The organism is Oricola indica (genome assembly GCF_965227485.1).
Classification (GTDB): Bacteria; Pseudomonadota; Alphaproteobacteria; order Rhizobiales; family Rhizobiaceae; genus Oricola; species Oricola indica.
In genome coordinates, this window is sequence record NZ_OZ245747.1 from 1,137,501 (window position 1) to 1,194,789 (window position 57,289).

The window sequence follows — 57,289 nt, forward strand, 5'->3', positions numbered from 1 at the left end:
TCAAACTCGGAAATAGCTGGTTCTCTGCGAAATCTATTTAGGTAGAGCGTTGGACGAATACTCCCGGGGGTAGAGCACTGGATGGGTAATGGGGACTCACCGTCTTACTGATCCTAACCAAACTCCGAATACCGGGAAGTAATATCCAGCAGACACACGGCGGGTGCTAACGTCCGTCGTGGAGAGGGAAACAACCCTGACCGCCAATTAAGGTCCCCAAGTCATGGCTAAGTGGGAAAGGAAGTGAGACTCCCAAAACAACCAGGATGTTGGCTTAGAAGCAGCCATCATTTAAAGAAAGCGTAACAGCTCACTGGTCTAATTAAGGGGTTTTGCGCCGAAAATGTAACGGGGCTAAAGCCATGCACCGAAATTGCGGGTGTGCGTAAGCACGCGGTAGCAGAGCGTTCTGTAAGTCTGTGAAGGGGGACCCGTGAGGGCCCCTGGAGATATCAGAAGTGCGAATGTTGACATGAGTAACGATAAAGGGGGTGAGAGACCCCCTCGCCGAAAGTCCAAGGGTTCCTGCTTAAAGTTAATCTGAGCAGGGTTAGTCGGCCCCTAAGGCGAGGCCGAAAGGCGTAGTCGATGGGAATGAGGTTAATATTCCTCAACCTGGAGGTAGTGACGAATTCCGTAAGCTGTCAGTCCTTATCGGATTGAATTGGCAGTGATGGAGTTCCGGGAAATAGCTCCTCCATATAGACCGTACCCCAAACCGACACAGGTGGACAGGTAGAGTATACCAAGGCGCTTGAGAGAACTACGTTGAAGGAACTCGGCAAATTGCACGCGTAACTTCGGAAGAAGCGTGACCCTTTCGCGGGTAACCGTGGGAGGGTGGCACAGACCAGGGGGTAGCGACTGTTTACCAAAAACACAGGGCTCTGCGAAGCCGCAAGGCGACGTATAGGGTCTGACGCCTGCCCGGTGCTGGAAGGTTAAAAGGAGAGGTGCAAGCCTTGAATTGAAGCCCCAGTAAACGGCGGCCGTAACTATAACGGTCCTAAGGTAGCGAAATTCCTTGTCGGGTAAGTTCCGACCTGCACGAATGGCGTAACGACTTCCCCGCTGTCTCCAACGTAGACTCAGTGAAATTGAATTCCCCGTGAAGATGCGGGGTTCCTGCGGTTAGACGGAAAGACCCCGTGCACCTTTACTATAGCTTCACACTGGTATTCGCCAAGGCATGTGTAGGATAGGTGGTAGACTTTGAAGCGTGGGCGCCAGCTCGCGTGGAGTCATCCTTGAAATACCACCCTTATCTTCGTGGATATCTAACCGCGACCCGTTATCCGGGTCCGGGACAGTGTGTGGTGGGTAGTTTGACTGGGGCGGTCGCCTCCTAAAGAGTAACGGAGGCGCGCGATGGTGGGCTCAGAACGGTCGGAAATCGTTCGCTGAGTGCAATGGCATAAGCCTGCCTGACTGCGAGACTGACAAGTCGAGCAGAGACGAAAGTCGGTCATAGTGATCCGGTGGTCCCGTGTGGAAGGGCCATCGCTCAACGGATAAAAGGTACGCCGGGGATAACAGGCTGATGACCCCCAAGAGTCCATATCGACGGGGTTGTTTGGCACCTCGATGTCGACTCATCGCATCCTGGGGCTGGAGCAGGTCCCAAGGGTATGGCTGTTCGCCATTTAAAGCGGTACGTGAGTTGGGTTCAGAACGTCGTGAGACAGTTCGGTCCCTATCTGCCGTGGGTGTAGGAATATTGAGAGGATCTGTCCCTAGTACGAGAGGACCGGGATGGACGTATCACTGGTGGACCTGTTGTCGTGCCAACGGCATAGCAGGGTAGCTATATACGGAACGGATAACCGCTGAAGGCATCTAAGCGGGAAACCGACCTCGAAACGAGTATTCCCTGAGAGTCGTGGAAGACGACCACGTTGATAGGCCGGGTGTGGAAGCGCAGTAATGTGTGAAGCTTACCGGTACTAATAGCTCGATCGGCTTGATCGTTCTCATTGCTTGTGTCCATGGCTAACGCCGTGGCGCAAATTCCAGCTTCTTGTTTGTTTGTGCTTCGCCGACCTGGTGGTTCTGGCGGGGTGGCTGCACCCGATCCCATTCCGAACTCGGCCGTGAAACACCCCAGCGCCGATGGTACTTCGTCTTAAGACGCGGGAGAGTAGGTCGCTGCCAGGTCTGCAAAGCACAAGCATCTTCTTCTCTTTTCGAACCCTTTCTCGACCGTCCGCACAGGCGGTTTTCTCAACGGCCGAGTAAAATAATGGCGCGGGGTGGAGCAGCCCGGTAGCTCGTCAGGCTCATAACCTGAAGGTCGCAGGTTCAAATCCTGCCCCCGCAACCAAGATCAACCCGTTGTCCGCTTGGGCAGCGGGTTTTTTTGTGTCCAGATTCCGCGCCGACGTCTCGCAGTCGCTGTTCCCGGTTCACGAGTCAGACACTCGGCGAGGTATTATCCAGGCGACATCGGCGGGAGTGGTTTGTGCCGGACGATCGACTAATGTAATCGGGCAGCGTGAAAACGGGCGCGGTTGGAATGGGAAAAGGCAAGACGGAACTCGTCATCTTCGATTGCGACGGCGTTCTGATCGACAGTGAAATCATCAGCGCGCGCATCCTCATCCGGCAGTTGGGCCGTGTCGGGGTGCATGTCGACTTTCCCTATGTGCAAAAGAACTTCCTCGGACGCTCCTGGACGAAGGTCGCGGCCGAAGTGCGCGTGAATTACGGGCTGGATCTCGATTCGGATTTCGAGGAAAGCTACCGCAGCGAGTTGCTGACCGCCTTCGAAACCGAGTTGCAGACGGTCTCCGGGATCGAAACCGTACTCGAGGAGCTCGACACACCGGCTTGCGTCGCCACGAGCAGCACGCCGAAGCGGGCCAGCCGCTCGCTTCATCTGTCCGGACTTTCCCGCTATTTCGGCGATCGCCTTTTCACCGCATCGCAGGTTGCCAACGGCAAACCCGCGCCGGACCTCTTCCTGTTTGCGGCAGCCACGATGGGCGTTGCGCCGGAGAAATGTCTCGTCATCGAGGACTCGACGCCCGGGCTTGCCGCCGCGCGGGCAGCCGGGATGGAGGTTTGGCGGTTTTGCGGCGGAAGCCATCTGCGCGGCATGTCGCTGGAGGAACTCGCCGGTGATGGCGGCTACAGGCTCTTTGACAAATGGAGCGAGTTCTTTGAAATGGCTCCAAATCTGAGAAAACCAGCGAAAGGGACGGCTTACCGAGATGTCCAGCAAGATCGACAGTGAGAACAGCCGTCTCGATGACGCCGCGCGTGCCGGTTGGCTCTATTATGTCGCCGGCAACACGCAGGACGAGATAGCGCGCAAGCTCGGCGTTTCGCGGCAGTCGGCGCAGCGGCTTGTCTCGCTGGCGGTCAGCGAACGGCTGGTCAAGGTGCGGCTCGATCACCCGATCGCCCATTGCATGGAATTGAGCGCCCGACTCAAGGACGCTTTCGACTTGAAGATCTGCGAGATCGTCCCGAGCGATCCGGATGCGCCGTCCTCTATTATCGGAACCGCCCATGCCGGTGCGTCCGAGATGGAACGGCATCTGAAATCCCGACATCCCAAGATCATCGCGATCGGGACCGGCCGTGCACTGAGGGCCTGCGTCGAGCAATTGTCGCCGATGGACTGTCCGCAGCATTCCATCGTCTCCCTGCTCGGCAACATGATGTCGGACGGGTCGGCGACAGCCTACAACGTGGTCATCCGCATGGCGGAACGGGTCAATGCGAAGCACTACCCCATGCCGCTTCCTGTCTATGCCCGGTCCGAGGAGGAAAAACGCATCCTCCACAACCAGGAGCCGGTTCACAATATTCTCGAACTGATCCGCCAGGCCGATGTCACCTTCGTCGGTATCGGCAACATGGACGCGACTGCGCCGCTGCTCGTCGACGGCTTCCTTACGCGGGACGACATTCGTGCCTTCGATCGTGCCGGCGCGGCGGGCGAGATCACCAGTTGGGTCTATGACAGGCAGGGGCGGGTGATCGAGGGGCTCAGCAACGACCGGGTCAACAGCGCGCCGCTGGTCGTGGATTCGCCCAATCCGGTCATCGGAATTGCCGCGGGCGAAGTGAAGGTCAAGGCTATTCGGGCTGCGATGGAAGGCAAATTGATCAACGGCCTGATCACCAACGAGCACACGGCAGAGCAATTGCTCAAAGAGTGAGCAATTGTACGCATACCCTAAGTATCTGATATAAAACAAATATATCGTTCCGAAAGAACGGCGCGCCCGAAATTCATGAATCGGGCTTGACTTGATATTATCCCGATGTGAGTAATTGCTCGTTATCGTAGCAAATGCCCGTCATGGGCATTGGGAGGAAAATCATGAGAATTTTTGTTCGCGCCCTTCTGGGTGCGTCTGCGCTGTCGTTTGCCGCGTCGGGTGTTTCCGCTGAAACGCTGACGATCGCGACGGTCAACAATGGCGACATGATCCGCATGCAGGGTTTGACCGACGACTTCACCGAGAAGACCGGTCACACCGTCGAGTGGGTCACGCTGGAAGAGAATGTTCTGCGCCAGCGCGTCACCACCGACATCACCACCAAGGGTGGTGCATTCGACATCATGACCATCGGCATGTACGAAACCCCGATCTGGGGTGCGAATGGCTGGCTGGTTCCGCTCGACGACCTCAGCGAAGACTATGATGTCGACGACATCCTGCCGGCCATGGCCGGTGGCCTGAGCCATGACGGCACGCTCTACGCGGCTCCGTTCTACGGCGAATCCTCGATGATCATGTATCGCACCGACCTGATGGAAAAGGCGGGCATGAGCATGCCGGAAGCCCCGACCTGGGATTTCATCCGGGAAGCCGCCGCGGCGATGACCGATCGTGACAACGACATCAACGGCATCTGCCTTCGCGGCAAGGCCGGCTGGGGCGAAGGCGGAGCCTTCATCACCGCGATGTCGAATTCGTTCGGTGCCCGCTGGTTCGACATGGACTGGAATGCCCAGTTCGACACCCAGCCCTGGAAGGATACGCTCGAGTTCTTCGTTGGCATGATGAGCGAGTCCGGCCCGGCCGGCTACGCGACCAACGGCTTCAACGAGAACCTGTCGCTGTTCCAGCAGGGCAAGTGCGGCATGTGGATCGACGCGACTGTCGCGGCGTCCTTCGTGACCAATCCGGACGAGTCGACCGTTGCCGACAGTGTCGGTTTCGCGCTCGCACCGGACAATGGCCTCGGCAAGCGCTCCAACTGGCTCTGGGCCTGGGCGCTGGGCATTCCCGCCGGCACGCAGAAGGCTGACGCAGCCAAGGAGTTCATCGAGTGGGCAACCTCGAAGGACTACATCCAGCTGGTCGCCGAGAATGAAAGCTGGGCCAATGTGCCGCCCGGCGCACGCACCTCGCTCTACGAGAATCCGAACTACAAGGATATCCCGTTCGCGAAGATGACGCTCAAGTCGATCCTGACGGCCGATCCGAACGACTCCACCGTCGAGCCGAGCCCCTATGTGGGCGTCCAGTTCGCGGCCATCCCGGAGTTCGCCGGTATCGCGACCGAAGTCAGCCAGGAATTCTCCGCTGTCTATGCCGGTCAGCAGACCGTCGATGAAGCGCTGGCAAAGGCGCAGGCCATCACCAACGACGCGATGGAAGCCGCAGGCTACCGTTAAGTCGCCTCCCGGACCGGAGGGCGGTTTCGACCGTCCTCCGGAGCCAAACGCGAATATCCTTTCCGTGCACCGTTGCCGACGGCAGGTCCCGTCAACAGAGGAGGTGTGTCCATGGCTACCCAGCACTCCCGTTCCGCAGCTCGCCTGATGATGGCGCCTGCCGTGATCCTGCTTCTGGGATGGATGCTCGTCCCGCTGACGATGACGCTCTTCTTCTCGTTCAAGAAATATCTTCCGCTCAGGGGCGATTCCCTGGGCAACGGGCTGGATTGGGTCGGTTTCGAGAACTACGTCCGCTTCGTTTCGGCAAGTTCCTTCTGGCCGAGCGTCATGACCACCCTGCTGATCGTCGGCGGCGTGCTCGTGATCACCGTCGTCCTCGGCATCTTCCTGGCGATCTTGCTGGATCAGCCGATGTGGGGCCAGGGCATCGTGCGCATTCTGGTCATCGCCCCCTTCTTCGTCATGCCGACCGTCTCCGCGCTGGTGTGGAAGAACCTCTTCATGGACCCGGGCAACGGCTTTCTCGCCCATGTCTACCGCTTCTTCGGCGCAACACCCGTGGAATGGCTGAGCCAGGCCTCGCTGCAGTCGATCATCATGATCGTCAGCTGGCAGTGGCTGCCATTCGCGACGCTCATCCTTCTGACCGCGATCCAGTCGCTCGACAGCGAACAGCTTGAAGCCGCCGAAATGGATGGCGCGCCGATCCCGTCGCGGTTCATCTACATCGTGCTGCCGCACCTCGCCCGTGCGATCACCATCGTGATCCTGATCCAGACAATCTTCCTGCTGTCGATCTTCGCCGAGATCTTCGTGACCACCGGCGGCGCATTCGGCACCCGGACGCTGACCTATCTGATCTATCAGCGGGTGCTCGAGAGCCAGAATGTCGGGCTCGGCTCAGCCGGGGGCGTCTACGCAATCATCCTTGCCAATATCGTTGCCATCTTCCTGATGCGCATCGTCGGCAAGAACCTCGACGCGTGAGGAGGACAGACCATGGCCCGCGCAGTCACTACGCAACGCAAGACGATCAACACGATCATCGCCTGGACGATCGGCCTGCTGATCTTCTTCCCGATCCTCTGGATCATCATCCTGTCCTTCAAGGCGGAAGGTGATGCGATCAAGACACCGATCGCGGTTCTGACCTCCGGCTGGACGCTGGAAAATTACGGCGTGGTGCAGGAACGCTCGGACTACGCCAAGCACTTCTTCAACTCGGTGATCCTCGCCCTTGGCTCGACGATACTCGGATTGATTATCGCAGTGCCGGCGGCGTGGTCGATGGCATTCGTGCCGTCCAAGCGCACCAAGGACATCCTGCTGTGGATGCTGTCGACCAAAATGCTGCCCGCGGTCGGCGTGCTCTACCCCATGTATCTGATCTTTATCGAACTGGGCTTGCTCGATACCCGGATCGGTCTGGTTGTCGTCCTGATGCTGATCAATCTGCCGATCATCGTATGGATGCTCTACACCTATTTCAGGGAAATCCCGGGCGAGATCCTTGGAGCGTCGCGCATGGACGGGGCGAGCCTGCGCGAGGAAATCCTCTATGTGCTGACGCCGATGGCGATCCCCGGCATGGCCTCGACGGTGCTCCTGAACGTGATCCTCGCCTGGAACGAGGCTTTCTGGACCCTCAACCTGACGGCGGCCAAGGCGGCTCCGCTCACGGCTTTCATTGCCAGCTATTCCAGCCCCGAGGGGTTGTTCTACGCGAAGCTGTCAGCGGCTTCGACAATGGCGATCGCGCCAATCCTGATCATGGGCTGGTTCAGCCAGAAACAACTCGTCCGGGGCCTGACCTTCGGCGCGGTGAAGTGAGGAGCGAGAGATGGGACGCATTCAACTCAAGCAGGTCAAGAAGTCTTTCGGCGAAGTCACCGTCATCCCGCCGCTGGACCTGGAAATCAACGATGGCGAGTTCGTCGTCTTCGTCGGTCCTTCCGGTTGCGGCAAGTCCACGCTCCTGCGCCTGATCGCCGGGCTGGAGGACGTGTCGGGAGGCGTGATCGAAATCGACGGCTCCGACGCCACATCCATTCCGCCGGCCAAACGCGGTCTGGCGATGGTGTTCCAGTCCTATGCGCTCTATCCGCATATGACGGTGCGAAAGAACATCGCCTTTCCCCTGAGGATGGCCAAGATATCCGCCGAAGAGCAGGAAAAACGCATATCGAATGCGGCCGAGGTGCTCAATCTGACGCCCTATCTCGACCGCCGACCGGGCCAGCTTTCCGGCGGCCAGCGCCAGCGCGTCGCAATCGGTCGCGCCATCGTCCGCGAGCCGGCGGCCTTCCTTTTCGACGAACCCCTGTCGAACCTGGATGCCGCATTGCGCGTTGGCATGCGGCTGGAGATATCGGAGCTGCACAAACGCCTGAAGACGACGATGATCTACGTCACCCACGACCAGGTGGAAGCCATGACCATGGCCGACAAGATCGTGGTGCTGCAGGCCGGCGTGATCGAACAGGTCGGTTCGCCGCTCGAACTTTATCACACGCCGCGCAATCTCTGCGTTGCCGGCTTCATCGGCTCGCCGAAAATGAACCTCATCGGAGGTGCCGAGGCGGAAAAACACAACGCGCACACGATCGGCGTCAGGCCTGAGCATATCGAGGTCTCCGACCACGAAGGACCATGGCGCGGCACGGTTGGCGTGTCGGAGCATCTCGGCTCGGACACCTTCTTCCACATCAATGGAACCGGACTTGCCGACGTCCTGACTGTCAGGGCGAGCGGCGAAGTCGGCCTCAATCGGGGCGACACGATCTTCCTGACGCCGCAGGCCGATAAGATCCATCGCTTCGATCAGCAGGGACTGAGGATCGGATGAAACGGCTGGCGGGGAAGTCGGCGCTGATCACGGGCGCCGCTCGCGGAATAGGCAGGGCATTCGCCGAAGCCTATGTCCGCGAAGGCGCCCGTGTCGCGATCGCGGATATCGACATCGCCCGTGCGCGCGAAACAGCCGCGGAAATCGGTGACGCCGCCATCGCCGTGGAGATGGACGTGACGCGCCAGGAGAGCATCGACGCCGCCGTGGCGAAGACCGTCGACATGCTCGGACGTATCGACATCCTCATCAACAATGCAGCGCTTTTCACCGCCTCGCCGATCGCGGAAATCCGCCGCAAGGACTATCAGCGTGTGTTCGACATCAATGTCGGCGGAACGCTTTTTACCTTGCAGGCGGTCGCGCGACACATGATCGAACGCGGCGGTGGCGGCAGGATCATCAACATGGCGAGCCAGGCCGGACGCCGCGGCGAGCCGCTCGTCGCGGTCTATTGCGCCACAAAGGCGGCCGTCATCAGCCTGACCCAGTCGGCCGGCCTGAACCTGATCGAACACGGTATCAACGTGAACGCGATTTCACCGGGCGTGGTGGATGGCGAGCACTGGGACGGGGTCGATGCGTTCTTCGCCAAATACGAGCACAAGGCGCCCGGCCAGAAGAAAAAGGAAGTCGGTGATTCCGTGCCTTTCGGACGCATGGGAAAGGCCGAAGACCTCACCGGAATGGCCGTTTTCCTGGCCTCTGACGAAGCCGATTACATCGTCTCGCAAACCTACAATGTCGATGGCGGACAATGGATGAGTTAAAGCCGTGACCAAGCTTTCTATCGCAAATCTTCCCGCCATCGATGCGGGTGTCGCCAAGCCTTCCTACAGGCGCGATGATCTTACGCCGGGCATTGTTCATGTCGGGGTCGGGAACTTTCACCGCGCGCACCAGGCAATCTATCTGCACCGGTTGTTCGAGACCGGGCGGGACCTTGACTGGGCCATCATCGGCGGGGGCGTCAAACCCTACGACGCGGCCATGCGTTCGAAACTGAAAGCGCAGGACTGGCTCACCACTGTCGTGGAACTGGATCCCGACGGATTTTCGGCCGGTATCTGCGGGTCCATGGTCGACTTCACCGAGGTGGATCCGAGGGCGCTGATCGGCACCATGACCGGCCCGGAAATCCGCATCGTCTCGCTGACGGTGACGGAGGGCGGCTACTATGTCGATGCCAAGACGGGCGGGTTCGATGCCTCGCATCCGGACATCGTCGCGGACAGTGCCGACCCGACCCATCCGAAGACGGTCTTCGGCATCATCATCGAAGCGTTGATGTGCCGTCGTGAAATCGGGCTCCCGCCCTTTACCGTCATGTCCTGCGATAACCTGCCGGAAAACGGGCATGTCGCGCGCAACGCGGTGCTCGGTCTGGCGAAGTGTCGGGACGACGACGCCCATGACTGGATCGCCAAAAATGTAGCCTTTCCCTGCGGGATGGTCGATTGCATCACGCCGGCGACAGGGCCGCGAGAAATCGCGATCGTACGCGATCAGTTCGGTATCGAGGACGCCGCGCCGGTGGTCTGCGAACCATTCCGGCAATGGGTGCTGGAGGATCGCTTTCCGCAGGGGAGACCCGCTCTCGAGACTGTCGGTGTGGAGTTCGTCGACGACGTCGCGCCCTATGAATTGATGAAGCTGCGCATCCTCAATGGCGGCCATGCGACCATTGCCTATCCGGCGGGACTGCTCGGCATTCATTTCGTTCACGAGGCGATGCGCAACCCGCTGGTTACGGGCTTCCTCGCGAAGCTCGAACATGACGAGATCATTCCGACCGTGCCGGAAATTCCGGGGGTCAGCCTGACCGGATATTACGAGAAGATCGTCGAGCGGTTTTCCAACGCGGCCGTCGGCGACACGATCCCGCGGCTGTGCCTCGACGGGTCGAACCGGCAGCCGAAATTCATCCTGCCGACGATTGCCGCCCGCCTTGCCGCTGGCCAGTCCGTCGACGGGCTGGCGCTGGAGGTGGCGTTGTGGTGCCGTTACTGCGCCGGGATCGACGAGGACGGCAAGCCGATCAAGATCGACGATATCGCGGCCGAACGGCTCAACAAGCAGGCGCTTGCCGCGCGCGACGAGCCGGGCGCATGGCTGTCGATGCACGATATTTTCGGCGATCTGTCCGGCGATCCGGTCTTTTCGGCTGCCTTCGCCAAGGCGCTGGCTTCGCTCTGGTCGAACGGGGTGGCTGCTACCTTGCAAGCCTATATCAAATCCTAGGGCATCCGGTTTCTAACCATCTCCGGCCGGCGCCTTCCCAAGGGAGGCCGCCGGCCGATTGATTCATGTCATGGCTTGTCGGAGCCCTGCGCGCGATCCTGTATCCAGTAAATCAGTGTTCTGGACGAGGGAAACGCACAGTGCAGATGGAACAGGTGCCGACAGACCGGCTGGAGAACTTCCCGGTGACGTTTTTCGCCGTGGTGATGGGCATGCTCGGCCTGACCTTGGCGACGCATGCCGCCGAAACGGCGTTCGGCACCGGCGGCGTCATCTCGATGATCGTGCTGGCGGTTTCCGTCGCCATCATGGCTGCGGTGGCGATGCTCTATACAGCCAAGGTCTTCAGGCACCGTCCTGCCGTGGTCGAGGAGTGGAGCCATCCGGTCAAGGTCGCCTTCTTTCCGACGATCTCGATCTCGACCCTGCTTCTGGCAGTCGCGATCCTTCCCTACAGCATCGGAGCGGCGCATGTTCTCTGGATCGTCGGGACGATCGCACAGGGTATATTGACGCTCAGCGTCATCGCGAACTGGATCGGCCACCGGACTTTCCAGCAGATGCATCTCGGCCCGGCATGGTTCATTCCGGCCGTCGGCAACGTGATCGTGCCGGTCGCCGGAGCGATGCTCGGTTACCAGGAGATTTCCTGGCTGTTCTTCTCCGCCGGGCTGATGTTCTGGATCATCCTGCTGACGCTGGTGATGAACCGGCTGATCTTTCACGATCCACTGCCGGCGCGGTTGCTGCCGACGCTCGTCATCCTCATCGCTCCGCCGGCGGTGGCCTTCATCGCCTATTTTCGCATGACCGGCGAAATCGATGCGTTCTCACGGATCCTGTTGAATTCCGGCTATGTCTTTGCCGCCGTCGTCGCGACACAGGCGCGCAAATTCTCAGGTCTTCCCTTCGCCCTGTCCTGGTGGGCGCTTTCCTTTCCGGTCGCGGCGCTGACGATCGCCTCCTTTCTTTACGCGGGGCAGACCAGTTCACCGGCGCATGAGTTCGTCGCCGGTTTCCTGCTGGCGGCGCTCGTCGCGATCGTTGCGATGTTGCTGGTGAGGACTGCGCGCGCAATCGCGTCACGCAGGATCTGCCTGCCGGAATAGTCGCCGAAACGGGGACACAGTGATTGTGCCGTACGCCGCCACGGGAGTAATCCGGGTGTCGGGGGCATACAGTTTCAGGGAGGAAACCATGAGTACCGTTACCGATCGACCGATCAGCCGCTTTGCCGTACCCAGGCTGGAAGACCTGCCCGAAGACATCCGCCTGCGGGTCGAGGCGGTGCAGGAGAAATCGGGTTTCGTTCCGAATGTGTTTCTTGCGCTCGCGCACCGGCCCGACGAGTTCCGCGCCTTTTTCGCCTATCACGATGCGCTGATGGAAAAGCCGGGAAATCTCTCCAAGGCGGAGCGCGAGATGATCGTGGTGGCGACGTCGAGCGCCAACCAGTGCCAGTATTGCGTGGTTGCCCATGGGGCCATCCTGCGAATCCGGGCAAAAAACCCGCTGATTGCAGACCAGATTGCCGCAAATTATCGCAAGGCGGACATTACGCCGCGCCAGAAGGCGATGCTCGATTTCGCGATGAAGGTCTCCGCGCGCAGCCATGACGTTGAAGAAGCGGATTTCGCATTGCTTCAAAAGCACGGCCTGACGGAAGACGACGCCTGGGACATCGCGGCGATTTCCGCGTTTTTCGGCATGTCGAACCGCATCGCCAATGTCACCTCCATGCGGCCGAACGACGAGTTTTACGCGCTCGGGCGCTGAGGCTTGTCGGAGCCCCGTCGCACGCATTCGTCTTGTCGGGCGGGGGCCACGTGGCGTATCGGATGGACATGAACAGAGCGGATCGCAAAGAACGCCCCGAATTCCAGGGCTTGAAGCATCGCCCGGCGAAGCCATCCGACCGCTCGCCCGAACGCTCGATGGAGTGGCTGGTTTCCGGCCTGAATCTGCTCGAACAGGGCATCACGATCTTCGACGCCGATTTGCGGCTGATTCACGCCAACCGCACATTCCTGCGCCTTTACGATCTGCCGGACGAATATTCGGCGCCCGGGACGACATTCGAGGCGATCAACCGTTTCCTGGCCGAAAAGGGCGATTTCGGCCCCGGCGATGTCGACGGGCTGGTGCGCGAACGGGTCGAGCGTGCGGAGGCATTCGAGGATCATTATCTCGAACGCGTGCGTCCGAACGGGATGGTCATCGCGGTAGAAGGCCATGCGCTGGCCGATGGCGGCTGGGTCGCGGTCTATACCGACATCACCTCGAAAAAGAACTCCGAAGCGCTGCTACGCGAGCGCGCCGACCGGCTGTCTCACAGCCTGCTGGAGCGCTCGGAACAACTCGAAGCAACGAACCGCGAACTCAATGCGGCCAACCGTGCGCTTGAGGAGGTGAGCAGCCGACTTGCGGAATCGGAAAGCCGCATGCGGACGATCACGCACTCCGTGCCGGCCCATATCGCCTATATCGATCGGGATCTCGTCTACCTCTTTTCCAACAACAAGCTGGCTGACATGCTGGGGTTCGACGATCTGCATTTCCAGGGCCGCCGGGTTTCCGAACTGTTCGATCCCGAAGACCTCGAAGTGCTGATGCCGGCCATCAATGGTGCGCTGGACGGGCGGCCCTGTTCGGTCGATTTCCACCCGCGCGACGCCAATGGCGAGCATCGCCACCTGCGGTCCTCGCTGGTTCCGGAAAGGGACGCGAATGGCAAGGTGACCGGCGCCCATATCCTGTCCATCGACGTGACCGAGGAGAAGCGCGCGATGGACCTGATCGTGCATTCCAAACGCATGGAAGCGGCAATCGCGCTCACATCGGGGGTCGTGCACGATTTCTCCAACATCATGACGATCATTCTCGGCAATCTGAACAGGTTGTCGGATCCGGCGCTGGCGGGCGGGGAACGCGAGCGGATTTTGCAGGCGACACGACGCGCGGTCGAACGCGGCGGGCGGGTCACCGACCAGCTGATGAGCTTCTCGCGCAACGAGGATCTCGTGCCGACCCTGTGCAACCTGAACCGGATCACCGAGGATCTGGTGCGCCTTTTCGCGGCTTCGCTCGACCCGTCGACGACCATCACCGTGACCGACAGGGAGGGCGCGCTCGGCGTCTGCATGGACGAACGCGCCTATCAGGATGCGCTGCTCAACCTGTTGCTCAACGCGCGAGACGCCATCGGACATGCCGGATCGATATCCGTCGAGATCGCACGGACAGAAACCGGTGACGGCCCGGCGGTTACGGTGGCAGTTCGCGACGATGGGTGCGGTTTTCCGGACGGGACGATCGACAGGGCCTGCGAGGCCTTCTTTTCGACCAAGCAGGGCGGGCGCGGGCGCGGGCTCGGCCTTTCCATGGTTCGCCGGTTCCTGCGGCGTTCCGGCGGCGGGCTGGAGATCGAGAGCGCGCCGGGCGAGGGCGCGGCGATCACGATGACGCTGCCGCTTGCCGGCGATGTGGCCATGGAGATTGCCGCCCCGCGCGATACCAAACGGATCGGCGCGCGGCCGGGCGGGCTCGCGGTGGTTCTCGACGACGAGGCGGAAATTCGCGAACTCGTCCGCGGATATCTGCTGAAGGCGGACTTCCAGGTCATCGAGGCATCGACTGGCGGCGAGGCGCTCGAGCTTCTCGCCAATCTGCCGAAGGTTGCGCTGCTGGTGAGCGACATCATGATGCCGGGATCGACGACCGGGATCGATGTTGCGCGCGAGGCGCGGGCGCTTCGTCCGGATTTGCCGTGCCTCCTGATCAGCGGGCTGGCGACGACGCACCCGGCGCTTGGCGAGGCGGAGAGGGAGTTCCACCTGCTCAAGAAGCCGTTCGGTGAAACGGACTTCATCGCCGCGCTCGACGCCCTTTTCGCCGAAGCGCTTCCCGCCAGCGCGGTCGGCGCATGACGGAGGCTGGGCACTATATCGCCGTCATCGAGGATGACCGGGACATCGCCGATATCCTGGAGGCGGCGCTGCAGCGCGCCGGATACGAGACGGAATCCTTCGACAGCGGCGCGTCGTTCATCCGCGCACTGGCGCGGCGGGAACCCGATCTTTGCCTGATCGACCTGTCGCTGCCTGACCGCGACGGGCTTTCGATCGTTGCCGAATTGCGCGACCGGCCCCGGATCGCCTCCATCATCGTCAGCGGGCGCGATGAGATCGGCACCAAGCTGATCGGTCTCGAACTCGGCGCGGACGACTACATCGTCAAACCCTTCGACGACAAGGAAATCGTCGCGCGCGTGCGATCCGTTCTGCGCCGGCTCAAGGGGATTTCGGGTCAGGACACGAAACGTCGCGTGGCGCGCTTTGCGGGCTGGACGGCGGATTTCGGGACCTTCGAACTGATCTCTCCAGCCGGCGAACGAAGCAGTCTTTCGGGCGGTGAAGCCGGCGTTTTGCGGGTTTTTCTGGAATCCGCAAATCGGCTCCTGAACCGCGCGGACCTGATGGACCGTCTCGGTATCGACGCCGACACGAATTTCGACCGGTCGATCGACGTACGGATTTCCCGGCTTCGCGCCAAGCTGGAGGAAGACCCGCGCAATCCGCGTTTCATCAAGACCGTCTATGGCGCGGGCTACCTCATGGTCGCCCAGGTGGAGTGGTCCTGACGCCGCGATTCCTGTCGCGCCGCAGCATTCCTGAAACAATTCGCAACATTCAGGCAAAAATCCCGCAACGATCGGGTGCTAGCTAAAGTCTCGGTTGAACAAGACCAAGTCTTGGACTTGACTGATACCGGTCGATCGGCGGGCGTTGAGGAGCGCAATGCGTCGGCAGGCCATTTTCGGGAGCGCTGGAGGGCGCGACCGGAAAAGGGAGGAAGATAAGCATATGCCGTCCACGGTGCAGGCCGGGGCGAACGCCCCCGAGACCTTTGCGCAATATCTGCTGCTGAACGCGGAGCGTCATGCTTCGCGAACCGCCATGCGGCACAAGGACAACGGCATCTGGAAGAGCTGGACCTGGGCCGAAATGGCCGACGAGATCCGGGCTTTCTCCATGGGACTGGCCGCGATCGGCCTGAAGAAGGGCGACAAGGTCGCGATCGTCGGACACAACCGTCCGCGTCTCTACTGGGCATTCGCCGCTGTCCAAGCGCTGGGCGCGGTGCCCGTTCCCGTCTATGCGGATTCGGTCGCCGAGGAGATGACCTATGTCCTCGATCATGCGGGCGTGCACTTCGCGGTTTGCCAGGACCAGGAGCAGGTCGACAAGCTCCTGTCGATTACCGACAAGCTCAAGGATCTGCATCAGATCGTCTATGACGAGACGCGCGGCTTGCGCGATTACGACCACACCAACCTGCATTCGATCGACGCGATCGAACAGGCTGGTCGCGATCTGGTCGCCGAGAAGGGCGATGCCGACTGGAAGAAGGGCATCGCCGACACCAGGGGCGATGACATCGCCGTCATGCTCTACACGTCCGGCACGACCGGGAAGCCGAAGGGCGTCATGCTGTCCTTCGACAACCTCGTGATCTCGGCGCGCAACGGCAACACATTCGACAATCTGACGAAGGACGACACGGTTCTCGCCTATCTGCCGCTTGCCTGGGTCGGAGACCATGTCTTCACCTACGCGCAGGCCTATGTGGCGGGCTACAGCGTCTGCTGCCCGGAAAGCCCGGAGACGGTGGACAGCGACCGTCGCGAGATCGCGCCGTCCTATTTCTTCGCGCCGCCGCGCGTTTTCGAAAACCTGTTGACCGCCGTGCTGGTGCGCATGGAGGATGCGGGCAAGACCAAGAAGCGCATGTTCGACTACTTCATGGCGCATGCGCGCCGTGTCGGCGAGCCGATCCTCAACGGCGAGAGCGTCTCCTTTGCGGACCGGTTCAAATACTGGCTTGGGGAACTGCTCGTCTACGGTCCGCTGAAGAACCGGATGGGCTTCACCCGGATGCGGGTCGGCTATACGGCCGGAGAGGCGATCGGGCCGGAGATCTTCCGCTTTTATCGATCGCTCGGCCTCAATCTGAAACAGCTCTACGGACAGACCGAGGCCTCGGTCTACATCACCGCGCAGCCGGACGGCGAAATTCGCGCCGATACGGTCGGCAGGCCGTCGCCCGACGTGGAAATCCGCATCGAGGAAAGCGGCGAGGTGATGTACCGGTCTCCTGGCGTGTTCGTCGGCTATTACCGCAATGACGAGGCGACGCGCGAGACGAAGACCAACGACAACTGGGTTCATACGGGCGATGCGGGGTTCTTCGACCATGAAGGCCATCTGAAGATCATCGACCGGGCCAAGGATGTCGGCAAGCTGAACGATGGCAGCCTGTTTGCGCCGAAATATATCGAGAACAAGCTGAAGTTCTTTCCGAACGTCAAGGAGGCGGTGGCCTTCGGCGATGGGCGGGATTTCTGCGCCGTCTTCCTCAATATCGACCTGACCTCGGTGGGCAGCTGGGCCGAGCGCAACAACGTTTCCTATGCATCCTACCAGGAGCTGGCGCAGCACGCCCAGGTCTACGCGATGATGGAGGAGCATGTCCGGCAGGTGAACGAGGACCTCGCATCCGAAGAGATGATGGCCGGTTCGCAGATCGCCCGCTTCCTCGTTCTCCACAAGGAGCTCGACGCCGATGACGGCGAACTGACGCGCACGCAGAAGGTGCGCCGATCGTTCATCGCGGAGCGCTACGCGCCGTTGATCGATGCGCTCTATGACGGCTCGACGGAAAAATTCGTCGATACCGAAGTGACCTTCGAGGACGGGCGCAAGGGCAAGATTTCCGCGACGGTCCAGATCCGCGACATGGAGCGGCTGCCGGTTGCCGGCGGGCACAAGGAGGCGGCGGAATGAACGTGCATATGCGTGAGGACATGTCGCTGCATTCCATGCGGGCCGATGACGGTATCGCCAAGGGCGAGGAACTGCTCAAGGTCGATAACATCTCGCTCTCCTTCGGCGGCGTGAAGGCGATCACGGACATCTCCTTCGACATCAGGAAAGGCGAGATTCGCGCCATTATCGGGCCGAATGGCGCCGGCAAGACCTCGATGCTCAACGTCATCAACGGCTTCTACTACCCGCAGGAGGGGGTGATCACCTTTCGCGGCAAGCGGCGTCGCCGGGTTCGCCCGCATGAGACGGCTCGGGAAGGCATCGCGCGGACGTTCCAGAACATCGCGCTGTTCAAGGGCATGTCGACGCTCGACAACATCATGACCGGCCGGATCACGCTTCAGAAGCGCAACATGTTCTGGCACGGGCTTTGGACGGGGCCGGCCGAACGCGAGGAGATCGAGCATCGCGAGGCGGTGGAGAGGATCATCGATTTCCTGGAGATCGAGCATATTCGCAAGACCCCGGTCGGCAGGCTGCCCTACGGCTTGCAAAAGCGGGTGGAACTCGGACGGGCGCTCGCGGCGGAACCGGCCCTGCTTCTCCTCGACGAACCGATGGCGGGCATGAACCTCGAGGAAAAGGAGGACATGAGCCGCTTCATCCTCGACGTGAACCAGCAATACGGCACCACGATCGCTCTGATCGAACACGACATGGGCGTCGTCATGGACCTGTCGGACCGCGTCGTCGTGCTCGATTACGGCAAGAAGATCGGCGACGGCACACCGGACGAGGTGCGCAATAACCAGGACGTGATCGATGCCTATCTGGGGGTGCCGCATGAAGAAGCGTGACCGCGTGCATGGCGAGGGGAGATTGATCGGTTGAGCCCAGCGATCCTGAATTTCATCGAGACCTGCCTCAACGGGCTGATGGCCGGCGTGATGTATTCGCTCGTCGCGCTCGGCTTCGTCCTCATCTTCAAGGCGTCCGGCATCTTCAATTTCGCGCAGGGCGTCATGGCGCTGTTCGCGGCGCTGACGCTGGTCGGTTTCCAGACCGGGCAGGTTCCGTTCTCGCATCTGATCAACGCGATCTTCGGAACGGATATCCATCACTGGGGCGGCGGTATGCCGACGATCCTCGCCATCGTCCTTGCAATGGGCGTGATGGTGCTGCTCGCCTTCCTGCTGGAACGGTTCGTCCTCAAATACCTCGTCAACCAGGAGCCGATCATCCTGTTCATGGCGACCATCGGCCTGGCCTACTTTCTCGAGGGGCTGGGCGACCTGATGTGGGGCGCCGACATCAAGCGGATGGATGTCGGGCTGCCGTCGGGCGGATCATTCTGGTGGGAAGACCTTACCCGCGCATGGGCTCCGGCGGATGCGGATTATTACGGGATGTATATCGACACGCTCGACGTCTCGGCCGCCATCATCGCGGCGATCCTCGTGACCGGGCTGACGCTGTTCTCGCAATATACGGCGACCGGCCGGGCGCTGCGCGCGGTCGCCGACGATCACCAGGCGGCCTTGTCGGTCGGTATCTCGCTTCGCCGCATCTGGGTCATCGTCTGGTCGCTTGCGGGCTTCGTGGCGCTTGTCGCCGGCATCCTGTGGGGCGCGAAGTCCGGCGTGCAATTCTCGCTGTCGCTGATCGCGCTCAAGGCGTTGCCGGTGCTCATTCTCGGCGGGTTCACCTCCATTCCCGGCGCCATCGTCGGCGGGCTCATCATCGGGGTCGGTGAAAAACTGGCCGAAGCCTATGTCGGGCCTTTGGTGGGCGGCGCCATCGAGAACTGGTTCGCCTACATGCTGGCGCTCGCCTTCCTGCTGTTCAGGCCGCAGGGCCTCTATGGCGAAAAAATCATCGAGAGGATCTGAGCCCAATGCTTTATCGCGAGGCCGGTGATTTCAAGACGACATACCGGGAGGACAACCAGACCTTCCCGATCAAGTCGGAACGCTATCTCTTCTGGGGCGCGATGCTGATCGCGTTCTGCGTGGTGCCCTTCTTCGTCAATTCCTATTGGGAAAAGTCGGTCCTGGTGCCGCTGCTTGTCTGGTCGCTGGTGGCGCTCGGGCTCAATATCCTGACGGGGTATTGCGGGCAGGTCTCGCTCGGCACCGGCGCGTTCATGGCCGTGGGCGCGTTTGCCTGCTACAAGCTGATGACCGCCTTTCCGGGCATGAGCATCTTTTTCGTGGTGATCCTGTCAGGCGGTGTCACGGCGCTGGTCGGGATGCTGTTCGGCCTGCCGTCGCTCAGGATCAAGGGCTTCTATCTCGCGGTCGCGACCCTTGCCGCGCAGTTCTTCCTGATCTGGGTCTTCAACAAGTTCGCGTGGTTCTACAACTACTCGGCGTCCGGCCAGATCACGGCGCCGGAGCGCACGGTCTTCGGCATCATCGTCACGGGTCCGAACGCGGCGCCATGGGCGACTTACCTGTTCTGCCTGACATTCCTTTTCATCTTCGCGTGGCTGGCGCGCAATCTGACGCGCGGCCGGATCGGCCGGTCATGGATGGCGATCCGCGACATGGATATCGCGGCCGAGATCATCGGCGTCGAGCCGTTGCGGGCCAAATTGTCGGCGTTCGCCATGTCGTCCTTCTTCATCGGCGTCGGCGGGGCCCTGTTCTTCTCGGTCTATCTGGGCGCGGCGGAAGTCACCGAGGCGTTCGGCATCGACAAGTCGTTCCTCGCCCTTTTCATGGTCATTATCGGCGGGCTCGGCTCGATCCTCGGGTCGTTCCTCGGCGCGGCTTTCCTCGTCCTGATGCCGGTTTTCCTGAAGAACCTGTTCGTCGGATCGCTCGGATGGCCGACCGATGTCGCCGCGCATATCCAGATCATGCTGATCGGCGGACTGATCATCTTTTTCCTCATTGTCGAACCGCACGGGCTCGCTCAGCTCTGGCGGCTGACAAAGGAGAAGCTGCGCCTCTGGCCGTTCCCGTACTGACGGGCGCGATCGCGGTGCAAACCCTTTTTCGGAAGGGAGGAGAATGTCGAAAAACCGGAGGAGTTACGACATGAGACTGACGAAAATCGCAACAGTCGCGGCGGTCGCCGCGATGATGGGGGCGGGACCGGCCATGGCCGACCTCGTATTCCCGTCTCTCAGCTACCGCACCGGACCCTATGCGCCGAACGGCATTCCGTTCGCCGACGGTTACGCTGACTATCTGACACTTATCAACGAACGCGATGGCGGCGTCGGCGGGGTCAAGATCGACAATCCCGAGTGCGAAACCGGCTACAACACCGAGAAGGGCGTCGAGTGTTACGAGTCGACGAAGAATGTCGGCACCGGCGCGCTGATCTACCAGCCGCTCTCGACCGGCATCACCTATCAGCTCATTCCCAAGGTGACGGCTGACGGCATTTCGCTGCACTCCATGGCCTATGGCCGTACATCGGCGATGAACGGCAAGGTGTTCAAGTGGGTGTTCAACTATCCGGCCAACTACTGGGACGGCGCAACCATCGCCGTGCATCATGCGGCCGACATGGAAGGCGGCAGCCTCGACGGAAAGTCGATCGCGCTCGTCTACCACAACTCCGCCTATGGCAAGGAGCCGATCCGCACGCTTGAGGAAATGTCCAAGGAGATGGGCTTCAAGTTGACGCTTATTCCGGTCGACCATCCGGGCCAGGAACAGAAGTCGCAGTGGCTTCAGATTCGCCGCGAACGTCCGGACTATGTCTTCATGTGGGGCTGGGGCGTGATGAACTCCGTGGCCATCCAGGAAGCGGCGAATATCCGCTATCCGATGGATCACTTCATCGGCATTTGGTGGTCCGGTTCCGAGCAGGACGTGCTGCCGGCGGGCGATGGCGCCAATGGCTACAAGTCGCTGAACTTCACGGGCGTCGGCACCGATTACCCGGTCTTCGACGACATCCAGAAATATGTCGTCGATGCGGGCAAGGCAGCTGGTGACGGAACCAATCTCGGCACGGTCCAGTACAACCGCGGCATGTATGCCGCGATGCTCGCCGTCGAGGCGGCCAAGAAGGCCCAGGAGCTTGCCGGCCATGCCGACATCAATGCCGCTGAAATGCGCGACGGCATGGAGGCTCTGGACGTGACCGACGCGACGCTCGAAGCGCTCGGCATGCCGGGCTTCGGTCCGACGGTCAGTGTCGATTGCGCAAACCATGGCGGTTCGGGCGCGGCGCTCGTCCAGCAGTGGGATGCATCCGCCAAGACGTGGAACGCGGTGACGGAATTCATGCCGTCCGACCGTGAACTCGTCACCAAGCTGGCGATGGAGGATTCGGAGGCCTTTGCCGCCGAAAACAACATCGAGCCGCGCGCCTGCGAATAGGCCCAGCCTGAAACACCGGGACCGGCGTTTGCCGCCGGTCCCATCCAACCCTTTCCGGACGAACCGCCATGCTGCAAAAGGCCGAAGAAACCGCACCCCTTCTCGCGGTCAACAATATCGAGGTGATCTACAACCACGTGATCCTCGTGCTGAAAGGCGTGTCGCTCAGCGTGCCGCGCGGCGGGATCGTCGCGATCCTCGGCGCGAACGGCGCCGGCAAGACGACCACGCTGAAGGCGATCTCCAACCTGTTGCGCGCCGAGCGCGGCGAGGTGACCAAAGGCACGATCATTTTCGACGGGGCGGAGATCCAGGACCAGTCGCCGTCGGATCTCGTGCAGCGCGGATGTATCCAGGTCATGGAAGGTCGCCATTGCTTCGGCCATCTGACGATCGAGGAAAACCTGATGACGGGCGCCTTCACGCGCAAGGACGGGCGCGGCGCGATCGCCGCCGATCTCGAGATGGTCTACGACTATTTTCCGCGGCTGAGGGAGCGCCGCAAGAGCCAGGCCGGCTATACGTCCGGCGGCGAACAGCAGATGTGCGCGATCGGCCGCGCGCTGATGTCCCGGCCGACCACCATTCTCCTGGACGAGCCGTCCATGGGGCTGGCCCCGCAACTGGTGGAAGAGATCTTCGAGATCGTGAGCAATCTCAATACCAAGGAAGGGGTTACCTTCCTGCTTGCCGAGCAGAACACGAACATCGCCCTGCGTTACGCCACCTATGGATACATCCTGGAATCGGGCCGCGTGGTGATGGACGGCGAGGCGAAGGAACTGCGTGAAAACGAGGATGTGAGGGAATTCTATCTCGGCATTGGCGGTGAGGGCCGGAAGTCCTTCCGCGATGTCAAACACTACAAACGACGCAAGCGCTGGCTTGCCTGAGGGCGGCGGCGAAATCGACGGGCAGTACCATGAGCGAGTATTTCGACGAACTGGAAACGCGCGATAGCGAGGTGCGCGAACAGGCGCTGTTCGAACGCCTGCCGCATTTCCTCGCCGCCGCGGTGGCGGTCACGCCGGGATGGCGAAAGCGGCTTGCCGACGTCGACTTGAAAGCCGTGTCCTCGCGCGACGCACTGGATGCACTTCCGGTTCTGCGCAAGCCGGAGCTGATGGAAGCGCAGGCCGCCGAGCCGCCGTTTGGCGGGTTCGCCGATCCGACGACGCTTGACGGCAGCCGCGTCTTCATGTCGCCGGGCCCGGTCTGGGAGCCGCAACCGCCCGGACTCGACCCTTGGCATGGCGCGCGCGCGTTCCATGCCGCCGGTATCCGCAAGGGCGATCTGGTGCACAACGCGCTTTCCTATCACATGACGCCGGGCGGCTTCATTCTGGATTCGGGTGCACGTGCGCTGGGCGCGCGCGTCTTTCCGGCCGGCGTCGGCAATACCGAGCAACAGGTCGAGGCGGCGGCGTTCCTGAAGCCGGACGCCTATGCCGGCACGCCGGACTACCTGAAGGTGATGCTCGACAAGGCTGATGAGACCGGCCACGACCTGTCGTCGATCAGGAAGGCGCTTGTCTCGGGCGGGGCGCTGTTTCCTTCGATGCGTGCGGACTATGCCGAACGCGGCGTTTCGGTCATGCAGGCCTATGCCACCGCCGATCTCGGCGTAATCGCCTACGAATCGATGCTAGACGGTCAGCCGTTGCCGGGCATGATCGTCAGCGAAGACATGATCGTCGAAATCGTGCGACCGGGAACGGGCGAACCCGTGCCGGCGGGCGAGGTGGGCGAACTCGTCGTCACATCGTTCAACGCGGCCTATCCGCTGATCCGTTTCGGAACAGGCGATCTGTCTGCCGTTCTCGACGAGCGGTCTCCATGCGGACGCACGAATATGCGTATCAAAGGATGGATGGGGCGCGCCGACCAGCGGACCAAGGTCAAGGGCATGTTCGTCGATCCGAAGCAGGTCGATGCGGTGGTCAAGTCGGTGCCCGGCATCGCGCGGGCCAGGCTCGTGGTCGATCGTGCCGGAGACGGCGACGCCATGACGCTGATGGTCGAGGCCGCGCCGGGCGCGTCGCCGGATGTCGAGGCCTTGAGCAACGCGCTGATTGCCCATACGAAGCTGAAGGGGGCGGTGGAAATCGCTTCCGGGCTGGCCAATGACGGCAAGGTGATCGACGACCGGCGGGACTATTCGAAATAGGACAAGGCGTTCCGGCGCCGCAGGTCTACACCGGCCTTCCGGGGCGGGCGGCGGCTTGCCCGGATACGGGACAAAGATCGAAAGGGAGGAAACATGCGCGAGATCGGGCATTTCATCGGCGGAAAACGCGTGGCCGGCACAAGCGGCCGTTTCAGCGACGTCTACAATCCGGCGACCGGCGAGGTCGAGGCGAAGGTCGCGCTGGCCAGCGGCGCTGAACTGAATGCGGCGATCGAAAACGCCAAGGCGGCGCAACCGGACTGGGGGGCGACCAATCCGCAGCGCCGCGCGCGTGTCCTGATGAAATTCGTCGATCTGCTCCATCGCGACATGGACAAGCTTGCCGAAGCCCTCTCGCGCGAGCACGGCAAGACCCTGCCGGACGCGAAGGGAGACGTGATCCGCGGGCTGGAAGTCGCCGAATTCTGCATCGGCGCGCCGCATCTCCTGAAGGGGGAATTCAGCGAGGGCGCGGGCCCCGGCATCGATATTCATTCCGTCCGCCAACCGCTTGGCGTGGTGGCGGGTATCACGCCGTTCAACTTTCCGGCGATGATCCCGATGTGGAAATTCTGCCCCGCCGTCGCGGCCGGCAATGCATTCATCCTGAAGCCTTCGGAGCGCGATCCGTCCGTGCCGATGATGCTGGCCGAACTGATGCTGGAAGCAGGCCTGCCTGCCGGAATCCTCAATGTCGTCAATGGCGACAAGGAAGCCGTCGATGGCATTCTGGACCATCCGGACATCGAGGCGGTCGGTTTCGTCGGATCGACGGCAATCGCGGAGTATGTGTATTCGCGCGGCTGCGCTGCGGGCAAGCGGGTGCAGTGTTTCGGTGGGGCGAAGAACCACATGCTGATCATGCCCGACGCCGATCTCGACCAGGCGGTGGATGCGCTCGTCGGCGCGGGCTACGGCGCGGCGGGCGAGCGTTGCATGGCCGTCTCCGTGGCGGTGCCGGTCGGCGAGGAGACGGCGGACCGTTTGATGGAAAAGCTCACGCCGCGTGTCGAGAATCTCAAGATCGCGCCCTACACCGCCGGCGACGACGCCGATTTCGGGCCGCTGGTCACCAAGGCGGCGCATGACCGGGTCAAGGGCTACGTGGACAAGGGGGTGGAGGAAGGCGCCGATCTCGTCGTCGACGGCCGCGATTTTTCCATGCAGGGCTACGAGGACGGCTTCTTCATCGGCGGCTGTCTGTTCGACAACGTCACCAAGGACATGACGATCTACAAGGAAGAGATCTTCGGTCCGGTGCTTTCCGTCGTGCGCGCCAAGACATACGAGGAAGGGCTCGATCTCGCGATGAGCCACGAATATGGCAACGGTGTCGCGATCTTCACACGGGACGGTGATGCGGCGCGCGATTTCGCGGCGCGCATCAATATCGGCATGGTCGGGATCAATGTGCCGATCCCGGTGCCGCTCGCCTACTACACGTTCGGTGGCTGGAAACGCTCGGGCTTTGGCGATCTCAACCAGCATGGGCCGGACGCGTTCCGCTTCTATACAAGGACCAAGACGATCACGTCGCGCTGGCCGTCCGGCATCAAGGACGGCGCGGAGTTCGTCATTCCGACGATGGGCTAGGCGATGAATTTCGAGCTGACGGAAGAACAATGCGCCATCCAGGAGATGGCGCGCGCCTTCGCGGATGACAATCTCGCACCGAAGGCGATCGAATGGGACGAGACCGGGCATTTTCCCGAAGATGTCGTTCGCTCCGTCGGCGAACTCGGGCTTGCCGGCATCTATGTTCGCGAGGATGTCGGTGGCTCCGGCCTTGGCCGGCTCGACGCGGCGCTGATCTTCGAGGCGCTGGCGCATGGCTGCCCCTCCATCGGCTCCTTCATCTCGATCCACAACATGGTCGCCTGGATGATCGACCGTTTCGGCACCGAAGAGCAACGGCAGGCCTGGTTGCCGAAACTGTGCGCGACGGAGCTGATCGCGTCCTATTGCCTGACCGAGCCGGGCGCCGGGTCCGATGCGGCATCGCTCAAGACGAAAGCCGAGCGCGACGGCAATGGCTGGCGGCTGAACGGCGCCAAGGCCTTCATCTCGGGCGGTGGGCATTCCGACCTCTATCTCGCCATGGTGCGCAGCGGCGGGGACGGGCCCAGTGGCGTTTCGGCCATGCTGGTGGAGGACGGCACGCCGGGTCTCTCCTTCGGTGCGAACGAACGCAAGATGGGTTGGCGTGCGCAGCCGACCGCGCAGGTTCAGTTCGACGACTGCAAGGTGCCGGCGGACCATCTCCTCGGTGAGGAAGGCAAGGGGTTTCGATATGCCATGGCGGGCCTCGATGGCGGCCGGCTGAACATCGCGGCAAGCGCGCTTGGCGCGGCGCAATCGGCGCTCGACAAGGCGCTGGCCTATGCGAAGGACCGCAAGGCGTTCGGCAGGCCGATCGCGGATTTCCAGTCGCTGCAGTTCAGGCTGGCGGATATGGAAACCGAATTGCAGGCGGCGCGCATCTTCCTCTACCAGGCGGCGTCGAAGCTCGATGCCGGTGCGCCGGATGCGACGAAGCATTGCGCCATGGCCAAGCGTTTCGTCACCGACACCGCCTTCAATGTTGCCAACGAGGCGCTGCAAATTCATGGCGGTTACGGCTATCTCGCCGATTTCGGCATCGAGAAGATCGTTCGCGATTTGCGGGTGCACCAGATTTTGGAAGGCACCAACGAGATCATGCGCGTGATCGTCGCGCGCCAGATGCTGGCGGAGAACTGAGGTGAGCATCGACGAGGACATCCATATCCGCGAGGCGGGGCGTTGCGGGCGGATTACGCTGACCCGGCCAAAGGCGCTGAATGCCCTGAGCTACGATATGGCGATGGCGGTCGACGGTGCGCTGGACAGCTGGGGCGATGGCGGCGCGGTCGATCTCATCCTTGTCGATGCGGAGGGTGACCGGGCCTTTTGCGCCGGGGGCGATGTCGCGGAACTCTATCGATGCGGTCTGGATGGTGACTATTCCTATGGCCGAAAGTTCTGGGCGGACGAGTACCGGATGAACGCCAAGATCGGCGAGTGCGCCGTTCCTTATGTCGCAATCATGGACGGAATCGTGATGGGCGGAGGCGCCGGGATTTCGGTGCATGGCACGCATCGCGTCGTCACCGAACGCTCGATGATCGCCATGCCGGAAAGCGCCATTGGCCTGATCCCCGATGTGGGCTGTTCGCTGCCTCTGGCGCAGGCTCCGGGACATCTGGGCGAGTTTCTGGCCATGACAGGGTGGCGGATGAATGGCGCCGACGCGATCCATGCGGGCTTCGCCGATATCGAGGTCGCTTCGGTCGATCTTGACGAACTGAAGTCTCGACTTGAGAAGACCGCCGATCCGACCGCGATCGGCGCCTTCGCGCGCGACGGAAACGAGGCGACGCTTGCACCCCATCTCGATGCCATCGACCGGCATTTCGGCCAGGAAACCGCGCTCGACTGCCTGTTGTCGCTGGAGGCCGATCCGTCGGATTTCACCCGGAAGGCGGCGGAGATGATCCGCCGGGGCTGCCCGCTTTCCGTTGCATGCTCATTCGAGCTGGTTCGAAACGCGCGGACGCTGGCGAGTGTCCGGCAAGCGCTCGTCCACGAATACCGCTTCACGTTCCGCGCGATGTCGGACGGAGATTTTCTGGAAGGCGTGCGGGCGCAGGTGATCGAGAAGGATCGCGACCCGAAATGGCAGATCCGGCGGCTGGAGGATGTGTCGCGGGCAAAGATCGACGCCATGCTAGCGCCGCTCGGAGATGACGAACTGGAAATCTGAGGGAGGAGACCGCATGAGCAGGATCGCATTCATCGGCCTTGGCAATATGGGACTGCCGATGGCCGTCAATCTGGCGAAGGCCGGTCACGAATTGCGTGTCTTCGACACGGTTGCCGCTGCTGTGGAGAGCGCCGGGGCGGAAGGCATGATGGCCGCCGCGAGCGCGGCAGACGCGGTTGCCGACGCCGAGATCATCGTCACGATGCTGCCGAACGGTCCGATCGTGTTGAAGGTCTTCGAGGATATCGTACCGGCGGCGCAGAAAGGCGCGGTGATCATCGATTGCTCGACGATCGACGTTGCAAGCGCAAAGAAGGCGCATGCGATGTCCGAAACCGCTGGCCTTCTGCCCCTCGATGCACCGGTCTCCGGCGGGATCGCGGGTGCGGCTGCGGGGACACTCACCTTCATGGCGGGAGGCTCGAAGGAGGCTTTCGCCAAGGCCGAACCGGTATTGAGCGTCATGGGCGGCAAGCTGGTCCATTGCGGCGAGGGCGGGGCCGGACAATCGGCCAAGATTTGCAACAACATGCTGCTCGCCGTCTCGATGATTGGGGCCTGCGAATCCTTCGCGCTGGCCGAAAAACTGGGCCTGTCCGCGCAGGCGGCCTACGACGTGATATCGACCTCTTCGGGCTTTTGCTGGTCTGTCAACAAATACTGCCCGGTTCCCGGCATTGGCCCCGAAAGCCCGGCGGATAACGACTACAAGCCGGGCTTCGCGGCCGAACTGATGCTGAAGGATCTCGGCCTTTCGCAGCAGGCTGCGGGAGAAACGGGGCAAGCGACCCCGATGGGCGAACACGCCATGCATCTGTACGAAACCTTCCTGAAGGAAGGCGGTGCCGGCAAGGATTTCTCGGGTATCATCGAGTATCTCAAAACAGCCGCGCGCGGCTGACGGGAAACAGGGAGGAACGCATGAACCTCGGTATGTCCGACAGGGTCAGGCCGCTCGTGGAGCGTGTCCGGGCGATGATCGAGGACGAGATCGCGCCGCTCAGCGACGAATACGAGGCCGAGGTCGGGCAGCACCCTTCGGGAGACAGGTTCGCGCATACGGACCGGCAACTGGAAATCCTCGACGAACTCAAGACGAAAGCCAAGGCGCGCGGTCTGTGGAATTTCTGGCTGACCGACAGCGAGAAGGGCTATGGCCTGACGACCGTCGAATACGCCTATCTTGCCGAGGAGATGGGCAAGGTCGATCTGGCGGCCGAGGTGTTCAACTGCTCGGCTCCCGACACCGGCAACATGGAGGTCCTCGAACGTTACGGCAGCGAGGCGCACAAGGCGCGCTGGTTGGCGCGGCTGCTCGAGGGCGAGATCCGTTCCGCCTATCTGATGACGGAGCCGGGCGAGGCGTCGTCCGACGCGACGCAGATCGCCATGGCGGCACGGCGCGACGGCGATGCATGGATCCTGAACGGCGAGAAATGGTGGGCGAGTGGAGCCGGCGATCCGCGCTGCGCCGTCTATATCGTCATGGCCTGCACCGATCCGGATGCGGACAAACACAGTCGCCATTCCATGTTCGTCGTGCCCGCCGACACGCCGGGCATCGAGGTGCTGCGGCCGATGCATGTCTTCAATCACGACGACGCGCCGCATGGGCACATGCATATCCGGTTCTCTGATGTGCGCGTCGCGGCGGAAGATCTGATCCTCGGCGAGGGGCGCGGCTTCGAGGTGGCGCAGGGACGGCTCGGGCCGGGACGCATCCATCATTGCATGCGGGCAATCGGACAGGCCGAAAAGGCGCTGGAACTGCTCTGCCGCCGTGCGCTCGGGCGTGAGGCTTTCGGGCGAAGGCTCGCCGATCTCGGCGCGAATTACGACATCATCGCCAATGCGCGCATGGAGATCGAGCAGGCGCGGCTGCTTTGCCTCAAGGCGGCCTGGATGATGGACACCGAAGGAACGCGCGCCGCGCAGCCCTGGATCAGCCAGATAAAGGTCGTCGCGCCGCTGATGGCGCTCAAGGTCATCGACGAGGCAATGCAACTGCATGGCGGCGCCGGGATCAGCCAGGATTTTCCGTTGGCCAGGATGTGGACCCGGGTGCGCACGCTCCGCTTCGCCGATGGACCGGACGCGGTTCACCGGCGGCAGGTGGCGCGCATGGAACTGCGCAAATATTCGAACGCCAAGGTCTGAACCGTGCCGCACGCCTCGGCGCAGTTCGACACCGACGCGATCGCCGCATGGCTGACGGCCAATCTGCCGGGCTTTCGCGGCCCGGTCACGGCCGAGAAGTTTCCGAGCGGCCAATCCAATCCGACGTTCCGGCTGGAGACGCCCGGCGGGACCTATGTGCTGCGGCGGAAGCCGCCCGGCACTCTGCTGAAATCGGCGCATGCGGTGGACCGGGAGTTCCGTGTCCAGAAGGCGCTGGCACAAACCGATGTCCCCGTCGCGCGGATGCATGTGCTTTGCGAGGACGACAGCGTGATCGGGTCGGCCTTCTATGTGATGGAAGAGGTGCATGGACGCAATTTCGACGATCCGCGCCTTCCGGGCGTCGATCGCGCCGTGCGCTCCCGCATCTATGACGAGATGAATCGTGTGCTCGCTGCGATCCATGGGGTGGATGTCGACGCGGCCGGGCTGGGCGATTTCGGTGCGTCGGGGAACTATTATCGACGGCAGATCGATCGCTGGTCGAGGCAATATCGCGCAAGCGAGACGGAAGAAATCCCCGACATGAAAGCGCTGATGGGCTGGCTCGATGCGAACGCGCCGGAAGATGACGGCCGGCGCGCGCTGGTGCATGGCGACTACCGGATCGACAATCTGCTTTTTGCGCCCGAGGGACCGGAATGCCTGGCCGTGATCGACTGGGAGCTCTCGACGATCGGCCACCCTTTCGCCGATCTCGCCGCCGTGATCATGCAATGGCGCTTGCCCGCCGGCGCGGAGGCGCGGGGCCTTGCAGGCGCCGATCGCGAGGCGCTTGGCCTGCCGTCGGACGAAGCGTTTGTCGGGGCCTATTGCCGGCGAATGGGGATCGCGGCGATCGACAATTTCGGGTTCTATCTCGCCTTCAGCTTTTTCCGCATGGGTGCGATCCTACAGGGGGTGAAGAAGCGCGCGCTTGACGGCAACGCGTCCGATCCCGAACGCGGCCTGAGGCTTGGTGCCTATGTTCCGCAATTTGCCGCTTACGGACTGGATGCCGCGCAAAACGCATGATGCGGATGTCGGTTCATGATGTCCGCCGGGCCAACCCCTTCAGGCGAAGGCGCAGGAGACGCTGCCGAACGGGCCGAAATCCGCGTGGATTTCGCTGCCCTGCGGGCATTCGACCGGTCTGATGAACGAGCCCGACAGAATGATCTGCCCCGGCTCTATCGCCTGTCCATACACGGCCATGCGATGCGCCAGCCAGACAATGCCGGTGACCGGATCGTTGAGCACGCCCGCGCCGAGGCCGGTTTCCTCCACCTCGCCGTTGCGCGAGACGATGGCGCCGGCCCAGCGCAGATCGAAGGCGTCCACGGCGTGTTTCTCATTGCCGAGCACAATGCCGGCATTGGCGGCATTGTCGGAAATCGTGTCGCAGATCTTGCGCGTCGCACCGGTTTCCGGGTCGGCGCGAAGGATGCGGGTGTCGAGGATTTCGAGCGATGGGGCGACGTAGTCGGTGGCGGCGATCACGTCGTCTCGCGTGACGTCGGGCCCCGCGAGCGGCGCCTTCATGACGAATGCGATTTCGGCCTCGATGCGCGGCTGGATGTATCGGCCGGCGGGCACTGTCGCACCGTTGTCGAACAGCATGTCGTCGAAGAGGACGCCGCTGTCGGGGATGTCGATGTTCAAAGCGGACTGCATCGCCTTCGAGGTGAGACCGATCTTCCAACCGATCACCTTGCGGCCGGCTTCCAGCTTGCGGCGGACCAGCGCGGCCTGAACGGCATAGGCATCGTCCATCGACATGTCGGGATGGCGTTTGGTCAAAAGTCCGATCTGGGCGCGCGCCTCGTCAGCCAGGAAAAGGTCATTGGCGGCGTTTTCGATCTCGGTTTCGCTGAGGCTCATATCTCGTCCGCCACGCCGTTTGACAGGATACCGATGCCATCGGCCTCCACTTCGACCACGTCTCCGGGTTTCAGAAACAGGGGCGGATCAAAGCGGGCGCCCGCGCCTGTCGGCGTACCGGTGACGATGATGTCGCCGGGGACCAGCGTGGTGAAGGTCGAGATATAGGCGATCTGCCGGGCGACCGGGAAGAGCATCCGGCCGGTCCGGTCGTCCTGTCGTGTCTCGCCGTTGACGCGGGTGGTCAGGTGGACATCGGTGATCTGGGATGGATCACGGAAAGGCACCAGCCACGGCCCCATTGCGCCGGATGAATCGAAGTTCTTGCCCTGTGTCACGTTGAACTTTGCATGGCGCACCCAGTCGCGCAGCGTCCCCTCGTTGCAGAGCGTCAGCGCGGTGATATGACCGAGTGCCTCGTCCTCGGGAATGTGACGACCGCCGCGGCCGATGACCACCGCGATTTCACCCTCGTAATCGAGCTTGTCGGACGCTTTTGGCCGGATCAGCGGCTGGTCGTGTCCGGTGAAGGATCGCGGGAAGCGCACGAAGAGCGACATGTTGGGCGGCGCGTCCTGGCCGTCCTTGTATTCGGCGTTGCGGTCCGGAAAGTTGACGCCAACGCAGATAATCTTTTCCGGTGCCGGCACCGGGATCTCGTACTGGAAAGTCCCGGCGTCATGGGTCACCGGGCGGCCCTTCGCCGCCTCGACCAGCGTTTCGAGCGCTCCCGCCTCGATCACCTCGCGAAGGGTCGGCCATTGCGGGAAGTCCGGCGACAGCGCGATGATGCCGCCGTCTGCGACAGCGCCATAGAAGCTTTGGTCACCGGCCGAAAAGGTTGCGATGCGATCAGCCATGCGGCGTCTCCAGATTGCGGGCGATTTCGACGATGACATCGCCGGCGGTTTTCACGTCCTCCTCGGTTGCAGAGAACGCTCCGACGGTGAAACGGATCACGAGAGCGCCGTCGACGCGGGTCTGGGTCAGGTAGATGCGGCCGTCGTCGTTGATCGCCTGGACCAAAGCGAGGTTGAGTGCATCGGGTTCCGCGCCGTCGCGCATGTAGCGGAAGGAAAACAGTGAAAGGACCGGATCGGTCACGATCTCGAAGTCCGGTTCGGCGCCCAGCCGCCTGGCGAGCGCTCCCGACCAGCCGACGTGATTGCGGATCATTTCGCGCAGGCCGTCGAGGCCGTAGGCGCGGACAAGGAACCAGATCTTGAGCGCGCGGAACCTTCGGCCAAGCGGCACCGACCATTCGGAATAGTTGATGATGCCCTCGGCGCCATGGGTCTTCAGATATTCCGGCTGGATCGCCAGCGTGCGCACGAGATCGTCCGGCGAGCGGATGAAATGTGCCGAGCAGTCGAACTGCGCGCCGAGCCATTTGTGCGGATTGAAGACGACGGAATCGGCGTCTTCGATACCTTCCCAGTAATGACGGAATTCCGGGCAGATCATTGCCGCGCCGGCCCAGGCCGCGTCGACATGGACGTAAAGGCCGTGTTCGCGCGCCACCGGCATGATCGCGGTCAGGTCGTCCATTGCGCCGACGCCGGTGCCCCCGATACAGGCGATGATGCCCGCCGGCAGGAAGCCGGCCGCGATGTCCGCGCGGATGGCTTCGTCGAGCGCGTCGGCGTCCATGCCGCGGTTTGCGCCTGTTACCGGAATGCGGCGCAGATTTTCCTCGCCGATCCCGGCGACCCATATAGCGCGGTCGATGGAGGTGTGGACCTCGCGGGAGCAATAGACGCGGAGCTGCTTCTGGCCGGCGAGGCCGGACGTATTGCCGGCCCAGCCGAGCGCTCTTTCGCGCATCGTCAACACCGCGGCGAGCGTGGCCGAAGATGCGGAATCCTGGATGACGCCGGCAAAGCCTTCCGGCAGGCCGATCGCTTGGCGCAGCCAGTCGAGCACGACCGTTTCCATCTCGGTCGCGGCAGGGGAGGTCTGCCACAGCATGCATTGCGGCGCGACGGTGGAGACGAGGTACTCGGCGAGCACCGATGCGGGCGCGGCATTGGCGGGGAAATAGGCAAAGAAGCGCGGATGCTGCCAATGGGTGATGCCGGGCATCACGATTGTCTCGAAATCGGCGAAGATCGTCTCCATCGACTCCGCGGCATCCGGTGGCGACACGGGCAGGGCGGCCGCGACTTCACCGGGCTTCGTCTGCGCGCGGACCGGCCGGTCGCGGAGGCCTTCGTGGTAATTGACGGCCCAGTCGGAGACCCTGCGGCCCCATTGTGCGAAATCGCTCCAGCGCATGATGTCTCCTACGGCGCGACGATGGGTTGGGCGGCGAGGCTCGGTTCGAGCACCTCGGTGCCTTCGAACAGACTGCCTTCCTCGAACCAGGAACGCGGCGCGGGAGCGCCCCACAGGGTCTGGCGCTGCGGATCCTTCAGATCCCACTTGATCGGCTCCAGATCGGGATCGACCGTCTGGTAGTCCGAGCAATAGATCTCGATGCGATGGCCGTCCGGATCGCGGATATAGAGGAAGAAGGCGTTGGAGATGCCGTGGCGTCCCGGGCCGCGTTCGATATTGGAGACCCAGCCCGTCGTCGCCATCAGGTCGAGCAGGTCGATGATGTTGAGCGGGGTCGGCACCCAGAAGGCGGTGTGGTGCAGGCGCGGGCCGCGGCCATTGGTGAAGGCGATGTCGTGCACGCCGCCCTTACGGTGCGTCCATGCGGCCCAGAGCCGGCCGGTCTCCTCATCGGCGGTGTATTCGGTCACCCGGAAGCCGATCTCGTTGTAGAAGGCGACGGATTCATCGACATTCGGCGTGAAGCAGTTGAAGTGATCGATACGCAGCGGCTTCACACCGCGATAGAGCTTGTATTGCTGGTGGATCGGCGGCAGCCGATCCATGCGCGAATAGAATTCCAGCGGAATGCCATGCGGGTCGCGGGTGCGGAACGTACGTGACTGGTAGGGGCGTTCGACCCACTCGACGGGCAGGCCCTTGCCCTTGAAGAAGTGCTCCGCCTTGTCGAGGTCTTCCTCGTCGAAGACCTTGAAGCCGAGATCGCGGGCGACGGCGGTTTCGCCCTTGCGCAGCACGATGCAATGATGCCCGCGTTCCTCCATGGCGCGCAAATAGATCGTGTCGGCGTCCTCGTCGGTGACCTGCAGGCCGAGCGTGTCGACGTAAAAGGCGCGGCTTTTCGCGAGATCCGTGACCGCGAGTTCGACATGCGACAGGCGCACGATGTTGAAGGGCGGATAGAGGACAGGTGCGGGTATCGACATTGATTTTCTCTTCGACTGAACTGCGCCGCGTTTCAGGTGACGGGGAAGATCACGTTGGTCTGCCCCGTGCCGGAGCTCGGGAAGTACTCCGTGACAACCTCGCATTTGCCCTTATAGGCGTCCCAGCCGAGCGCGCCATAAAGCATCGCCGTATCGTGCATCGAGCCTTCGCCCGAACAATGGTGCGCGTAGTCGCCGAGCATCTTCAGGAAGGTGGCGTGATCGCCGCGCTTCCACATGTCCAGCACCATAAGGTCGACCTGACGGTTGAACTCGGACGAGATCGTGAAGGTGCCGTTGTTCGGCGCATAGTCCTTGTTCGACCAGATCTTGTGGGAGAGCGAGCCGGAGGCGAGGAGCAGAACTTTGGAGTCGCTGGCATCGACGGCGGCGCGGATCGCTTCGCCGACGATGCGGCTTTCGTCATGGTCGTGTACGGTGCAGAAGGCCGAGACCGAGACCACTTTCATGTCATGCTCGCGGCTCATGAAATGCATCGGGACCAGCGTGCCATATTCGAGATCGAGCGAATCCAGGTGGTGGGAAAGCGTGTAGACGCCGAGATCTGTCGCCTTCTGCGCGATGGCGTCGCCCAAGCCGGGATTGCCCGGGTGGTCATAGGGCATGTCGCGGATGAACTGCGGAAACTCGCTGGAGGTCAGCAGGCCCTTGAATCGGTGATTGGCATTGATGTGGAAGCCGGCATTCACCAGCCAGTGCGTGTCGCAGATCACCGCCGTATCGGCGCCGAGCGCCTTGGCGCGGCGGGCGATTTCGAGATGGCCGTCGATTGCCGGCTGGCGTTTGCCCTTGATCGGCCCGTCCTGTTCCGACATTTGCAGTGTCGGCACATGCGTGACCTTGGCGGCCAGTACGATTTCACCCATTTTCGCGCCTCCCCGTTGGTCTAGTTCGGTTGCCCATCACTTACCGAGCTGCGGGATGTGATGATGGCCGGTGGCGAAGCCGATATGCTTCTGCTCCATGTAGAACTCGAATGACCAGTCCCCGCCGTCCCGTCCGATGCCGCTCGCCTTGACGCCACCGAAGGGGGTCGGCAGATGGCGCACATTCTCGGAATTCACCCAGATCATGCCGGCCTCGAGCTTGTTGGTAAAACGCAGCGCCCGTGTCAGGTCGTTGGTCCAGACATAACCGGTCAGGCCGTAATCGACGCCATTGGCGATCTCCAGCGCTTCGTCCTCGTCGGTGAAGGTGATCGCCGTAAGAACGGGCCCGAAGATCTCCTCTTGCGCGATGCGCATGTCCGGCTTTGCTCCGGTAAACAGCGTCGGCTTGACGAACCAGCCCTTGTCGCCGGTCGCTTCGCCGCCGGCGGCGATGGTGGCCCCGTCAGATTTCGCGATATCGAAGTAGGACGTCACCTTGTCGAGATGGGTCTTGTGGATCAGCGGACCGATTTCTGTTGCGGGATCGAGTGGGTGACCGACCTTGATGCGGTTGACGCGCTCGACCAGCTTCTTCTGGAAGTTTTCGGCGATGCTTTCCTGCACCAGCAGCCGCGAGGAAGAGGTGCAGCGCTCGCCATTGAGCGAATAGATCATGAAGATTGCGGCATCGAGTGCGCGATCGAGATCGGCGTCGTCGAAGACGATGACGGGGTTCTTGCCGCCAAGTTCGAAATGGACCCGTTTCAGGGTGTCGGCACCCTGTTTCATGATCATCGAGCCGGTCTTCGATTCGCCGACGAAGGCGATGGCCTTGATGTCGCGGTGCTCGGTCAGCGCCTTGCCGGCCTCCTCGCCAAAACCGTTGACGAGGTTCCAGACGCCGGCGGGCAGACCGGCCTCCTCGGCGATTTCCATCAGGATGCGGGCGGTGACCGGGGAGAATTCGGCCGGCTTGTGGACGACCGTGCAGCCGGCGGCGAGCGCCGGCGCGATCTTCCATGTCGAGAGCATGAAGGGCGTGTTCCAGGGCGTGATGATGCCGACCGGTCCGATCGGAACGCGCGTGGTGACATTCATCAGGGTCGGCGAGGGAAGCGTCTGGCCGTCACGGGCGGATGGTGCGCGGTCGCCGAAAAACCGGAAGTTCTCCGCGCCGCGCAGGGCCGCCTTGGACATGAAGCGATGCGCCTGGCCGGTATCCCAGCACTCGGCGATGGCGATCTCGTCGGCGCGCGCAACGATGCGGTCGGCGATGCGGTGCATGATCTTCTTGCGGTTCGAGGCATCGAGATCGCGCCAGGCGGGAAAGGCCTCCTTTGCCGCTTTCGCGGCCGCATCGATATCTTCCGCGCCGCCGCGCGCCACCTTGCAGATCAGGCTCTCGTCGACCGGCGAGTGATTGTCGAAAGTCGCGCCGGATGCCGCGGGACGGGCCTCGCCACCGATCTGGTTGAGGATGCCGTCCTGCCTGAAGCGGGCAAGATAGGTCTCGAGTTTTTCGAGGTTCTGTTCGAGCGAGGACAAGAGGTCAGCCTTCCTTGAGATGTTCTCTGATCGTGTTCAGTTTCGGGCTCAGTTCCGGGTCGATGTCGCGCATCTCCATCGAAAGAGCCATGGGACGCGAGGCGAGCGCTGGTGCGAGGAATTCCCTTGCCGCTGCAAAGAGACGTTCCGTCGCCATCTTGCGGGCCTCGAAGCTGCGTCCGCCGCGCAGACGCACCGATATGTCGATATAGCCGTGACGGGAGTCGCCGTCGGCAATCGCCACATGATCGGCACGGAATGCGCGAACCCGAATGCCCGCCATTGGAAAAACGCCGGTTTCGATGCCGGTCTTGCGCAGCAGTTCGCACAGGGCGGCGATATCGACCGTTTCTTCGAGATTGCCCGAATAGTCGATGGCGATATGCGGCACGGACCCCTCCCAGGTCGTCAATATAGTTAACTTGTTAACTTCATGGGCGTGACGAGTCAAGTGACCTTGGGTGAAGATGGATATTGCACTTGCGCGTCCCGAAAGGCACAAGGTCTGACATGGACGAACAAGAAAGTGACGGTGTGAAGCGGGTTTCCATTTCGACGGAAAAGTCGCTTCCGATTGCTCTCTTGCGCGCCCGCGAAAGCGTTATGGGCCCGATCCGCGCAATGCTGGCCAATGCCGGTGTCACCGAACAGCAGTGGCGGGTGCTGCGGGTCCTGGACGAAAATACCAGCATGGATCCGACGGAAATCGCTGAACGGTCCTGCCTGTTGCTTCCGAGCCTGACGCGCATTCTCCAGACACTCGGCGAAAAAGGCTATGTCGACCGTTCGCCGCATCCGACCGACGGGCGGCGGCTGAGGATCACGATCACGCCGTCGGGGCGGAACTTCATCGCGTCCAACATGGCCGAGAGCGAGCGGATCGCCGCGCGCCTGGAAAGCCATCTCGGCAAAGACAAGATGGAGATGCTGCTCGATCTCCTCAACGAACTCGACGGCTTGCGGCTCTGACGTCCGGTTCCGCTTTTTGCGCAGGCGTTATATATATACAAGCCGACGCAGAATATTCGGGACTATCCAATGGCCGGCCAGACGGACACGGTAATCGACGCGATACTGACCGCCATCGATGATGGCGAGATCGGTCCGGGCGAGGTTATCGATGAACAGGCACTGATCGCGCGGCATGGCGTTTCGCGCACGCCGGTGCGCGAAGCGCTGATCCGGCTGGAAACCGCGGGTCTCGTGCAAAGGCATGCCCGCAGGGGCGCGGTGCTCTTCAAGCCGACGCTGGAGGAATTTCTGGGCATCATCGAGGTCCATGCGCGGCTGGAGGCGCAGGCGGCGGGCCTTGCCGCGCGCAGGCTGACGCCCGGTCTCGCCAAGGAGCTGGAAGATGTCGTTTCGGCTTGCGAAGCGCATGCGAAGGAATACGGCAGTAGCCGGCCGGAGGACTATTACCGGCTCAATCTTGGCTTTCACGAGGTGCTCGCACGGGCTTCGGGTAATCCCTTCCTGATCGACCTGATCAAGATGAACGCGCGAAAGCTGATGGGATATTACCGCGCGCGCTACCGCTATCCCGGTTCGGTGGAGGCCTCGGCGAAGGAGCACCGCGAAATCGCGGAACTGGTCACCGCGCACAGGCGCGAGGAAGCGGAGGCCGCGATGGAGAGGCACTTCAACTATGACCGGGGAACGGTCATGGACCTGTTGGCCGCTGTCGGCTAGCTGCGGACTCGCCGGATCTTCCGGCCATCGTCAGTCCTGGCTATGCGCATTTTCCTGCCATTGCCCGGATAGTTCGATCATCGCCAACAGTTTGAGCGTATTGCCGTAATAGTCCTCATCCGCGAGGGGGATGGCGGTCAGCGCGGACCAGAGGGCATCGATCCAGCGTTGATCTGCGTCGTGATCTTCGCTTCCAGCGATCGCTGCGGCGGCGAACATTGCCAGGAAGGCGGCCGAGCCGGTGGATTGATCATCTGGGATTCTGCCGTCGAGCCGGTACGTTGTCGCAATCCGGAGCGGGTCTCCTGCCGTCGCATTGCGGATCCAGCGATTGATCAAGACGAGATGCGCGGCTGCGCGTGCGTCGCCTGTCTCGAGAAGATCGAGTGAAAGCCGCCAGGGAAAGCGAAGCGCGTTCCACGAAAACTGGCCGTCGCCCGCCCCTTCCAGCAAGAACGGATTTGCGGGCCGGGGGTTCTCGGGAAGTCCCACCAGAAAGTCCGGCACCAGACCGGTCTCTTCGGCGTAGTCCCTGGAGATGCGCCCCCAAACGGCATAGCCGCGATCCCGAATGGCCGTCCAACGCGCGGACAAGTCTCCCGTTGCGCTCGAAAAGACCGCGAAACTTGCCGGCATGAAGTCGGAGGAGCGCGAGCTTTGCGCATACTCCTCGTCCGTCGCCGACATCTCCCCGCCATCCGGGGCATCTTCGCAGTCCCTTGTCTGATTCCAGGCCATCAGCCCCGGACCGGAGGCGGCCTCGTGTGCGCGATAAAACGCGGCCATTCCCGCGAATTGCTCCCGCGCCGCAGGATCGCGCGACGCCATTTTGACGAGCGCGAGCATGCCGTATCCATGCGCCTCGGAAATTGTGAGTGTGCTGGTGCTGCTGCCACCCCAAGTCAGCTTCCCATCACCAGAAGTATCGACATATGCGCCGCCGCACCCTTCGCGCAAATAGGTCCTCTTCCAATCGGCCCAGAACGTGTCCAACGCCGTCAGTCGATCGGCCTGCGGCAGCGACGGGAATAAGGGGTGGGCCTGAAGGTGCACTTGCAGGATTAAACACCATGCGAGAACGAGAGCGATGCGGATCAACAGACGGATTCCTGCCAAAGGGACTGTGCCGGATGCTGTTCTTCCACGCAATGACACACAATTCGTCATTGGTCTCAAGCAATAGGTGGGACCGGTCAGCGCGCTTCGGTCGTGGAGAATGCGGTCGCCTGTTCGAAAAAGCGCGCGATTGTTTCCGCAAAGTCCTCGTAATCAGCTCTATCGGAGAGCGAGGCGCGCGCTTGCGTGACGACGTCTTTCGGCAATTTGCCGGCATATTCCTCGATGAGTGCGGCCACGAAATCTGACGACATTTCCGGGTGGTTCTGGGTCGTAAAGACGCTATTGCCGATCGCGAAGCCGCCGACCGGGCAGGCCGCGGAACCGATCAGAATGCGGGCGTCCGCCGGTGGTTCGGTGACCTGCTCGATATGGGCGCCATATTGCGCGAGCTCCGGCCCGAGCGGCGTCATCCAGGGCGCAGGATCGACGACATCGGCCCTGGTCAGGCCGAAGACCCATCCTCCCGGATTGTGTTCAACCTTGCCGCCAAGCGCCAGCGCGATGGCCTGATGGCCGAAGCAGGCGCCGAAAAGCGGGATCTTGCGTGAAACGATCTCGCGGATCGTCGCGAGCAGCCGATCGATCCAGTCGGCGCCATCATGCACCGAGGCGGGGCTGCCGGTGATGATGAAGCCATCGAAGGCCGCAAGATCGTCGGGAAAGACGCCGTCCTTCACGGAATAGGTTTCGCAGCGCCAATCCGGGCGTGCGCTGTGAATCAGCGCGGCGAATTTTTCGCCGTCTTTCGGATGTGCTTGCGCAAAGGCGCTCTCATCCGTGTTGGTCATCAGGATCGCGAGGTGCACGGTCGGCCCATAAAAACTGGTTTACATATTTATGAGGTCGCATAATATACATAAAACGGCAACTGGAAAGGATGCATCGTGACAGTCTGGGTTCCGACCGATGACGGCCATGCCGATCTTTCCAGTCACGACACTTTCGTCGATGGCCCTCCGCACAACACTTTCGCGCGCATGCGCAAGGACGATCCGCTGAGCTGGACCGAGTGGGCCGGTGGCGAGGGATTCTGGTCGGTGACCCGGCATGAAGACATCCTCGCCATGAACGGCAACACGCAAGTGTTCTCCTCGGCGCGGGGCATTCGCATGGAAGACCAGTCCTACGAGGAATATCTGGCGCGCCGCACCTTCCAGGAGACCGATGCGCCGGAGCACATGAAGACGCGCATCAAGGTGGCCAAGGCTTTTTCGAAGCCGGTTATCGCCGGCTTCGAGCAGGATATTCGTGACCTCTGCGACGAGATCCTCGATCAGGCGTTGCCGCTCGGCACGTTCGACGCGACGAAGGAGATCGCGCGACAGTTGCCAATGCGCATGCTGGGCCGGATCATCGGTACGCCGGACGAGGACCTGCCCTGGCTGGTCGAGAAGGGCGACGCGCTGATCGCCAATACCGATCCGGACTTCACCGATCACGTGCTCGACAGGATGGACACGGATGCGTACCGGATGATGCCCTTCAATTCGCCGGCCGGGGCCGAGCTCTATGAGTATGCCCGGGACCTGATGGAGAAGAAGGCGGCCGCCGGGGACACCGACGGGGTGTTGCACCTGATCCTGCAGCCCGGCCGCGACGGCGAAACGATTTCAGAGACCGAGTTTCGCAACTTCTTCTGCCTGCTGGTCGCCGCGGGCAACGATACAACGCGCTATTCCATCGCGGCCGGCATTCAGGCGCTTTGCCATCAGCCGGAACTGCTCGAGCAGATGCAGACGGATGAAACGGTCTGGGAAACCGCGCCGGACGAGATCATCCGCTGGGCGACGCCGGCGCTCTATTTCCGCCGCACCGCGACGCAGGATTTCGAGCTTCACGGCAAGACGATCCGCGAAGGCGACAAGGTGCTGTTGTGGTTCGCGTCTGGCAATCGCGACGATACGGTCTTCGACGCGCCGTTCCGCGTGGATATCCGCCGCACGCCGAACAGGCACATGTCCTTCGGCCAGGGCGGGCCGCATGTCTGTCTCGGCATGTGGCTGGCAAGGCTGGAAGTGCGGGTGCTGTTCCAGGAACTCGCCCGCCGCATCCGGCGGATAGAGCCGGCGGGGCCGCACAAATTCCTTCGCTCCAATTTCGTCGGTGGTATCAAGAGCCTGCCCGTCACAGTGGAAATGGCTTGAGGACAGTGTCATGAGAACCAGACTGCGCGCCGTCTTTTGCGATCACCTGAGCATTGTGCGCGGCAAATATCTGCCGGGCTCGAAAATCGGTGACTCATCGACGCGATTCTGCCGCTCGACATTCGGGGTGCATTACGATCGCGACCTTCTGAACGCGCCGGGCGCGATGATGATGCAGGGCATGCCGGACATGGAGCTGAAATGGCGCCATGACGACATCCGCGACAGCTGGGATGCGGACACGAAGATCGTCATCGGTGACTTGTATGACGATGCCGGCGAGCCACTGGAACTGTGCCCGCGCGGGGCGCTGAAACGCGCCGTTGCAGACTGGCGGAAAAGGGGCCTTTCGCCGAAGGTCGGGATCGAGCTCGAAGCCTATGCGCTGGTTGCCGACGAGAAGGGCAGTCTTGTGCCCTATGACAGTCCCGGCGGCGTGGTCTACGGCACCGGCCCCTTCGCCGATCCGTTGCGCTTCAACGACCGCATCTGGGAAGTCGCCGACGAGCTGGGCTTCTCGCTCGACATGGTGACGGCGGAATACGATTCGCCGCAGTTCGAATACACGCTGACCTTCGACGACGCGGTGAAGGCAGTGGATGATATCGTGCTGTTCCGCCTGATGGCGCGCGAAATCGCGCTGGAATACGGGGTCATCCTGAGTTTCATGCCGAAGCCGATCGCCGAATGCGGCGGGTCGGGCATGCATATCAACTTTTCCTTTGTCGACGAGACCGGCGGAAACGCGTTGTCGACGGGCGAAAAGGGCGGGCCCGACCACATGAACGATCTCGCGCGGGGGTGCCTCGCTGGGCTTTTGCACCATCACAAGGGATTGGCGGGGCTTATCGCCCCGACGGCGAATTCCTATCAGCGCCTGCAACCGGGATCGCTGTCCGGCTACTGGCGCAACTGGGGTGGCGATCATCGCAACGTGACGACCCGCATCTCGTCCGAAGGCGGGCCGAAGGCAAGGCTCGAACACCGCACGGCCGATGCGTCGGCCAATCCCTATACGGCGACGGCGGCGATCCTGCAGGCGGCGCGGCTTGGCGTGGAAAACGGCTACACGCTGCCGCCGATGGAAACCGGTGACGGTTTCGACCGGACCGATGCCAAGGAAGGCACGGCTACCGATCTGAAGGGTGCGGCGGCCGACCTGAAGGCGGATACGGTTCTCGCCGACGCAATCGGCGCGGGTCTGGTCGCCAACCATGTCTTCATGAAGGAAAAGGAAGCAAAGAAGACGCGCGACCTGGAAGGTGACGCGTTGCGCGATTTCTACGTCTATTTTGTGTGAGGCCGGAGCGATGAAGGTAACCTGGAAACTGGCCGATGGCCGCGAGATAACCGGAGACGTGGCCAACGGCCTCAACCTGATGGAGGCGGCGGTGGCGAACAATGTGCCGCATGTCGTCGGCGAATGCGGCGGCAATCTTTCCTGCGCCACCTGCCACGTCTATGTCGATGATGCCTGGCAGGACGCCACCGGCGAGGCCGGCGAATACGAGGATGCAATCCTCGATGTCGCGGAGGCGGAGCGCCTGTCGTCGAGCCGGCTGTCCTGCCAGATCACCGCTTCGGACGAGCTTGACGGCCTGGTTCTGATCGTTCCCGAGCCCTGACCCCTTCCAATTGAAGTCAACCCGAGGCCGGCTTTTCCTCAGAAGGGCAGGTGCTGACCGCATTGAAAATTGACGCCGTCAAGATGATGCTATCCTGGCGGCGTCAAATTATTACAATGATGGCCTCTTCAGGCCGCGGAGAAGCCCGCGTCCAGCGCATCGACGATCTTCTGCACGTCTTGAGCCGTCAGGATCAGCGGCGGGGACATGATGATGTTGGGGCCGGAAACGCGGACCATCACGCCAGCCTCGTAGGTTGCCTCGTAGATCTTGCCGATGGTCGCCTTGTCGATCGGTGTCTTGGCCGCACGGTCCGAAACCAGCTCCAGCGCGCACATCAGTCCGTGGCCTCCGCGCACATCGCCGATCAGGTCGTGTTTTTCGGCAAGGCCGTTCAAGCCGGCAAAGAGTTCCGCGCCGCGTTCGCCGGCATTGGCCGCGACATCCAGACGTTGGGTCTCCTTCAGGCAGGCGATTGCCGCGGCGGCGCCGACCGGGTGGCCGGAATAGGTATAGCCATGGCCGATGGCGCCGCGACCGGATGTATCCTGTTCGAAGACATCCGCGATCTTGTCGTTCAGCATGACGGCGCCGAAAGGGAAATAGCCGTTGGTGATCGCCTTGGCGGTCGACATCATGTCCGGCTTGACGCCCCAGTGGCGCGACCCAGACCAATCGCCTGTCCGGCCGAAGGCGGTGATCACCTCGTCCGCAATCAGCAGGATGCCGTTCCGGTCGCAGATTTCGCGAACCATCGGCATGAAGCTGGCATGGGGCGGGATGACGCCGCCCGCGCCCAGAACCGGTTCCATGATGAAGGCGGCGATGGTGCCGGCGCCCTGGAACGCGATCTCGTCTTCCAGCGCCGTGGCGCAGAGCTGCGCCAGCTTTTCGGGGTCCGTTTCGTTGAACGGGTTGCGATAGGTATAGGGCGCCGGAATGTGGAAGCAGCCCGGCAGCAGCGGTTCGTACTGGGTGCGGAAATTGGCGTTTCCGTTCACGCTCGCGCCGCCGAAATGCGTGCCGTGATAGCCCTTTTTCAGGCTCAGATATTTGGTGCGCCCCGATTCGCCGCGGACCTTGTGATACTGGCGCGCGAGCCGTAGCGCGGTTTCAACGCTGTCCGATCCGCCGGATGTGAAGAAGGCGCGGGTGAGGCCGTCGGGCTCGAAGAACTCGCGCAGCATCCAGCTCAGTTCGATGACCTGGTCGTTCGAGGTGCCCCGGAAGGTCGAGTAGTAGGGCAGGGCATCCAGTTGCGCGGCGATCGCCTGCTTGATCGGTTCGCAGGAGAAGCCGAGATTGACGTTCCAGAGGCCGCCGACGGCATCCAGCACTTCCTTGCCGTCGATATCGCGGATGCTCACGCCGTCGCCTCCGACGACGATCTTGGGCGGATTGGCGAGGCTGTCGGCCGGATGCGCCATCGGATGCCACATGTGCCGGGCGTTGTTTTCCTTCAGGAAGTTGGAATCCTTCATGGCATCCTCACTGTGTTGAGTTCGAGCAGCGCCAATGCGGCGGCGTAGCTCTCTTGCGGTTTGCGGACATCGAAATGAACGGTCCGAAGCCCGGCTGTCTTCGCGCCCTCGATATTGCGGCGCTGGTCGTCGACGAAGACGCACACGTCCGGAGGCAGGCCCAATTCATCGAGGCAGGCTTCATAGGCGCGCGGATCGGGCTTCAGTATCCCTGTATAGGTGGCATCGACAATGACGTCGAAGTCGCCGAGGAAGGGCAGTTTCTCACGGAAATCGGCCCCGTAGAAAAGATCGAGTTCGTTCGACAGGATCGCGAGCTTCACGCCGGCGGATTTTGCCGCGGCCAGCGTGTCGCGGAATTCCGGCCGGATCACCGCTTCGGGATCGCCGCCGCGCGCCGCGCGCACGAAATCCGCCATCTTCGTCCAGTCCGCGCCGATCAGCGCGCCGGTTTCCCGTGTCCGCCGCATCCAGTAATCGCGTTCGGAAATCCGGTCTGCCTGCATGTCCTGCCAGAGCGGATCGTTGTCCGGATCGAACGGTCCGCGCCATGTCAGGGTGCCGGGCGCAAGGCCAAGCGCGGCTTCGCTAAGATCGTGGGTCTCGAATAGCGTGCGCGTGACGACGCCGCCGAAATCGAGGATCAGGCCCTGAGGATCAGGCCGCGTCATGCCACAACCTCTCGATTTCCTTCGGCGCTGCGCCGCCGAGCGCCCGCGAGACCGCGACGCCGCCTGATTTCAGGGCGGTGACGATCCGGTCGCGCATCTCTTCCGTGGCCCGCGCGCAGGGCAGCGCGACGGCGAGCGTGCCGGTCGCCCGGCCATCGGAATCGAAGATCGGCACCGCGAAAGAGAACACATCGGATTCGAAGCCCTCGTCGGAGGTGCTGTATCCGCGTTCTCTCGCCATTTCGACATGGCGGTGCAGAGCATCCGGGTCCGTGATCGTCTTGTCGGTGAAGCTGCGCACCGGTTTTTCGGTCACCTCGCGCAGAAGATTGTCCGGGCCGAAGGCGAGCATTGCGAGGCCCGAAGAGGTCGCGTGCAGGGGCAACATCTCGGCTGCATCGAAATAGACCCGTGTGCCATGGATAGCGACATCGGCGTGATAGAGCGGCGACATGATGTTTCCCTGCAAGAGAGAGACATGCACCAACTCGCCCAGCTCCTCGGACATGGCACGCACGATGGGGGCCACGGCCTTGCGTGCCGGAAATGTGTGCTCGCGGACATTCGCCAGACGCAGGATCGCGGCGCCAAGGCGGTAGTTGCGGGTTTGGGGATTCTGTTCGAGGAAGCCGTTCTCTTCCAGTTCGCTGAGATGGCGATAGACCGTCGCCTTGTCCTGTCCGGACATGCGCTTGAATTCAGTCAAGCCGATCTCCGGCTTGGCCACCGAGAAATAATTAAGCAAATTCAGGGCTTTGGTAATCGTGCCCATGGCGGTCCGCGTTTCCTCGCTTCGGTCTTGTCGCCGCGACCGGCGCCGAATTGCCAGCAATCGTTGACAGAAAACAAATTCGCGATCAATATATTTTTGCACCGTTGGTTTAAATAATGAACCAGTCGGCGACAACAGGGAGTGGTGACCATGATCAAGAATTCCATCGCCGCCGGCGTAATTGCCGCGGCAGCAATTATGGCCCCGTCCATGGCGGCGGCCGAGTATCCCGAAAAGCCCGTAAACTTCATCGTGCCGTGGCCTCCCGGCGATCTCGAGGATGTTCTGACCCGCATGATCGCCGAGGATTTCCAGGCCGAGTACGGCGTGGCGGCGGCTGTCGTGAACAAGCCGGGCGGCGGCGGCGGACCCTTCCCGGGCGCCATCGAAGTCGCCAATTCGCCGGCCGACGGCTACACGATCGGGTCCTTCGTGATTGGCGTCCCGGTGGTCGGCCACACGATCGACATCCCGGACCTGACGCCGGCGAAGTTCGATCCGCTCGGCATTTTCCTCACCTATCCCTTCGTGATCGCAACCAGCAATGACGCGCCTTATTCCTCGATGGAGGAACTGGCCGCCTACGCCCAGGATAACGACGTGGCGCTCGGCCATTTTGGCGACGTGCTGACGCCGACCCAGGTGACAAAGGCCTTTGCAAAGAACGCCGGGTTCGAATGGGGTTCCGACGCGGCCTTTGACGCGCTGGATTGCAACACGCTCGCCTCGGGCGACGCGGATGTGATCAACACGACGCTGCAGCTGATCCTGCCCTGCCTCGACCAGGTGAAGGTGCTGACCGCGATCACCGACGAGCGCATTCCGCTGGTTCCGGACGCACCGGCCATCGGTGAACTCGACGACTCGCTGAACATCGCGCTGTGGAACGGGCTGTTCGTGACCAAGGACACGCCGCAGGATGTCCGCGACAAGATCATCGCGGTCGCCAAGAAGACGGTGATGAGCGAACGCGCCCAGGCCGTCGCGAAGGAAACCGGCGCTTTGATCTACTGGCAGGATGCCGATGAAAGCGAGGCGCGCATCGCCGGCGACATCGAGACCGTCGAGCGTATCGGCGAAATCCTCGGACAATAAGACCTTGACGGGCCCGGCATTGCCGGGCCCGTTTTGTATCGACCATCGGGATAGCGACTGTGGAAAGCGAACGCGAACGACGATTTCCGGGACCGAGACGGGGGCAGCTTCTCTTCGCGATAGCCCTGCTTGTCTTCGCCGCGTTCCTGCTGTCGCAAACGCCCAGCCAGACCCGCTGGGTGGCGAAGACGGATTTCTTCGCCCAGCCACGTTTCTGGCCGGCGGTCGGCCTGATTTCCATGGTCGTTCTCGGCGGACTGCATCTCGCCGGGCTGCCGTGGCGACGCTTCCAGCGCGCGGATTTCATCGAGGCGCGCAAATGGTCGACGGCACTCGAATACGCAGCATGGTTCATGGCTTATGTTTTCGCCGTGCCCGTGATCGGATATTTGCCGACAACCGTCATCTTCGTGCCGCTGCTTGCCCGGCGGCTCGGATATCGCAGCGCCAGGATGTTGCTGGCGAGCATCGTCTTCGCGGTCGTCACGGTGGTGGTATTCAAGAGCATTCTGGCCGTGAAGATTCCCGGCGGCATGATCTACGAATATCTGCCGGGCGCGATCCGCAGTTTTTTCATCCTGAATTTCTGATGGCGTCATGGACCTGATCCTGTCGAGTCTCGAAATCCTCGCGCGCTGGGACGTGATCCTGGCGCTTGTCGTCGGCTCGGTCGGCGGTGTGCTGATCGGCGCAATTCCCGGTGTCGGACCGGCGGTCGCGATCGCGATCCTTCTGCCGGCAACCTTCTCGATGGATCCCATCGTCGGCCTGACCGTGCTGCTCGGCATCTACGGCTCGTCGATGTATGGCGGTGCGATTCCCGCCGTGCTGATCAACACGCCCGGCACCGCCGTCAACGCGCTGACCACCTATGACGGCTTTCCGATGACGGCGCGCGGAGAGCCGCGCCGGGCGCTTTCCCTTGCCTATTCCTCGTCCTTCTTCGGCGGCATCGTGTCGGTGGTCTGCCTGATCCTGTTCGCGCCGGTGCTGGCGAAGGTTGCGCCGATGTTCGGCAGCCGCGAGATCTTCCTCGCGGCGCTGCTCGGCATCATTCTCGTCATCGTCGCGCATCGCGGCCAGAGCCTGATCGCCGGCGCGCTCGCGGGCTTCGGCATCTTCATCCAGACCATCGGGCTGGAACCGGTGAAATATTCCAAGCGCTTCACCTTCGACCAGTCCTTCCTGTCGAGCGGAATCGACCTGATCGTCGTGGTGCTCGGCCTGTTCGCGCTGAGCCAGGCCTTCGTGCTGCTCACCAGCGAGGACGAGAAGATCCGCACGACGCGGTTGCGCGGCGGGCTGTTCCAGGGATTTCGCGAACTGGCGCGCCATCCGCGCGTCGCTTCCGTTTCCGCCGGTTTCGGCGTGATCATGGGCATGATCCCCGGCGTCGGCGAATTCACCGCGCAGTTCCTGTCCTACACCTATGCCCAGAAGACCTCGAAGCGCCCGCAGGATTTTGGACACGGGTCCTCCGAGGGTCTGATCGCCGCCGAGACGGCCAACAATGCCGTGCCGGCGGCGGCCATGGTGCCGCTGCTCGCGCTCGGCATTCCGGGCGAGGCGCTGACGGCGATGATGCTGAGCGTGTTCTATGTGCACAATGTCGTGCCGGGACCGGGGCTGTTCCAGAACTCGATGGATTTCATCGTCGCGCTCTACATTGCGCTGCTGATCCTCAACGTGCTCGTCGTGATTTTCCTTCTGGTCGCCACGCGGCCACTGATCCAGGTCGTGAAAATTCCGAACCGATTTCTCGGTCTTTGTGTGCTGACCTTGTCCTTCGTGGGGGTCTATTCGCTTCGCAACTCGGCGACGGACTGCATCATGGCTGCCGTGTTCGGCATGATCGGCTATGTGCTGAAGCGGCTTTCGCTGCCGATCGTGCCGATCATTCTCGGCATGGTGCTTGGCGGCATCATGGAGGTGAAGCTTCGCGCCGGCATGGCCCGGGTGAAGGAGCCCTTCGATTTCATCGACCGGCCGGTCGCGATGATCCTGTTTCTCGCGATCATCGCCGTCCTCGTCATTCATGCCCGGCATGTCTGGCTCGACCGCAAATCGCTCAAGGAGGCCGAATGGCAGACCAAGCACAGATCGACGCGCTTCGGCGCACTCCTGTTCCGCCGCAAGGGCTCCTTGTCGCGGGCGCGCGGCAGGAAGGTGAAGGCGCGCCACTCGACGTCATATCGCCGATCGACGGGACGCGACTGACCACAATCGCAGACGCCACGCCGGCCGAAGTAGACCGCGCCGTCGCCTCGGCGCGCGCGGCCTTCGAGGACCGCCGCTGGGCCGGACAGCCGCCGGCGGCGCGCAAGAAGGTCATGCTCAAATGGGCGGAGCTGATCGAGCGCGAGGCGCTGGAACTCACCGTTCTCGGCGTGCGCGACAACGGCACTGAGTTCGCCATGGCCTTCAAGGCCGAAGCCGGGTCTGCCGCCGTGACGATACGCTATTATGCGGAGGCGCTCGACAAGGTCTATGGCGAGATCGCACCGACGGCCGACACGCATCTCGGGCTGATCCATCGCGAGCCCGTTGGCGTGGTGGGAGCCATCGTCCCGTGGAACTTCCCGCTGATGATCGGCGCATGGAAGCTTGGACCGGCGATCGCCGCCGGCAATTCCGTGGTACTCAAACCTGCCGAAACCGCATCTCTGACGCTGCTGCGGATCGCCGAACTGGCGCTTGAGGCCGGGCTGCCGGAGGGCGTGCTGAATGTCGTGACCGGGCGCGGCGCGGTCGCCGGCGAGGCGCTGGCGCTTTCCATGGATGTTGATGTTCTCGTGTTCACCGGTTCGGGCGCGGTCGGGCGGCGGCTGCTGGAATATTCCGCGCGGTCCAACCTGAAGCGGGTCTATCTCGAACTGGGCGGCAAGTCGCCGTCGATCGTCTTCGACGACGTGAAGGACATCGCACAGGCGGCGAAGGTGACGGCGAACGGGATGTTCCGCAATTCCGGCCAGGTCTGCGTCGCCTGCACGCGGCTTCTGGTGCAACGCGGCGTGCAGGACGAATTCGTTTCGGAACTCGCGAAGGCTGCGGACGCGCTGAAGGTCGGCGATCCGCTTGACCAGTCGTCGCAGATCGGCGCGATCAATTCGGAGCGGCAGCTGGAACAGAGCCTCGATTTCGTCGAGACCGCGACCAAGGAGGGCGCATCGCTCTATCATGGCGGCAACCGTATCCTGCAGGAGACCGGCGGCTATTACATGGAGCCGACAATCTTCACCGATGTTGGGGCACGGGACACGCTCGCGCAGCGAGAGGTCTTTGGCCCCGTTCTCGCGGTGACGGGCTTCGACACCGAGGAGGAAGCGGTCGCCATCGCCAACGGGACCGAATACGGGTTGTCGTCGGGAGTGTGGACCAGCGACCTGTCTCGGGCGCACCGCATGATCCGCGCCGTGCGGGCCGGGGTCGTTCACGTCAATACCTATGGCGGTTCCGATCTGACCGTACCGCTCGGCGGGGTGAAGCAGTCGGGCAACGGGCACGACAAGTCTCTGCATGCCTTCGACAAATATGTCGATCTGAAAACAGCATGGATCCAGCTATAGAGACGTTCATCGCTTCGTGGAATCGATGAATGTCTCCAACTATTTGTTTTACGCAATTCCGGACGAAAAACCGATATCCACTTTTTCTGGAATTGCTCCGGAGGAGGACCAATGACCGACAAGACCATTCTCGTCGTCGGAACCTACGACACCAAAAACGACGAACTGTCCTACATGGCGGATTGCATCAGGGGGCAGGGCGGCAAGGTCGTGACGATGGATGTCAGCGTGCTCGGCGATCCGGTCGAGCCAGCGGATCATTCCAAGCATGACGTGGCGGCTGAGGGTGGTAGCACGATCCAGGCGGCAATCGACTCGGGTGACGAGAACCACGCCATGCAGATCATGGCGACGGGTGCGGCGGCGCTGACCGCGCGGCTGCATCGCGAGGGCAGGATTGACGGCGTGATCGTGCTGGGCGGCACGATGGGCACGGACCTTGCGCTCGATGTCTGCGCCGCGCTGCCGTTGGGTGTGCCGAAATTTGTCGTTTCGACGGTCTCGTTCTCGCCGCTTCTGCCGGCGGAAAGGCTGGCGCCGGACATCCAGATGATCCTGTGGGCCGGCGGGCTCTACGGTCTCAACTCGGTGTGCAAGTCGTCGCTCAGCCAGGCGGCGGGGGCCGTGTTGGGCGCGGCGCGGGCGGTGGAGCCGCCGAAGCGGGACCGGCCGCTGATCGGCATGACCTCGTTCGGCAAATCGGTGCTCACCTATATGGTGACACTGAAGCCGGAGCTGGAAAAGCGCGGCTACGAGGTTGCGGTGTTCCACGCGACCGGTATGGGCGGGCGCGCCTTCGAGGCGCTGGCGGCCGAAGGGGCCTTTGCCGCCGTGTTCGATTTCGCCACGCAGGAGGTCGGCAATCACATGATGGGCGGATTGTCCGCCGGTGCCGATAGGCTGACCAATGCCGGCCGCAAGGGCATTCCGCAACTGGTCGCACCGGGCTGTATTGACCTGATCGATTTCGTGGGCTGGCAGCCCCTGCCGGAGCGTTTCCGCGAGACGCCGTCGCACGCGCATAATCGGCTGCTGACCTCAATCGTTCTGGAACCAGACCAGCGTCGGGAGGTGGCGCGGGAACTGTGCTGTCACATGGCGAAGGCAGCGGGGCCGACGGTGTTTCTCCTGCCGAAGGGCGGTTGCCACGAATGGGACCGGCCGGGCGCGGATCTGAACGATCCCGACGGGCTGGCGGCATTCTGCGACGAGATGGAGACGGCCTGTCCGGCCAATGTCGAGTTGAAGGCGCTCGACTGCCACATCAACGATGCGGCGTTTTGCGAGACAGCGCTAGCGATCTTCGACAGCTGGGTCGAGGCCGGGATCGTGGAAAAGCCGGGCGGCTGACGTCGCCCGGTCTTGTAAGCATTGACTTACGCTTTGCTCAGCTCTTTCGCATGCAGCCAGTCTGCGTGCTGCGGCGCGCGCTTGGTCTTCGACCATTCCTCCAGCATGTCCCACTTCACCGAGTCGAGGCGCTTGAGCATTTCCTCTTCCTCCGGGTCGGGGCAGGCCAACTCGATGCGGTGGCCGCTCGGATCGAAGAAATAGATCGAATGGAAGATCGAATGGTCGGTAACGCCGAGCACGTCGACGCCATTCGCCTCCAGATGCTCCTTGTATTCGATCAGGGTCGCGCGGTCCTTCACCTTGAAGGCGATGTGCTGCACCCATTTCGGCGTGTTGGGATCGCGGCCCATCTCCGGCTTGGTCGGCAGTTCGAAGAAGGCGAGCACGTTGCCGTCGCCCGCATCCATGAAGATGTGCATGTAGGGATCGGGCTCATGCGTCGAAGGGACATGGTTCTCGGCGATGGCGAGAACGAAATCCATCTTCAGCATGTCGCGATACCATTCGACGGTCTGTTTCGCGTCCTTGCAGCGATAGGCGACGTGATGGATCTTGTCGATCTTCAGGGTCATGACCTTTTCTCCTCCTCGTTTTGCGCCTTCGCGGCGGCAAGGGCTTCCCGCAAAATATCCCGGTCGCCGACATGGTTGGACAGAATGAGGATAAGCCGGGCGTTGAACGCGTCGCTCTCGGCCTTGGACAACCCCTCATGGGCGGCCAGCAGATCGGCGTAGAAATCATCCGGCGCAGCGATATTGGGTTTGGTGTTCAGTGCGGCCATCGTCATGCCCTCCCGGTCGCGGTGCGGATGGCGGTCTTCACCGCCGCCTCATCGAAGGACGGCCAGCGGGCCGCCACGTGTTGATCGGGCCGCAAAAGGTAGACAGCCGAGCCCGCGTCGCCGAGATAGCGCGCCGCGAGATCGCCGCTCGCATCGTCGGCGGCGGAGATACGCAGAGCGGTCGCGGCGATGCCGCCATCCTCGACCTGGTCGGGGATATCCGCGTCGATGGCGAGCAACTGGAATTCGTTGCCCAATTTGTCGAGCAGGAAGCCGTCGCCAAGCGGCGCGTCCGGGCAGGGCGCGCCGGGCCGTGTGCGGGCCGGGCCGCCGGCGAGCGCGTCCGCACCGTTGAGCGGCGAGCCGTCATAGACGCAAGGCACCGACAGGCGGCCGGAATTCACCAACGGACGGGCGAAGTCGTAACGTTCGGAGAGATCCAGTGCCGCGTCGCGGAAGATGCGGCTGATCTCCGATTTCGGGGTGATGAAGTCCGTGGAGCGGGACGAGTTCATGATGTTCTCGTCGGCGCCGTGGATACGCTCGACATCGTAGCTTTCGAGCAGGCTGTCGGGTGCGAGGCCGTCCATCACCAGCTTCAGCTTCCAGCAGAGATTGTCGGTATCCTGCAGGCCGGAATTGGCGCCGCGCGCGCCGAACGGAGAGACCTGGTGGGCTGCGTCGCCCGCGAAGATCACGTGGCCGTGGCGGAATTTCTCCATGCGGCGGCACTGGAAGGTGTAGATCGACACCCATTCCAGCTCGAACTTCACGTCGTCACCGAGCATCGCCTTGAGCCGCGGGATGACGTTTTCAGGCTTCTTTTCCTCGTCCTTGTCGATGTTCCAGCCGAGCTGGAGATCGATGCGCCAGACGCCGTCGGGCTGCTTGTGCAGAAGTGCCGACTGGCCGCGGTTGAAGGGCGGATCGAACCAGAACCAGCGTTCCGTCGGAAAATCGGCGTCCATCACGACGTCGGCGATGAGGAAATTGTCCTCGAAGACGCGGCCGACGAAATCGAGACCCATCATCGCGCGGATCGGCGAGCCCGCACCGTCGCATGCGATCAGCCAATCGGCGCTCATCGTGTAAGGACCGTCGGGCGTGTCGATCGAAAGCGCGACGCCGTTTCCCTTGTCGGTGACGGAAACGACCTTGTTGCCGCCACGCAGTTCGATGGGCTTGCCCTGCCGCTGCAATTCGAATGCGCGTTCGACCAGATATTGCTCGAAATAATACTGCTGCAGGTTGATGAAGGCCGGGCGCTTGTGTCCCTTTTCGGGAAGCAGGTTGAAATCATAGACCTGCCGCTCGTCGAAAAAGACCTTGCCGACATTCCAGACGACGCCCTTGTCGACCATCGGGTCGCCGCAGCCAAGACGGTCGAGGATTTCGAGCGGGCGCTTGGCGAAGCAAATCGCGCGGGAGCCCCAGGAGACCTTGTCATTGTCGTCGAGGACGACGACCGGCACGTCCATCTGGGCGAGGTCGATCGCCGCGCCGAGCCCGATCGGGCCGGCACCGACGATGACCACGGGATGGTGTGCGTTGGCGCCAGGCTCCTGGTCGGGCGACTTCGCATAGGGGTAAAGCGGCGTCTCGAAGATCTTCTTACCGCCGGTTTCGACTGTCTGGTCCACGGTCACTCCTCCCGTCTTGCCATTTGCTCCTGCTGTCAGCCCTGGAGATCCGCCCACAAGGCCGCGTCACGTTCCGCCGTCCAGATGCGCGGCGTGTCGATGCCCAGCGCTTCGTCATAGGCACGTCCCACATTGAAAGGCAGGCAGTGCTCGTAGATCGCGTAGTCGGAGAATTTCGGATCGCATTCCGAGCGGCAGGCGTCCCAGGCTTCCTTCAGCGAGCCGCCGCCCTGGGCGATGCGGGCGACCGGCCGGTAGGTCGACGAAACGAAGTCTGCCGTGTTGGTCAGCGCCTTGTTGACCATGTCCTTGCCGACCAGCGCGTCGCCGCGGCCCGGCGCGATCGCCTCGACGTCGAAAGCGCGGATCGCCTCCAGCGTCGCCGGCCAATCGTTGAAATGCCCGTCGCCGCAATAGCAGGCCGAGTGGTACTCGACGATGTCGCCGGTGAACATGACGTTCTCGTCCGGCACATGGATGACGATGTCGCCGGCGGTGTGAGCCCGGCCGAGGAAACGAAGATCGACGCGGCGCTTGCCGAGATAGACGGTCATCCGATCGTTGAAGGTCGCGGTCGGCCAGGTCAATGGCGGTACCTTGGCGATGTCGTCATAGCCCATGAACAGGCGCGGAAAACGCATGAATTCGGACTCACGATCCTCCGCACCGCGCTCGACGACCATGGAGCGCGCCTTTTCGCTCATGATGACCGTCGGCGCCTTGTAGGCGGCGGCACCGAGCACGCGCACGGCGTGATAATGGGTCAGCACCAGATGGCTGATCGGTTTGTCGGTGACGGAGCGGACCTTTTCGATCACCTTGTTGGCGAGTTCCGGCGTGGCCTGTGCCTCGACGATCATGACCGAGTCGTCACCGATGATGACGCCGGTATTCGGATCGCCCTCGGCGGTGAAGGCCCAGAGGTCGCGCCCGATCTCGGTAAAGGAGATTTTCTTTTCGGCGAGGTCGCCGGCGGAAGCGAATTGCTTGGCCATCAGTCGGTCCCTTCGTATTTTTCGACGGTTTGTTCGATTGCACCGAAGATCGAGTGACCTTCGGCATCCTTCATCTCGATGCGTACGGTGTCGCCAAAGCGCATGAAGGGCGTTTTTGCTTCGCCCTCGAGGATGGTCTCGATCATGCGGACTTCCGCGAGGCAGGAATAGCCGAGGCCGCCATCGGCGACGGGCTTGCCCGGGCTGCCGTCCGCGTCCTTGTTGGAGACAGTGCCGGAGCCGACGATGGCGCCTGCGCCGAGCGGGCGGGTCTTGGCGGCATGGGCGACGATATCCGGGAACTCGAATGTCATGTCGACGCCGGCATTGGCGCGGCCGAGCGGCTTGCCGTTCAGATCGACGCAAAGCGGCAAGGTCACCTTGCCGCCGTCCCAGGCGTCGCCCAGCTCATCCGGCGTGACCGCGACAGGAGAAAAGGCGGAGGAGGGTTTCGAATGGAAAAACCCGAAGCCCTTGGCGAGTTCGCCGGGGATCAGGCCGCGCAATGAAACGTCGTTGACCAGCATGACGAGGCGGATGGTGTCCTTTGCCTGCGCGGGCGTCGCGCCCATCGGCACGTCACCGGTGATGACGGCGACTTCGCCCTCCATGTCGATGCCCCAGGCTTCGTCGGCCATGACGATCGGCGCGCGGGGCGCGAGGAAGGCGTCGGAACCGCCCTGATACATCAGCGGGTCGCTCCAGAAGCTCTCGGGCAATTCTGCGCCGCGCGCCTTTCGGACCAGTTCGACGTGATTGACGTAAGCCGAGCCATCCGCCCACTGA

The 57,289-nt window shown here is 62.3% G+C and carries 52 protein-coding genes, 1 tRNA gene, 2 rRNA genes and 2 pseudogenes (2 of these 57 only partly in view); 40 read left to right on the forward strand and 17 right to left on the reverse strand.

All coding sequences use genetic code 11. The annotated features are described in order from the left end of the window. From ACQK2M_RS05855 to ACQK2M_RS06000, 30 genes and pseudogenes are all read left to right on the forward strand, one after another. Positions 1-1,968 (forward strand): 23S ribosomal RNA (locus tag ACQK2M_RS05855); it begins 854 nt to the left of the window's first position. Positions 1,969-2,039: 71 nt separating this feature from the next. Beyond that, positions 2,040-2,154, forward strand: a 5S ribosomal RNA gene (gene rrf, locus ACQK2M_RS05860). Positions 2,155-2,243: 89 nt separating this feature from the next. Next, positions 2,244-2,320 (forward strand) — tRNA-Met (locus ACQK2M_RS05865). Positions 2,321-2,512: 192 nt separating this feature from the next. Continuing rightward, positions 2,513-3,232 carry an HAD family hydrolase gene (locus ACQK2M_RS05870; RefSeq protein ID WP_425417031.1) on the forward strand — a complete coding sequence of 240 codons (720 nt, stop codon included), beginning with the start codon at positions 2,513-2,515 and terminating at the stop codon, positions 3,230-3,232. Further along, positions 3,210-4,166, forward strand: coding sequence for a sugar-binding transcriptional regulator (locus ACQK2M_RS05875; RefSeq protein ID WP_425417032.1), 957 nt, complete (start codon positions 3,210-3,212; stop codon positions 4,164-4,166). Before ACQK2M_RS05870 ends, ACQK2M_RS05875 begins: the two co-directional genes overlap by 23 nt. 164 nt (positions 4,167-4,330) lie before the next feature. After that, on the forward strand, positions 4,331-5,635 hold the full coding sequence (locus ACQK2M_RS05880; protein WP_425417033.1) for an ABC transporter substrate-binding protein: 1,305 nt from the start codon (positions 4,331-4,333) through the stop codon (positions 5,633-5,635). A 111-nt stretch (positions 5,636-5,746) separates the two neighbouring features. After that, a complete protein-coding gene (locus ACQK2M_RS05885; RefSeq protein WP_223478178.1) occupies positions 5,747-6,625 on the forward strand; it encodes a carbohydrate ABC transporter permease in 879 nt (292 codons plus the stop codon). A 12-nt stretch (positions 6,626-6,637) separates the two neighbouring features. After that, positions 6,638-7,468, forward strand: coding sequence for a carbohydrate ABC transporter permease (locus ACQK2M_RS05890; protein ID WP_425417034.1), 831 nt, complete (start codon positions 6,638-6,640; stop codon positions 7,466-7,468). A gap of 10 nt (positions 7,469-7,478) precedes the next feature. Then, positions 7,479-8,483, forward strand: coding sequence for an ABC transporter ATP-binding protein (locus ACQK2M_RS05895; protein WP_425417035.1), 1,005 nt, complete (start codon positions 7,479-7,481; stop codon positions 8,481-8,483). Further along, complete coding sequence (locus ACQK2M_RS05900) at positions 8,480-9,253, forward strand: L-iditol 2-dehydrogenase (RefSeq protein WP_425417036.1); 774 nt, start codon at positions 8,480-8,482, stop codon at positions 9,251-9,253. The genes ACQK2M_RS05895 and ACQK2M_RS05900 overlap by 4 nt, the downstream gene beginning before the upstream one ends. Positions 9,254-9,257: 4 nt before the next feature. Beyond that, positions 9,258-10,724 carry a mannitol dehydrogenase family protein gene (locus ACQK2M_RS05905; RefSeq protein ID WP_425417037.1) on the forward strand — a complete coding sequence of 489 codons (1,467 nt, stop codon included), beginning with the start codon at positions 9,258-9,260 and terminating at the stop codon, positions 10,722-10,724. A gap of 146 nt (positions 10,725-10,870) precedes the next feature. Beyond that, positions 10,871-11,833: an SLAC1 anion channel family protein gene (locus ACQK2M_RS05910; RefSeq protein ID WP_425419991.1), complete on the forward strand. Its 963-nt coding sequence runs from the start codon at positions 10,871-10,873 to the stop codon at positions 11,831-11,833. An 88-nt stretch (positions 11,834-11,921) separates the two neighbouring features. Continuing rightward, on the forward strand, positions 11,922-12,500 hold the full coding sequence (locus ACQK2M_RS05915) for a peroxidase-related enzyme (RefSeq protein WP_425417038.1): 579 nt from the start codon (positions 11,922-11,924) through the stop codon (positions 12,498-12,500). Between the two features lie 62 nt (positions 12,501-12,562). Then, on the forward strand, positions 12,563-14,650 hold the full coding sequence (locus tag ACQK2M_RS05920; protein WP_425417039.1) for a PAS-domain containing protein: 2,088 nt from the start codon (positions 12,563-12,565) through the stop codon (positions 14,648-14,650). Continuing rightward, positions 14,647-14,937: pseudogene (locus tag ACQK2M_RS05925) on the forward strand (response regulator); the annotation flags it as partial. The gene ACQK2M_RS05920 and the pseudogene ACQK2M_RS05925, both read left to right, overlap by 4 nt. Next, positions 14,917-15,016, forward strand: a pseudogene (locus ACQK2M_RS05930) (response regulator transcription factor); the annotation flags it as partial. The pseudogenes ACQK2M_RS05925 and ACQK2M_RS05930, both read left to right, overlap by 21 nt. A gap of 32 nt (positions 15,017-15,048) precedes the next feature. After that, on the forward strand, positions 15,049-15,363 hold the full coding sequence (locus ACQK2M_RS05935) for a winged helix-turn-helix domain-containing protein (protein ID WP_425419992.1): 315 nt from the start codon (positions 15,049-15,051) through the stop codon (positions 15,361-15,363). A 223-nt stretch (positions 15,364-15,586) separates the two neighbouring features. Next, a complete protein-coding gene (locus ACQK2M_RS05940; protein ID WP_425417040.1) occupies positions 15,587-17,566 on the forward strand; it encodes an AMP-dependent synthetase/ligase in 1,980 nt (659 codons plus the stop codon). Positions 17,567-17,601: 35 nt separating this feature from the next. Then, positions 17,602-18,405, forward strand: a complete 804-nt coding sequence (locus tag ACQK2M_RS05945) for an ABC transporter ATP-binding protein (protein ID WP_425419993.1) — start codon at positions 17,602-17,604, stop codon at positions 18,403-18,405. Between the two features lie 78 nt (positions 18,406-18,483). Then, positions 18,484-19,437: a branched-chain amino acid ABC transporter permease gene (locus ACQK2M_RS05950; RefSeq protein WP_223478336.1), complete on the forward strand. Its 954-nt coding sequence runs from the start codon at positions 18,484-18,486 to the stop codon at positions 19,435-19,437. Positions 19,438-19,442: 5 nt separating this feature from the next. Beyond that, positions 19,443-20,519, forward strand: a complete 1,077-nt coding sequence (locus ACQK2M_RS05955) for a branched-chain amino acid ABC transporter permease (protein ID WP_223478187.1) — start codon at positions 19,443-19,445, stop codon at positions 20,517-20,519. Positions 20,520-20,589: 70 nt separating this feature from the next. Continuing rightward, positions 20,590-21,888: an ABC transporter substrate-binding protein gene (locus ACQK2M_RS05960; protein ID WP_425417041.1), complete on the forward strand. Its 1,299-nt coding sequence runs from the start codon at positions 20,590-20,592 to the stop codon at positions 21,886-21,888. Positions 21,889-21,956: 68 nt separating this feature from the next. Further along, positions 21,957-22,781: an ABC transporter ATP-binding protein gene (locus ACQK2M_RS05965; RefSeq protein ID WP_425417042.1), complete on the forward strand. Its 825-nt coding sequence runs from the start codon at positions 21,957-21,959 to the stop codon at positions 22,779-22,781. 29 nt (positions 22,782-22,810) lie between these two features. Further along, positions 22,811-24,055, forward strand: coding sequence for a phenylacetate--CoA ligase family protein (locus ACQK2M_RS05970; protein WP_425417043.1), 1,245 nt, complete (start codon positions 22,811-22,813; stop codon positions 24,053-24,055). Between the two features lie 93 nt (positions 24,056-24,148). After that, complete coding sequence (locus tag ACQK2M_RS05975) at positions 24,149-25,648, forward strand: CoA-acylating methylmalonate-semialdehyde dehydrogenase (protein WP_223478191.1); 1,500 nt, start codon at positions 24,149-24,151, stop codon at positions 25,646-25,648. Between the two features lie 3 nt (positions 25,649-25,651). After that, positions 25,652-26,794, forward strand: a complete 1,143-nt coding sequence (locus ACQK2M_RS05980; RefSeq protein ID WP_425417044.1) for an acyl-CoA dehydrogenase family protein — start codon at positions 25,652-25,654, stop codon at positions 26,792-26,794. Position 26,795: 1 nt separating this feature from the next. Beyond that, complete coding sequence (locus ACQK2M_RS05985) at positions 26,796-27,836, forward strand: enoyl-CoA hydratase/isomerase family protein (RefSeq protein ID WP_425417045.1); 1,041 nt, start codon at positions 26,796-26,798, stop codon at positions 27,834-27,836. A gap of 13 nt (positions 27,837-27,849) precedes the next feature. Beyond that, positions 27,850-28,737, forward strand: coding sequence for a 3-hydroxyisobutyrate dehydrogenase (gene mmsB, locus ACQK2M_RS05990; RefSeq protein WP_425417046.1), 888 nt, complete (start codon positions 27,850-27,852; stop codon positions 28,735-28,737). A 20-nt stretch (positions 28,738-28,757) separates the two neighbouring features. Then, the gene (locus ACQK2M_RS05995; RefSeq protein ID WP_223478195.1) at positions 28,758-29,993 is read left to right on the forward strand and encodes an acyl-CoA dehydrogenase family protein; all 1,236 of its coding nucleotides are present in this window, start codon (positions 28,758-28,760) and stop codon (positions 29,991-29,993) included. 3 nt (positions 29,994-29,996) lie between these two features. Further along, complete coding sequence (locus ACQK2M_RS06000) at positions 29,997-31,028, forward strand: phosphotransferase family protein (RefSeq protein WP_425417047.1); 1,032 nt, start codon at positions 29,997-29,999, stop codon at positions 31,026-31,028. A gap of 39 nt (positions 31,029-31,067) precedes the next feature. Here the strand turns inward: ACQK2M_RS06000 and hpaH are convergent, their stop codons facing one another. From hpaH to ACQK2M_RS06035, 7 genes are read right to left on the reverse strand one after another with little or no spacing between them, the layout of a single operon-like run. Then, a complete protein-coding gene (gene hpaH / locus ACQK2M_RS06005; RefSeq protein WP_425417048.1) occupies positions 31,068-31,874 on the reverse strand; it encodes a 2-oxo-hept-4-ene-1,7-dioate hydratase in 807 nt (268 codons plus the stop codon). Continuing rightward, the gene (locus tag ACQK2M_RS06010) at positions 31,871-32,734 is read right to left on the reverse strand and encodes a fumarylacetoacetate hydrolase family protein (protein ID WP_425417049.1); all 864 of its coding nucleotides are present in this window, start codon (positions 32,732-32,734) and stop codon (positions 31,871-31,873) included. The genes hpaH and ACQK2M_RS06010 overlap by 4 nt, the downstream gene beginning before the upstream one ends. Further along, positions 32,727-34,148 (reverse strand): pyridoxal phosphate-dependent decarboxylase family protein, encoded by a 1,422-nt coding sequence (locus ACQK2M_RS06015; RefSeq protein ID WP_425417050.1) that lies wholly within the window; start codon positions 34,146-34,148, stop codon positions 32,727-32,729. The genes ACQK2M_RS06010 and ACQK2M_RS06015 overlap by 8 nt, the downstream gene beginning before the upstream one ends. Positions 34,149-34,156: 8 nt before the next feature. Then, positions 34,157-35,137 (reverse strand): 3,4-dihydroxyphenylacetate 2,3-dioxygenase, encoded by a 981-nt coding sequence (gene hpaD, locus ACQK2M_RS06020; protein WP_425417051.1) that lies wholly within the window; start codon positions 35,135-35,137, stop codon positions 34,157-34,159. A gap of 32 nt (positions 35,138-35,169) precedes the next feature. Continuing rightward, entirely contained in the window at positions 35,170-36,024 is an 855-nt protein-coding gene (gene hpaD, locus ACQK2M_RS06025) for a 3,4-dihydroxyphenylacetate 2,3-dioxygenase (protein ID WP_425417052.1), read from the reverse strand. 36 nt (positions 36,025-36,060) lie between these two features. Then, the gene (gene hpaE, locus ACQK2M_RS06030) at positions 36,061-37,572 is read right to left on the reverse strand and encodes a 5-carboxymethyl-2-hydroxymuconate semialdehyde dehydrogenase (RefSeq protein ID WP_425417053.1); all 1,512 of its coding nucleotides are present in this window, start codon (positions 37,570-37,572) and stop codon (positions 36,061-36,063) included. A gap of 4 nt (positions 37,573-37,576) precedes the next feature. Further along, complete coding sequence (locus ACQK2M_RS06035) at positions 37,577-37,963, reverse strand: 5-carboxymethyl-2-hydroxymuconate Delta-isomerase (protein WP_425417054.1); 387 nt, start codon at positions 37,961-37,963, stop codon at positions 37,577-37,579. Between the two features lie 119 nt (positions 37,964-38,082). Here ACQK2M_RS06035 and hpaR point away from each other — a divergent pair, with 119 nt between their 5' ends. After that, complete coding sequence (gene hpaR / locus ACQK2M_RS06040) at positions 38,083-38,541, forward strand: homoprotocatechuate degradation operon regulator HpaR (protein WP_425417055.1); 459 nt, start codon at positions 38,083-38,085, stop codon at positions 38,539-38,541. 69 nt (positions 38,542-38,610) lie between these two features. Next, on the forward strand, positions 38,611-39,261 hold the full coding sequence (locus tag ACQK2M_RS06045; RefSeq protein WP_425417056.1) for a GntR family transcriptional regulator: 651 nt from the start codon (positions 38,611-38,613) through the stop codon (positions 39,259-39,261). 30 nt (positions 39,262-39,291) lie between these two features. Here ACQK2M_RS06045 and ACQK2M_RS06050 read toward each other — a convergent pair whose 3' ends face one another. Continuing rightward, entirely contained in the window at positions 39,292-40,359 is a 1,068-nt protein-coding gene (locus ACQK2M_RS06050) for a glycosyl hydrolase family 8 (RefSeq protein WP_425417057.1), read from the reverse strand. A gap of 95 nt (positions 40,360-40,454) precedes the next feature. Beyond that, positions 40,455-41,168, reverse strand: coding sequence for a type 1 glutamine amidotransferase (locus tag ACQK2M_RS06055; RefSeq protein WP_425417058.1), 714 nt, complete (start codon positions 41,166-41,168; stop codon positions 40,455-40,457). 96 nt (positions 41,169-41,264) lie between these two features. Between ACQK2M_RS06055 and ACQK2M_RS06060 the strand changes: the two genes are divergently transcribed. From ACQK2M_RS06060 to ACQK2M_RS06070, 3 genes are read left to right on the forward strand one after another with little or no spacing between them, the layout of a single operon-like run. Then, a complete protein-coding gene (locus tag ACQK2M_RS06060; protein WP_425417059.1) occupies positions 41,265-42,524 on the forward strand; it encodes a cytochrome P450 in 1,260 nt (419 codons plus the stop codon). A gap of 10 nt (positions 42,525-42,534) precedes the next feature. Beyond that, positions 42,535-43,824, forward strand: a complete 1,290-nt coding sequence (locus ACQK2M_RS06065) for a hypothetical protein (protein WP_425417060.1) — start codon at positions 42,535-42,537, stop codon at positions 43,822-43,824. 10 nt (positions 43,825-43,834) lie between these two features. After that, positions 43,835-44,149, forward strand: coding sequence for a 2Fe-2S iron-sulfur cluster-binding protein (locus ACQK2M_RS06070; protein WP_425417061.1), 315 nt, complete (start codon positions 43,835-43,837; stop codon positions 44,147-44,149). 128 nt (positions 44,150-44,277) lie between these two features. Here the strand turns inward: ACQK2M_RS06070 and ACQK2M_RS06075 are convergent, their stop codons facing one another. The 3 genes from ACQK2M_RS06075 to ACQK2M_RS06085 are packed head-to-tail and all read right to left on the reverse strand — an operon-like array spanning position 44,278 to position 47,073. Continuing rightward, the gene (locus ACQK2M_RS06075) at positions 44,278-45,630 is read right to left on the reverse strand and encodes an aspartate aminotransferase family protein (RefSeq protein WP_425417062.1); all 1,353 of its coding nucleotides are present in this window, start codon (positions 45,628-45,630) and stop codon (positions 44,278-44,280) included. Continuing rightward, on the reverse strand, positions 45,627-46,301 hold the full coding sequence (locus tag ACQK2M_RS06080) for an HAD-IA family hydrolase (protein WP_425417063.1): 675 nt from the start codon (positions 46,299-46,301) through the stop codon (positions 45,627-45,629). Before ACQK2M_RS06080 ends, ACQK2M_RS06075 begins: the two co-directional genes overlap by 4 nt. Further along, a complete protein-coding gene (locus tag ACQK2M_RS06085) occupies positions 46,288-47,073 on the reverse strand; it encodes an IclR family transcriptional regulator (RefSeq protein WP_425417064.1) in 786 nt (261 codons plus the stop codon). The genes ACQK2M_RS06080 and ACQK2M_RS06085 overlap by 14 nt, the downstream gene beginning before the upstream one ends. Before the next feature lie 150 nt (positions 47,074-47,223). Between ACQK2M_RS06085 and ACQK2M_RS06090 the strand changes: the two genes are divergently transcribed. From ACQK2M_RS06090 to ACQK2M_RS06110, 5 genes are all read left to right on the forward strand, one after another. Further along, positions 47,224-48,168 carry a tripartite tricarboxylate transporter substrate-binding protein gene (locus ACQK2M_RS06090; RefSeq protein ID WP_425417065.1) on the forward strand — a complete coding sequence of 315 codons (945 nt, stop codon included), beginning with the start codon at positions 47,224-47,226 and terminating at the stop codon, positions 48,166-48,168. 59 nt (positions 48,169-48,227) lie between these two features. Then, entirely contained in the window at positions 48,228-48,758 is a 531-nt protein-coding gene (locus tag ACQK2M_RS06095; protein WP_425417066.1) for a tripartite tricarboxylate transporter TctB family protein, read from the forward strand. A gap of 7 nt (positions 48,759-48,765) precedes the next feature. Further along, positions 48,766-50,385: a tripartite tricarboxylate transporter permease gene (locus tag ACQK2M_RS06100; protein ID WP_425417067.1), complete on the forward strand. Its 1,620-nt coding sequence runs from the start codon at positions 48,766-48,768 to the stop codon at positions 50,383-50,385. Beyond that, complete coding sequence (locus ACQK2M_RS06105; protein ID WP_425419994.1) at positions 50,268-51,734, forward strand: aldehyde dehydrogenase; 1,467 nt, start codon at positions 50,268-50,270, stop codon at positions 51,732-51,734. The genes ACQK2M_RS06100 and ACQK2M_RS06105 overlap by 118 nt, the downstream gene beginning before the upstream one ends. A gap of 111 nt (positions 51,735-51,845) precedes the next feature. After that, positions 51,846-53,084 (forward strand): Tm-1-like ATP-binding domain-containing protein, encoded by a 1,239-nt coding sequence (locus tag ACQK2M_RS06110; protein WP_425417068.1) that lies wholly within the window; start codon positions 51,846-51,848, stop codon positions 53,082-53,084. Between the two features lie 26 nt (positions 53,085-53,110). Here ACQK2M_RS06110 and ACQK2M_RS06115 read toward each other — a convergent pair whose 3' ends face one another. The 5 genes in view from ACQK2M_RS06115 to ACQK2M_RS06135 are tightly spaced (at most 35 nt apart) and all read right to left on the reverse strand, a layout consistent with a single transcriptional unit that may run on beyond the window. After that, positions 53,111-53,653 (reverse strand): VOC family protein, encoded by a 543-nt coding sequence (locus ACQK2M_RS06115; RefSeq protein WP_223478338.1) that lies wholly within the window; start codon positions 53,651-53,653, stop codon positions 53,111-53,113. A gap of 2 nt (positions 53,654-53,655) precedes the next feature. Beyond that, positions 53,656-53,868 carry a DUF2783 domain-containing protein gene (locus ACQK2M_RS06120; RefSeq protein WP_425417069.1) on the reverse strand — a complete coding sequence of 71 codons (213 nt, stop codon included), beginning with the start codon at positions 53,866-53,868 and terminating at the stop codon, positions 53,656-53,658. A gap of 2 nt (positions 53,869-53,870) precedes the next feature. After that, on the reverse strand, positions 53,871-55,508 hold the full coding sequence (locus ACQK2M_RS06125) for an FAD-dependent oxidoreductase (RefSeq protein WP_425417070.1): 1,638 nt from the start codon (positions 55,506-55,508) through the stop codon (positions 53,871-53,873). A 35-nt stretch (positions 55,509-55,543) separates the two neighbouring features. Continuing rightward, on the reverse strand, positions 55,544-56,503 hold the full coding sequence (locus tag ACQK2M_RS06130) for an MBL fold metallo-hydrolase (RefSeq protein WP_223478220.1): 960 nt from the start codon (positions 56,501-56,503) through the stop codon (positions 55,544-55,546). After that, positions 56,503-57,289, reverse strand: the 3' portion of a protein-coding gene (locus tag ACQK2M_RS06135) for a fumarylacetoacetate hydrolase family protein (protein ID WP_425417071.1). 236 nt of this gene lie beyond the right edge of the window; the window shows 787 of its 1,023 coding nt (coding positions 237-1,023); its start codon lies off the right edge, out of view; the stop codon is at positions 56,503-56,505. Before ACQK2M_RS06135 ends, ACQK2M_RS06130 begins: the two co-directional genes overlap by 1 nt.

What these genes read in the sequence shown, in the direction of transcription:
- ACQK2M_RS05870 (WP_425417031.1), top strand. Translation starts at nt 2,513, where the DNA reads ATGGGAAAAGGCAAGACGGAACTCGTCATCTTCGATTGCGACGGCGTT.
- ACQK2M_RS05875 (WP_425417032.1), top strand. Translation starts at nt 3,210, where the DNA reads ATGTCCAGCAAGATCGACAGTGAGAACAGCCGTCTCGATGACGCCGCG.
- ACQK2M_RS05880 (WP_425417033.1), top strand. Translation starts at nt 4,331, where the DNA reads ATGAGAATTTTTGTTCGCGCCCTTCTGGGTGCGTCTGCGCTGTCGTTT.
- ACQK2M_RS05885 (WP_223478178.1), top strand. Translation starts at nt 5,747, where the DNA reads ATGGCTACCCAGCACTCCCGTTCCGCAGCTCGCCTGATGATGGCGCCT.
- ACQK2M_RS05890 (WP_425417034.1), top strand. Translation starts at nt 6,638, where the DNA reads ATGGCCCGCGCAGTCACTACGCAACGCAAGACGATCAACACGATCATC.
- ACQK2M_RS05895 (WP_425417035.1), top strand. Translation starts at nt 7,479, where the DNA reads ATGGGACGCATTCAACTCAAGCAGGTCAAGAAGTCTTTCGGCGAAGTC.
- ACQK2M_RS05900 (WP_425417036.1), top strand. Translation starts at nt 8,480, where the DNA reads ATGAAACGGCTGGCGGGGAAGTCGGCGCTGATCACGGGCGCCGCTCGC.
- ACQK2M_RS05910 (WP_425419991.1), top strand. Translation starts at nt 10,871, where the DNA reads ATGGAACAGGTGCCGACAGACCGGCTGGAGAACTTCCCGGTGACGTTT.
- ACQK2M_RS05915 (WP_425417038.1), top strand. Translation starts at nt 11,922, where the DNA reads ATGAGTACCGTTACCGATCGACCGATCAGCCGCTTTGCCGTACCCAGG.
- ACQK2M_RS05920 (WP_425417039.1), top strand. Translation starts at nt 12,563, where the DNA reads ATGGACATGAACAGAGCGGATCGCAAAGAACGCCCCGAATTCCAGGGC.
- ACQK2M_RS05940 (WP_425417040.1), top strand. Translation starts at nt 15,587, where the DNA reads ATGCCGTCCACGGTGCAGGCCGGGGCGAACGCCCCCGAGACCTTTGCG.
- ACQK2M_RS05945 (WP_425419993.1), top strand. Translation starts at nt 17,602, where the DNA reads ATGCGGGCCGATGACGGTATCGCCAAGGGCGAGGAACTGCTCAAGGTC.
- ACQK2M_RS05950 (WP_223478336.1), top strand. Translation starts at nt 18,484, where the DNA reads ATGGCCGGCGTGATGTATTCGCTCGTCGCGCTCGGCTTCGTCCTCATC.
- ACQK2M_RS05955 (WP_223478187.1), top strand. Translation starts at nt 19,443, where the DNA reads ATGCTTTATCGCGAGGCCGGTGATTTCAAGACGACATACCGGGAGGAC.
- ACQK2M_RS05960 (WP_425417041.1), top strand. Translation starts at nt 20,590, where the DNA reads ATGAGACTGACGAAAATCGCAACAGTCGCGGCGGTCGCCGCGATGATG.
- ACQK2M_RS05965 (WP_425417042.1), top strand. Translation starts at nt 21,957, where the DNA reads ATGCTGCAAAAGGCCGAAGAAACCGCACCCCTTCTCGCGGTCAACAAT.
- ACQK2M_RS05970 (WP_425417043.1), top strand. Translation starts at nt 22,811, where the DNA reads ATGAGCGAGTATTTCGACGAACTGGAAACGCGCGATAGCGAGGTGCGC.
- ACQK2M_RS05975 (WP_223478191.1), top strand. Translation starts at nt 24,149, where the DNA reads ATGCGCGAGATCGGGCATTTCATCGGCGGAAAACGCGTGGCCGGCACA.
- ACQK2M_RS05980 (WP_425417044.1), top strand. Translation starts at nt 25,652, where the DNA reads ATGAATTTCGAGCTGACGGAAGAACAATGCGCCATCCAGGAGATGGCG.
- mmsB (WP_425417046.1), top strand. Translation starts at nt 27,850, where the DNA reads ATGAGCAGGATCGCATTCATCGGCCTTGGCAATATGGGACTGCCGATG.
- ACQK2M_RS05995 (WP_223478195.1), top strand. Translation starts at nt 28,758, where the DNA reads ATGAACCTCGGTATGTCCGACAGGGTCAGGCCGCTCGTGGAGCGTGTC.
- hpaH (WP_425417048.1), bottom strand. Translation starts at nt 31,874, where the DNA reads ATGAGCCTCAGCGAAACCGAGATCGAAAACGCCGCCAATGACCTTTTC.
- ACQK2M_RS06010 (WP_425417049.1), bottom strand. Translation starts at nt 32,734, where the DNA reads ATGGCTGATCGCATCGCAACCTTTTCGGCCGGTGACCAAAGCTTCTAT.
- ACQK2M_RS06015 (WP_425417050.1), bottom strand. Translation starts at nt 34,148, where the DNA reads ATGCGCTGGAGCGATTTCGCACAATGGGGCCGCAGGGTCTCCGACTGG.
- hpaD (WP_425417051.1), bottom strand. Translation starts at nt 35,137, where the DNA reads ATGTCGATACCCGCACCTGTCCTCTATCCGCCCTTCAACATCGTGCGC.
- hpaD (WP_425417052.1), bottom strand. Translation starts at nt 36,024, where the DNA reads ATGGGTGAAATCGTACTGGCCGCCAAGGTCACGCATGTGCCGACACTG.
- hpaR (WP_425417055.1), top strand. Translation starts at nt 38,083, where the DNA reads ATGGACGAACAAGAAAGTGACGGTGTGAAGCGGGTTTCCATTTCGACG.
- ACQK2M_RS06045 (WP_425417056.1), top strand. Translation starts at nt 38,611, where the DNA reads ATGGCCGGCCAGACGGACACGGTAATCGACGCGATACTGACCGCCATC.
- ACQK2M_RS06055 (WP_425417058.1), bottom strand. Translation starts at nt 41,168, where the DNA reads ATGACCAACACGGATGAGAGCGCCTTTGCGCAAGCACATCCGAAAGAC.
- ACQK2M_RS06065 (WP_425417060.1), top strand. Translation starts at nt 42,535, where the DNA reads ATGAGAACCAGACTGCGCGCCGTCTTTTGCGATCACCTGAGCATTGTG.
- ACQK2M_RS06070 (WP_425417061.1), top strand. Translation starts at nt 43,835, where the DNA reads ATGAAGGTAACCTGGAAACTGGCCGATGGCCGCGAGATAACCGGAGAC.
- ACQK2M_RS06075 (WP_425417062.1), bottom strand. Translation starts at nt 45,630, where the DNA reads ATGAAGGATTCCAACTTCCTGAAGGAAAACAACGCCCGGCACATGTGG.
- ACQK2M_RS06080 (WP_425417063.1), bottom strand. Translation starts at nt 46,301, where the DNA reads ATGACGCGGCCTGATCCTCAGGGCCTGATCCTCGATTTCGGCGGCGTC.
- ACQK2M_RS06085 (WP_425417064.1), bottom strand. Translation starts at nt 47,073, where the DNA reads ATGGGCACGATTACCAAAGCCCTGAATTTGCTTAATTATTTCTCGGTG.
- ACQK2M_RS06090 (WP_425417065.1), top strand. Translation starts at nt 47,224, where the DNA reads ATGATCAAGAATTCCATCGCCGCCGGCGTAATTGCCGCGGCAGCAATT.
- ACQK2M_RS06100 (WP_425417067.1), top strand. Translation starts at nt 48,766, where the DNA reads ATGGACCTGATCCTGTCGAGTCTCGAAATCCTCGCGCGCTGGGACGTG.
- ACQK2M_RS06110 (WP_425417068.1), top strand. Translation starts at nt 51,846, where the DNA reads ATGACCGACAAGACCATTCTCGTCGTCGGAACCTACGACACCAAAAAC.
- ACQK2M_RS06120 (WP_425417069.1), bottom strand. Translation starts at nt 53,868, where the DNA reads ATGGCCGCACTGAACACCAAACCCAATATCGCTGCGCCGGATGATTTC.
- ACQK2M_RS06130 (WP_223478220.1), bottom strand. Translation starts at nt 56,503, where the DNA reads ATGGCCAAGCAATTCGCTTCCGCCGGCGACCTCGCCGAAAAGAAAATC.